Annotated in this window: 57 protein-coding genes (2 of these 57 only partly in view); 36 read left to right on the forward strand and 21 right to left on the reverse strand. The window is 67.3% G+C overall.

Features of this window, described 5'->3' with window-relative positions; genetic code table 11:
- From dxs to ACVENA_RS18105, 7 genes are all read left to right on the forward strand, one after another.
- Positions 1-670, forward strand: partial view of a 1-deoxy-D-xylulose-5-phosphate synthase gene (gene dxs / locus ACVENA_RS18075; protein WP_449326516.1) — the end only. It extends 1259 nt beyond the left edge of the window; only the last 670 of its 1929 coding nucleotides appear in the window; its start codon lies beyond the left edge, outside the window; it ends in the stop codon at positions 668-670.
- Positions 671-818: 148 nt separating this feature from the next.
- Positions 819-1997: an efflux RND transporter periplasmic adaptor subunit gene (locus ACVENA_RS18080; RefSeq protein ID WP_449326517.1), complete on the forward strand. Its 1179-nt coding sequence runs from the start codon at positions 819-821 to the stop codon at positions 1995-1997.
- Positions 1998-2003: 6 nt separating this feature from the next.
- Positions 2004-5201: an efflux RND transporter permease subunit gene (locus ACVENA_RS18085; RefSeq protein ID WP_449326518.1), complete on the forward strand. Its 3198-nt coding sequence runs from the start codon at positions 2004-2006 to the stop codon at positions 5199-5201.
- Complete coding sequence (locus tag ACVENA_RS18090; protein WP_449326519.1) at positions 5198-6598, forward strand: efflux transporter outer membrane subunit; 1401 nt, start codon at positions 5198-5200, stop codon at positions 6596-6598. The genes ACVENA_RS18085 and ACVENA_RS18090 overlap by 4 nt, the downstream gene beginning before the upstream one ends.
- A gap of 335 nt (positions 6599-6933) precedes the next feature.
- Entirely contained in the window at positions 6934-7722 is a 789-nt protein-coding gene (locus ACVENA_RS18095) for an ImuA family protein (RefSeq protein WP_449326520.1), read from the forward strand.
- Entirely contained in the window at positions 7625-9169 is a 1545-nt protein-coding gene (locus tag ACVENA_RS18100) for a Y-family DNA polymerase (RefSeq protein ID WP_449326521.1), read from the forward strand. The genes ACVENA_RS18095 and ACVENA_RS18100 overlap by 98 nt, the downstream gene beginning before the upstream one ends.
- Positions 9166-12390 carry an error-prone DNA polymerase gene (locus ACVENA_RS18105; RefSeq protein ID WP_449326522.1) on the forward strand — a complete coding sequence of 1075 codons (3225 nt, stop codon included), beginning with the start codon at positions 9166-9168 and terminating at the stop codon, positions 12388-12390. The genes ACVENA_RS18100 and ACVENA_RS18105 overlap by 4 nt, the downstream gene beginning before the upstream one ends.
- A 291-nt stretch (positions 12391-12681) precedes the next feature.
- On the opposite strand, the gene ACVENA_RS18110 is transcribed toward ACVENA_RS18105, so the two are convergent.
- Entirely contained in the window at positions 12682-13503 is an 822-nt protein-coding gene (locus ACVENA_RS18110; protein ID WP_257545761.1) for a flagellin N-terminal helical domain-containing protein, read from the reverse strand.
- Positions 13504-13749: 246 nt separating this feature from the next.
- Here ACVENA_RS18110 and fliE point away from each other — a divergent pair, with 246 nt between their 5' ends.
- The 17 genes from fliE (at position 13750) to ACVENA_RS18195 (ending at position 27744) form a co-directional block, all read left to right on the forward strand.
- Complete coding sequence (gene fliE / locus ACVENA_RS18115) at positions 13750-14103, forward strand: flagellar hook-basal body complex protein FliE (protein ID WP_257545763.1); 354 nt, start codon at positions 13750-13752, stop codon at positions 14101-14103.
- A gap of 3 nt (positions 14104-14106) precedes the next feature.
- Positions 14107-15762, forward strand: coding sequence for a flagellar basal-body MS-ring/collar protein FliF (gene fliF / locus ACVENA_RS18120; RefSeq protein WP_449326523.1), 1656 nt, complete (start codon positions 14107-14109; stop codon positions 15760-15762).
- A complete protein-coding gene (locus ACVENA_RS18125; protein WP_449326524.1) occupies positions 15755-16804 on the forward strand; it encodes a flagellar motor switch protein FliG in 1050 nt (349 codons plus the stop codon). Before fliF ends, ACVENA_RS18125 begins: the two co-directional genes overlap by 8 nt.
- The gene (locus tag ACVENA_RS18130; protein WP_449326525.1) at positions 16797-17399 is read left to right on the forward strand and encodes a FliH/SctL family protein; all 603 of its coding nucleotides are present in this window, start codon (positions 16797-16799) and stop codon (positions 17397-17399) included. The genes ACVENA_RS18125 and ACVENA_RS18130 overlap by 8 nt, the downstream gene beginning before the upstream one ends.
- Entirely contained in the window at positions 17396-18727 is a 1332-nt protein-coding gene (locus ACVENA_RS18135) for a FliI/YscN family ATPase (RefSeq protein ID WP_449326526.1), read from the forward strand. Before ACVENA_RS18130 ends, ACVENA_RS18135 begins: the two co-directional genes overlap by 4 nt.
- Entirely contained in the window at positions 18724-19167 is a 444-nt protein-coding gene (locus tag ACVENA_RS18140; protein WP_329627248.1) for a hypothetical protein, read from the forward strand. Before ACVENA_RS18135 ends, ACVENA_RS18140 begins: the two co-directional genes overlap by 4 nt.
- A complete protein-coding gene (locus tag ACVENA_RS18145; protein WP_449326527.1) occupies positions 19164-20657 on the forward strand; it encodes a flagellar hook-length control protein FliK in 1494 nt (497 codons plus the stop codon). Before ACVENA_RS18140 ends, ACVENA_RS18145 begins: the two co-directional genes overlap by 4 nt.
- A 17-nt stretch (positions 20658-20674) precedes the next feature.
- Positions 20675-21295, forward strand: coding sequence for a flagellar basal body-associated FliL family protein (locus tag ACVENA_RS18150; RefSeq protein WP_449326528.1), 621 nt, complete (start codon positions 20675-20677; stop codon positions 21293-21295).
- Complete coding sequence (locus tag ACVENA_RS18155) at positions 21292-22206, forward strand: flagellar motor switch protein FliM (protein ID WP_449326529.1); 915 nt, start codon at positions 21292-21294, stop codon at positions 22204-22206. Before ACVENA_RS18150 ends, ACVENA_RS18155 begins: the two co-directional genes overlap by 4 nt.
- Positions 22199-22528, forward strand: a complete 330-nt coding sequence (gene fliN, locus ACVENA_RS18160; RefSeq protein ID WP_257545781.1) for a flagellar motor switch protein FliN — start codon at positions 22199-22201, stop codon at positions 22526-22528. The genes ACVENA_RS18155 and fliN overlap by 8 nt, the downstream gene beginning before the upstream one ends.
- Positions 22528-22806 (forward strand): flagellar biosynthetic protein FliO, encoded by a 279-nt coding sequence (locus ACVENA_RS18165; protein WP_257545783.1) that lies wholly within the window; start codon positions 22528-22530, stop codon positions 22804-22806. The genes fliN and ACVENA_RS18165 overlap by 1 nt, the downstream gene beginning before the upstream one ends.
- A 163-nt stretch (positions 22807-22969) precedes the next feature.
- Positions 22970-23704 carry a flagellar type III secretion system pore protein FliP gene (gene fliP / locus ACVENA_RS18170; RefSeq protein WP_374046570.1) on the forward strand — a complete coding sequence of 245 codons (735 nt, stop codon included), beginning with the start codon at positions 22970-22972 and terminating at the stop codon, positions 23702-23704.
- A gap of 3 nt (positions 23705-23707) precedes the next feature.
- Complete coding sequence (locus tag ACVENA_RS18175) at positions 23708-23977, forward strand: flagellar biosynthetic protein FliQ (RefSeq protein ID WP_257545787.1); 270 nt, start codon at positions 23708-23710, stop codon at positions 23975-23977.
- A gap of 7 nt (positions 23978-23984) precedes the next feature.
- The gene (fliR, locus tag ACVENA_RS18180; RefSeq protein WP_449326530.1) at positions 23985-24767 is read left to right on the forward strand and encodes a flagellar biosynthetic protein FliR; all 783 of its coding nucleotides are present in this window, start codon (positions 23985-23987) and stop codon (positions 24765-24767) included.
- Positions 24768-24770: 3 nt separating this feature from the next.
- Complete coding sequence (gene flhB, locus ACVENA_RS18185) at positions 24771-25910, forward strand: flagellar type III secretion system protein FlhB (protein WP_257545792.1); 1140 nt, start codon at positions 24771-24773, stop codon at positions 25908-25910.
- A gap of 59 nt (positions 25911-25969) precedes the next feature.
- On the forward strand, positions 25970-27346 hold the full coding sequence (fliD, locus tag ACVENA_RS18190) for a flagellar filament capping protein FliD (RefSeq protein WP_257545794.1): 1377 nt from the start codon (positions 25970-25972) through the stop codon (positions 27344-27346).
- 8 nt (positions 27347-27354) lie between these two features.
- A complete protein-coding gene (locus tag ACVENA_RS18195) occupies positions 27355-27744 on the forward strand; it encodes a flagellar export chaperone FliS (RefSeq protein WP_449326531.1) in 390 nt (129 codons plus the stop codon).
- A gap of 286 nt (positions 27745-28030) precedes the next feature.
- Here the strand turns inward: ACVENA_RS18195 and ACVENA_RS18200 are convergent, their stop codons facing one another.
- The 14 genes from ACVENA_RS18200 to flgB all read right to left on the reverse strand — a co-directional run bounded on the left by ACVENA_RS18200 (position 28031) and on the right by flgB (position 38802).
- The gene (locus ACVENA_RS18200; protein ID WP_257545798.1) at positions 28031-29095 is read right to left on the reverse strand and encodes a sigma-54 interaction domain-containing protein; all 1065 of its coding nucleotides are present in this window, start codon (positions 29093-29095) and stop codon (positions 28031-28033) included.
- A 179-nt stretch (positions 29096-29274) separates the two neighbouring features.
- Positions 29275-30132, reverse strand: a complete 858-nt coding sequence (locus ACVENA_RS18205) for a flagellar motor protein MotB (protein WP_257545800.1) — start codon at positions 30130-30132, stop codon at positions 29275-29277.
- Complete coding sequence (gene motA, locus ACVENA_RS18210) at positions 30133-30996, reverse strand: flagellar motor stator protein MotA (RefSeq protein WP_257545802.1); 864 nt, start codon at positions 30994-30996, stop codon at positions 30133-30135. It lies immediately after the preceding gene.
- A 90-nt stretch (positions 30997-31086) separates the two neighbouring features.
- Entirely contained in the window at positions 31087-31917 is an 831-nt protein-coding gene (locus ACVENA_RS18215; RefSeq protein ID WP_257545804.1) for a flagellin, read from the reverse strand.
- A gap of 12 nt (positions 31918-31929) precedes the next feature.
- Complete coding sequence (gene flgK / locus ACVENA_RS18220; protein ID WP_449326532.1) at positions 31930-33255, reverse strand: flagellar hook-associated protein FlgK; 1326 nt, start codon at positions 33253-33255, stop codon at positions 31930-31932.
- Positions 33252-33563 carry a rod-binding protein gene (locus ACVENA_RS18225; RefSeq protein ID WP_257545808.1) on the reverse strand — a complete coding sequence of 104 codons (312 nt, stop codon included), beginning with the start codon at positions 33561-33563 and terminating at the stop codon, positions 33252-33254. The genes flgK and ACVENA_RS18225 overlap by 4 nt, the downstream gene beginning before the upstream one ends.
- Positions 33560-34669 (reverse strand): flagellar basal body P-ring protein FlgI, encoded by a 1110-nt coding sequence (locus tag ACVENA_RS18230; protein WP_449326533.1) that lies wholly within the window; start codon positions 34667-34669, stop codon positions 33560-33562. The genes ACVENA_RS18225 and ACVENA_RS18230 overlap by 4 nt, the downstream gene beginning before the upstream one ends.
- Positions 34670-34682: 13 nt before the next feature.
- The gene (locus ACVENA_RS18235) at positions 34683-35342 is read right to left on the reverse strand and encodes a flagellar basal body L-ring protein FlgH (protein WP_449326534.1); all 660 of its coding nucleotides are present in this window, start codon (positions 35340-35342) and stop codon (positions 34683-34685) included.
- Positions 35323-36108 (reverse strand): flagellar basal-body rod protein FlgG, encoded by a 786-nt coding sequence (flgG, locus tag ACVENA_RS18240; protein WP_257545813.1) that lies wholly within the window; start codon positions 36106-36108, stop codon positions 35323-35325. The genes ACVENA_RS18235 and flgG overlap by 20 nt, the downstream gene beginning before the upstream one ends.
- A gap of 12 nt (positions 36109-36120) precedes the next feature.
- Positions 36121-36864, reverse strand: a complete 744-nt coding sequence (locus ACVENA_RS18245; RefSeq protein ID WP_449326535.1) for a flagellar basal body rod protein FlgF — start codon at positions 36862-36864, stop codon at positions 36121-36123.
- A 34-nt stretch (positions 36865-36898) separates the two neighbouring features.
- Entirely contained in the window at positions 36899-37729 is an 831-nt protein-coding gene (locus ACVENA_RS18250; protein WP_257545817.1) for a flagellar hook-basal body complex protein, read from the reverse strand.
- A 4-nt stretch (positions 37730-37733) separates the two neighbouring features.
- Positions 37734-38042, reverse strand: a complete 309-nt coding sequence (locus ACVENA_RS18255) for a flagellar hook assembly protein FlgD (protein ID WP_257545819.1) — start codon at positions 38040-38042, stop codon at positions 37734-37736.
- 2 nt (positions 38043-38044) lie between these two features.
- Positions 38045-38449: a flagellar basal body rod protein FlgC gene (flgC, locus tag ACVENA_RS18260; protein ID WP_449328964.1), complete on the reverse strand. Its 405-nt coding sequence runs from the start codon at positions 38447-38449 to the stop codon at positions 38045-38047.
- A 2-nt stretch (positions 38450-38451) separates the two neighbouring features.
- Positions 38452-38802, reverse strand: a complete 351-nt coding sequence (gene flgB, locus ACVENA_RS18265; protein WP_297664238.1) for a flagellar basal body rod protein FlgB — start codon at positions 38800-38802, stop codon at positions 38452-38454.
- A gap of 304 nt (positions 38803-39106) precedes the next feature.
- Here flgB and ACVENA_RS18270 point away from each other — a divergent pair, with 304 nt between their 5' ends.
- The 6 genes from ACVENA_RS18270 to ACVENA_RS18295 all read left to right on the forward strand — a co-directional run bounded on the left by ACVENA_RS18270 (position 39107) and on the right by ACVENA_RS18295 (position 44256).
- Entirely contained in the window at positions 39107-39622 is a 516-nt protein-coding gene (locus ACVENA_RS18270) for a flagella basal body P-ring formation protein FlgA (protein WP_449326536.1), read from the forward strand.
- 261 nt (positions 39623-39883) lie between these two features.
- Positions 39884-40189 (forward strand): flagellar biosynthesis anti-sigma factor FlgM, encoded by a 306-nt coding sequence (locus ACVENA_RS18275; RefSeq protein ID WP_449326537.1) that lies wholly within the window; start codon positions 39884-39886, stop codon positions 40187-40189.
- Between the two features lie 11 nt (positions 40190-40200).
- Positions 40201-40494, forward strand: coding sequence for a hypothetical protein (locus ACVENA_RS18280; RefSeq protein WP_449326538.1), 294 nt, complete (start codon positions 40201-40203; stop codon positions 40492-40494).
- Positions 40495-40572: 78 nt separating this feature from the next.
- The gene (locus ACVENA_RS18285) at positions 40573-41403 is read left to right on the forward strand and encodes a transglycosylase SLT domain-containing protein (RefSeq protein WP_449326539.1); all 831 of its coding nucleotides are present in this window, start codon (positions 40573-40575) and stop codon (positions 41401-41403) included.
- Positions 41400-43520, forward strand: a complete 2121-nt coding sequence (gene flhA / locus ACVENA_RS18290; RefSeq protein ID WP_449326540.1) for a flagellar biosynthesis protein FlhA — start codon at positions 41400-41402, stop codon at positions 43518-43520. The genes ACVENA_RS18285 and flhA overlap by 4 nt, the downstream gene beginning before the upstream one ends.
- Positions 43510-44256, forward strand: coding sequence for a sigma-70 family RNA polymerase sigma factor (locus ACVENA_RS18295; RefSeq protein ID WP_449326541.1), 747 nt, complete (start codon positions 43510-43512; stop codon positions 44254-44256). Before flhA ends, ACVENA_RS18295 begins: the two co-directional genes overlap by 11 nt.
- Positions 44257-44272: 16 nt before the next feature.
- Here ACVENA_RS18295 and ACVENA_RS18300 read toward each other — a convergent pair whose 3' ends face one another.
- Genes ACVENA_RS18300 through ACVENA_RS18315 form a run of 4 tightly spaced genes read right to left on the reverse strand, consistent with a single transcriptional unit; the run spans position 44273 to position 46112 of the window.
- The gene (locus ACVENA_RS18300; RefSeq protein WP_449326542.1) at positions 44273-44764 is read right to left on the reverse strand and encodes a MarR family winged helix-turn-helix transcriptional regulator; all 492 of its coding nucleotides are present in this window, start codon (positions 44762-44764) and stop codon (positions 44273-44275) included.
- Between the two features lie 25 nt (positions 44765-44789).
- Entirely contained in the window at positions 44790-45203 is a 414-nt protein-coding gene (locus ACVENA_RS18305) for a hypothetical protein (RefSeq protein ID WP_257551514.1), read from the reverse strand.
- 20 nt (positions 45204-45223) lie between these two features.
- Positions 45224-45583, reverse strand: coding sequence for a hypothetical protein (locus tag ACVENA_RS18310; RefSeq protein WP_449326543.1), 360 nt, complete (start codon positions 45581-45583; stop codon positions 45224-45226).
- A 49-nt stretch (positions 45584-45632) separates the two neighbouring features.
- Entirely contained in the window at positions 45633-46112 is a 480-nt protein-coding gene (locus tag ACVENA_RS18315; protein ID WP_257545843.1) for a response regulator transcription factor, read from the reverse strand.
- Positions 46113-46268: 156 nt separating this feature from the next.
- On the opposite strand from ACVENA_RS18315, the gene fdhD reads away from it, so the two are divergent.
- The gene (fdhD, locus tag ACVENA_RS18320; RefSeq protein ID WP_449326544.1) at positions 46269-47093 is read left to right on the forward strand and encodes a formate dehydrogenase accessory sulfurtransferase FdhD; all 825 of its coding nucleotides are present in this window, start codon (positions 46269-46271) and stop codon (positions 47091-47093) included.
- Here fdhD and ACVENA_RS18325 read toward each other — a convergent pair.
- Both ACVENA_RS18325 and ACVENA_RS18330 read right to left on the reverse strand, forming a co-directional pair.
- Positions 47090-47737, reverse strand: a complete 648-nt coding sequence (locus ACVENA_RS18325; RefSeq protein ID WP_449326545.1) for a DUF1345 domain-containing protein — start codon at positions 47735-47737, stop codon at positions 47090-47092. The genes fdhD and ACVENA_RS18325 overlap by 4 nt on opposite strands.
- Before the next feature lie 5 nt (positions 47738-47742).
- The gene (locus tag ACVENA_RS18330) at positions 47743-50022 is read right to left on the reverse strand and encodes an FdhF/YdeP family oxidoreductase (RefSeq protein WP_449326546.1); all 2280 of its coding nucleotides are present in this window, start codon (positions 50020-50022) and stop codon (positions 47743-47745) included.
- Between the two features lie 306 nt (positions 50023-50328).
- Here ACVENA_RS18330 and ACVENA_RS18335 point away from each other — a divergent pair, with 306 nt between their 5' ends.
- The 5 genes in view from ACVENA_RS18335 to ACVENA_RS18355 are tightly spaced (at most 42 nt apart) and all read left to right on the forward strand, a layout consistent with a single transcriptional unit that may run on beyond the window.
- Positions 50329-51069, forward strand: coding sequence for an AcvB/VirJ family lysyl-phosphatidylglycerol hydrolase (locus ACVENA_RS18335; protein WP_449326547.1), 741 nt, complete (start codon positions 50329-50331; stop codon positions 51067-51069).
- A gap of 13 nt (positions 51070-51082) precedes the next feature.
- Positions 51083-51481, forward strand: coding sequence for a DUF2147 domain-containing protein (locus ACVENA_RS18340; RefSeq protein WP_449326548.1), 399 nt, complete (start codon positions 51083-51085; stop codon positions 51479-51481).
- Positions 51482-51519: 38 nt separating this feature from the next.
- Positions 51520-54096 carry a bifunctional lysylphosphatidylglycerol flippase/synthetase MprF gene (gene mprF / locus ACVENA_RS18345; RefSeq protein WP_449326549.1) on the forward strand — a complete coding sequence of 859 codons (2577 nt, stop codon included), beginning with the start codon at positions 51520-51522 and terminating at the stop codon, positions 54094-54096.
- A gap of 42 nt (positions 54097-54138) precedes the next feature.
- A complete protein-coding gene (locus ACVENA_RS18350) occupies positions 54139-54549 on the forward strand; it encodes a PDZ domain-containing protein (protein WP_449326550.1) in 411 nt (136 codons plus the stop codon).
- Positions 54518-54978 carry the 5' portion of a winged helix-turn-helix domain-containing protein gene (locus ACVENA_RS18355; protein ID WP_257545860.1) on the forward strand. The gene runs 226 nt beyond the window's last position, so 461 of the gene's 687 nt are visible here — the first part of the coding sequence; it begins with the start codon at positions 54518-54520; the stop codon falls past the right edge of the window. The genes ACVENA_RS18350 and ACVENA_RS18355 overlap by 32 nt, the downstream gene beginning before the upstream one ends.

The following is a 54978-nucleotide window of genomic DNA, read 5'->3' on the forward strand; positions in this document are numbered from 1 at the left end:
CCGCGCGGGGCTGGTTGGCGCCGACGGATCGACCCACGCGGGCAGCTTCGACATCACCTATCTCGCGACCTTGCCCAATATGGTGGTGATGGCCGCGGCCGACGAGGCCGAGCTCGTCCACATGACCTATACTGCCGCCGAATATGACGCGGGCCCGATCGCTTTCCGCTATCCGCGCGGAAGCGGCACCGGCGTGGCGCTGCCCGAGGTTCCGCAAAAGCTCGCGATCGGCAAGGGCCGCGTCGTCCGCCAGGGCAAGACGGTCGCGATCCTGTCGCTCGGCACCCGGCTCGCCGAGGCGCTGAAAGCGGCCGACACGCTGGAAGCGCGCGGCCTGTCGACGAGCGTAATCGACCTGCGCTTCGCCAAGCCGCTCGACGAGGAACTGATCCGCAGGACGCTGGCCGCCCACGAGGTCTGCGTGACGATCGAGGAAGGCAGCATCGGCGGGCTCGGCGCGCATGTGCTGACGCTCGCGAGCGACGAGGGGCTGATCGACGCCGGGCTGAAGCTGCGCACGATGCGGCTGCCCGACGTCTTCCAGGACCAGGACAAGCCCGAGGCACAATATGACGAAGCGGGGCTCAACGCGCCGCAGATCGTCGACACGGTACTGAAGGCGCTCCGCCACAACAGCACGGGCGTCGAGGAGGCGGGCGCGCGGGCATAGGTCCGCCATCGCCGCGGCGATGGTATCGCGCGCAACCAAATTGTCGCACTTTGTCGCAAAGCCCCGAAACCGCTTGCATGGCCCCTGCCATTCGGCTGAATAGCGCCGACTCCCCAGCCGCCCGGCACAAATCAAGACCGGAATTCTGATGACGAAGACAAGGCCGCTGCTCCTGATCGGAGCCCTGTGCATCGCGACGCTTTCGCTCGGCGCCTGTTCGGACAAGGATGCGAAGGGCGGCAATCGCACCGCCGAGGTCGGCTATGTCGTCGTCAAACAGGAGGCGGTGCCGGTGACCACCTCGCTCGGCGGGCGTACCGTCGCTTTCGAGACGAGCGAGGTACGGCCGCAGGTGAACGGCGTCATCCGCCGCCGCCTGTTCACCGAGGGCGGCTTCGTCCGCGCCGGTCAGCCGCTTTATCAGATCGATGCGAGCCTTTATCAGGCGGCGGTCGATCAGGCCGAAGCGAATCTTGCGAGCGCCCGCGCCAGCGCGCAGGCGGCCGAGGAAAAAGCGAAGCGCTTTGCCCCGCTCGCGAAAATTCAGGCGGTCGCCGAGCAGGATTATACCGACGCGCTGGCGCAGGCCCGCAGCGCGCGCGCCGCGGTGGCGCAAAATGCCGCCGCGCTCGAAACCGCGCGGATCAACCTGCGCTACACCAGCCTGTCGGCGCCGATCAGCGGGCGCATCGGCCGCAGCCTGGTCACGCCGGGCGGATTGGTCAGCGCGAGCCAGGCGACCCCGCTCGCGGTGATCCAGCAGACCGACCCCATCTATGTCGACATGCAGCAGTCGAGCGCCGACCTCACCCGGCTGCGCCAGGCGCTCGCCAGCGGCGGGGTGACGCCGGGCGGCACCTCGGTGCGGCTGAAGCTGGAGGACGGCAGCGACTACCCTCTTCCCGGCACGGTGCAGTTTTCGGAAGTGACGGTCAGCGAGGAAACCGGCACGGTGACGCTGCGCGCGCGCTTTCCGAACCCTGGGGGGCTGCTGCTTCCCGGCATGTTCGTGACGGCGCTGTTCGATCAGGCGATCAATCCGGCCGCGATGCTCGTGCCGCAAACCGCGGTGCAGCGCGATTTCGACGGGTCGGCCTTCGTCTATCTGGTCGGCAAGGACAACAAGGCAGCGCGGCGCAAGATCGTCGCCAAGCGCACGGTGGGGACGAACTGGGTCGTCACCGACGGGCTGAAGCCCGGCGACAAGGTCATCAGCCAGGGGGTCGGCAACCTGCGGCAGGGTGCGCCGATCAAGCCGGTTCCGGCCAGCAGTCCGCAGCGGATAGGGGCGCCCGCGGACAAGAGTGCGGCGACGAAAGGAAAATAGGCCCCCATGTCGCGCATCTTCATCGATCGGCCGATCTTCGCCTGGGTGCTGGCGATCGTCGTCATGCTCGGCGGGCTGGGCGCGCTCTTCTCGCTGCCGCTCGAACAATATCCCGATATCGCTCCCGCGCAGGTCAATATCCGCGCGAGCTATCCGGGCGCGTCGGCCGAGACGATCGAGAACAGCGTGACGCAGGTGCTCGAACAGCAGCTCACCGGAATCGATGGCCTCCTCTATTTCAGCTCGCAATCGAGTTCGCGCGGGCAGGCCAGCATTTCGGCGATCTTCGCCAAGGGCACCGATCCCGACATCGCGCAGGTGCAGGTGCAGAACAAGATCGCCTCGGCGATCTCGCGCCTGCCGCAGCAAGTGCAGCAGCAGGGGGTGCGCGTCACCAAATCGAACGCCGATTCGCTGCTGCTCGTCGGCGTCTATGACGAAACCGACACGCGGTCGAACCAGGACGTGTCCGACTATATGGCATCGAACATCCAGGATCCGCTGTCGCGCGTCGAGGGGGTCGGCGACGTCAACGTCTATGGCGCGCCGCACGCGATGCGCATCTGGCTCAATCCGCAGCGGCTCGCCGCCGTCTCGCTGATGCCCGGCGACGTCGTTTCGGCGATCAGCGCGCAGAACAGCGAGGTCGCGGCGGGCGACGTCGGCGGCCTGCCCGCGCCGCAGGGGCAGATGCTCAACGCGACCGTCACCGCCCAGTCGCGCCTTCAGACCCCTGAACAGTTCGAGAATATCGTCCTCAAGACGCTTCCCGACGGGTCCGCGGTGCGGATCAGGGACGTCGCGCGGGTCGAAATCGGCGCCGAGAGCTATACGACCATCAGCCGCGTCAACGGCCATCCCGGCGCGGGCATGTCGATCTCGCTGTCGCCGGGGGCCGACGCGCTCGAAACCGCCGATCGCGTCAAGGCGCGGATGGAGGAGCTTTCCGCCGACTTCCCCGACGGGCTCGCCTACAGCTATGCCAACGACGCGACCGCTTTCATCAAGCTGTCGGTCAGCGAAGTGCGCAAATCGCTGCTCGAGGCGATCCTGCTCGTCGTCCTCGTGATGTTCGTCTTCCTGCAAAGCTGGCGCGCGGTGCTGGTCCCCGCAATCGCGGTGCCGGTCGTCCTGCTCGGAACCTTCGGCATCTTCTATATCGCGGGCTTCACGATCAACACGCTGACCCTGTTCGGGCTGACGCTTGCGATCGGCCTGCTCGTCGACGATGCGATCGTCGTCGTCGAGAATGTCGAGCGATTGATGGAAGAAAATCCGGGCATGTCGGCGCGCGAGGCGACGATCGAGTCGATGAAGGAATTGCAGGTCGCGCTGATCGCGATCGCGCTCGTGCTGTCGGCGGTGTTCCTGCCGATGGCCTTTTTCGGCGGGTCGACCGGGGTCATCTATCGCCAATTCTCGGTCACCATCGTCTCGGCGATGGGGCTGTCGGTGCTCGTCGCGCTGATCCTAAGCCCCGCGCTGACCTCGACCTTGCTGAAACCGCGCGCGATCCATGGCGCGGACAGCGACCGGCCGCATCGCTTCCCGCGCTTCCACGCCGCGCTGAAGCGTGCGCAGGACGGTTTCAACACCCGCTTCGACCGCTCGGTGAAACGCTATGTCGGCAGCGTGACCAAAGTCGTCGACCGCAAATGGCGCTTCCTCGGCATCTACGTCCTCATCGTCGCGCTGCTCGCGGTGATGTTCGTGCGGCTCCCCAGCGGCTTCCTGCCGAACGAGGACCAGGGCCGCGTCTCGGTCCAGTTCCGTCTGCCCGCAGGCGCGACGCAGGAACGCACGCTCGCGGTGCGCGACCAGATCGAGAAATATCTGCTGACCCAGGAAAAGGCCAATGTGGGCGCGATCTTCCTGATCGCCGGCGGCGGCGGCGGGGCGGCAGCGGGCCAGAACACCGGGCAGGGCTTCGTCAATCTCGTCGACTGGGATTTGCGGCCGGGCAAGGAGAATACGGCCGATGCGATCGCCGACCGCACGCGCAAGGCCTTGTCGGGGCTTCGCGACGCGCAGGTCTTCGCGCTCGTCCCCGGCGCGGTGCGCGGCCTCGGCGACACCTCGGGCTTCACGATGGAGTTCCAGAATCGCAGCGGGATGAGCCGCGAGGAGTTTGCCGCGGCGCGCGACCGGCTGCTCGACATGGCGAACGCCAATCCGAAACTGACCTCGGTCCGCCTGTCCGACCTTCCCGACGTCGCGACGCTGAAGATCGACATCGATACGCAGCGGCTCACCGCCTACGGCCTCGACAACAGCGACGTGAACAGCACGCTCGCGACCGCCTGGGGCGGGCGATACGTCAACGACTTCATCGACAAGGGCCGCGTCAAGCGCGTCTATGTCCAGGGCGATGCCCCCTATCGCGCCAAGCCGGAAGATCTCGGCCAATGGTATGTCCGTTCTTCGGACGGGCAGATGTCGCCTTTTTCGGCCTTTTCCAACATCGGCTGGTCGACGACGCCGTCCAGCACCTCGCGCTTTCAGGGCGTTCCTGCGTTCGAAATCTCGGGACAGCCCGCCGCGGGCACCAGTTCGGGCGAAGCGATGGACGAGATGGAGCGAATGGCCGCGCAAATCCCCGGCACCAGCGTCGCCTGGGCGGGCGCCTCCTATCAGGAGCGGCAGGCGTCGGGGCAGGCGCCCTTGCTCTATGGCCTGTCGCTGCTCGTCGTCTTCCTCTGCCTCGCCGCGCTCTACGAAAGCTGGTCGATCCCGCTCGCGGTCATCCTGATCATCCCGCTCGGCCTCGTCGGGTCGGTGTTCGCGGTGACGCTGCGCGGGCTCGAAAACGACGTCTACCTCCAGATCGGCCTGCTGACGACGATGGGGCTCGCGGCAAAGAATGCGATCCTGATGATCGAATTCGCCGAGCAGGAGGAACGAAAGGGCAAGCGCGTGATCGAGGCGGCGATCGAGGCGGCACGCATCCGTCTGCGCCCGATCCTGATGACCAGCTTCGCTTTCATCTTCGGCGTGCTGCCGCTTGCGATCGCGACCGGCGCGGGCGCGAACAGCCGCGTCGCGATCGGCACCGCGGTGATCGGCGGGATGCTGACCGCGGCGCTGCTCGCGATCTTCTTCATCCCGCTCTTCTTCGTGCTCGTCCGCCGCGGCGTGCGCGACGGGCTCGCGGCGGCGCGCCAGCGCTTCGGCAAGAAAGACGGCAGCGCGGAGGTGAGGGCATGAAACGCGGGCTCCCGATCGCGCTTCCGATCCTGCTGGCGGGCTGCTCGCTCGCGCCGAAGACAGTGCTTCCCCCGCCGCCGGTGCCGCAAAGCTGGCCGGTGGGCGACGCCTATCTTCTTCAGAGCGAAGAAGCGCTGCCGATCCTGTCGTACAAGACGATCTTCACCGATCCGCGCCTGCAGACCCTCGTCGACCGGGCGCTGGAGAATAACCGCGACCTGCGCACCGCCTATGCCAATGTCGCCGCCGCCCGCGCGCAGGCGCGGGTCAGCCGCGCGGGCCAGTTTCCCGCGCTCGGCGTCAGCGCCGGCGCAGGCTATTCCGACAGCGGGGGAAGCGGAAACGGGAGCGGCGATTTCTCGCTCCGCGGCGGTGTCACCGCGTTCGAGCTCGACCTGTTCGGCCGCCTCGCCAATGCCGCCGAGTCCGACCGCAACAGCGCGCTCGCAACCGAAGCCGCGTCGCGGACCGTCCGCCTCGCGCTGATCGCCGACCTTGCCGACATCTGGGCCGGCTATGGTGCCGACCGCGACCTGCTCAAGATCGCCGAGGATACCGCCGCCAACGCGCGCGAAAGCGTGCGGTTGACCAAGGCGCGGCTCGACGGCGGGGTCGCGCCGCGCACCGACCTGCGCCAGGCCGAACAGATTCTCGCGACCGCCGAGGATTCGATCGCGCAGCAGCAGACCGCGCTCGCGCAGGACGAAAATCTGATCCGGCTGCTCGTCGGCGCCGATTTCGACTCCGCGCTGCTCCCCGCGGGCCTTTCCGACGTGACGCCCGGCGTCGTCCAGCTTCCCGCCGGGGTCAGTTCGCAGATATTGCTGCGCCGCCCCGACGTGATCGAGGCCGAATATCGCCTGCGCGCCGCCAACGCCGACATCGGCGTCGCGCGCGCGCGGCTGTTCCCGACGATTTCGCTGACCGGCCTGCTCGGCTTCGCGAGCGATGCGCTGTCGAGCCTGTTCGACAAGGGATCGTTCAACTGGTCGGCGGGGGGCGACGCGAGCACGACGATCTTCGACTTCGGCGGCCGCCGCGCCGGGGTCGACGTCACCAAGGCGCAGCGCGACGCTGCGCTTTCGAGTTATGAGGGCGCGATCCAGACTGCCTTCCGCGACGTCGCCGACGCGCTCGCGGTGCAGGGCACGATTTCAGAACGCGTCCGCGCCGCCGCCGCGAATACGGAGGCGGCCGCCGACACCGCGATGCTCACCGACGCGCGCTACAAGGGCGGCGTCGACAGCTTCCTTTCCAGCCTCGACGCGCAGCGCAGCCTCTATGCGGCGCGGCGCAGCGAGATCGGCACGGGCCTGCTGCTCGTGCAAACGCGAATCGCGCTGTTCCGCGCCCTGGGCGGGGACAGCGGCGCCGCGCCCGACGCGGCGGCGCGCTGATTGATCTCGCGTAAAGGCGTAAAGGCGCGAAGAAGAAAATCTCGCACAAAGACACAAAGAGGGCAGTTGCACCCGCATAATTTGCATCCGGACGTACCGTGGTTAATTCGGGATTGGCCGGACGAAGTCCGGCCCATTTTCCTCAAATGACGATTAAAGCGACGCTGCGGCGGCAACTGCCCTCTTTGTGTCTTTGTGTGAGACTCTCTGAAAACCGCCCTCGCGGCCAAAAGTCTTCGCACCTTTGCGCCTTTGCGTGAGATCAATCGACGCGGCACCCGCCGCCTTGACAAGCGCCAGCGACAAAGCGCTATAAGAACATATCAGGAACAAATATGCGCGAGTCGTCTCCTCAACTCGCCGCGCTGCGCCGTCGCGTCGCGCGGCTCGCCGCCGATGGCGGTGCGGCAAGCCGTCCGGCGGGCGGCGGGCTCGCGAGCGGCTGCGCCGCGTTCGACGAAGCGCTCGGCGGCGGGTTCGCGGCGGGGCGCGTGCATGAATTTTTCGCCGCCGACGCACTCGACGCGACGAGCGCCGCCGCCTTCGCCGCGCTGCTCGCGCTCCGCACGCCGGGCATGGCGCCGCTGATCTGGCTGCGCACCACCGACGCCACGCGGCGCGCCGGTTCGATCTATGCCCCCGGCATCGCCGAACTCGGCGGCGATCCGGGCCGCCTGCTGCTCATCGAGGCTCTCGACCCCAAGCTGCTGCTCGCCTGCGCGAACGATGCGATCCGCTGCGCGGGGTCGGCGGCGGTGATCGTCGAAAGCTGGGGGAAATTTCCGCTGCTCGACCTCACCGCGGGCCGCCGCCTCGCCCTCGGCGCGCGCGATGCCGGAGCGACGCTGCTGATGCTCCGCCTCAATGCCACACCCGCGCCGAGCGTCGCCGAAACGCGCTGGAGCGTCGTCGCCGCCCCGTCGCAGGCGCTTGAAGCCGACGCTCCCGGCGCCCCCGCCTTCGACCTCGAACTGCTTCGCTGGCGCGCCGGTCCCGCGGGCGGGCGCTGGCGACTGGACTGGAACCATGACCAAAATCGCTTCGGGGAAGCGGCGCTATCTGGCGCTCTTCTTCCCGTGGCTGCCCGCCGAGCGGTTCTGCCGCACGGCGCCGCGGCCGCCTGACGCCCCGCTCGCCTTTACCGAGAAACAGCGCGGCGCGCTCCGTCTTGCCGCCGTCGACCCGCGTGCCCACGCCCTCGGGCTCGCCCCCGGCATGCCGCTCGCCGACGCGCGGGCGCGCGTTCCCGATCTTGCCATCGTACCGCACGATCCGGTCGCCGATCATGCCTGGCTCGACCGGATCGCGCAGGGTTGCGCGCGCTACACGCCGCTCGTCGCGCTCGATGCGCCCGACGGGCTGATCCTCGACATCGCGGGCGCCGAGCATCTGTTCGGCGGCGAGGCCGGAATCGCCGCCGACTTGGAGAGGCGGCTCGACCGGCTGGGGATGACGCTGCGCCACGCTTTCGCGGATACGGCCGACGCCGCCCGCGCGCTCGCGCGCTACCCCTCGCCGCCCGCCCCCGACGAGGCGGCGGCGATCCGGCGGCTGCCCGTCGCGTCGCTCGGCCTCGACGGCGAGGCGACGGTCACGCTCGTCCGCGCGGGGCTGAAGACGATCGGCGACCTCGCAAGCCGCCCGATGGCGAATATCGCTGCGCGCTTCGGCGCCGGTGCCGCAACCGCGCTGCGCCGTATCCTCGGCGACGCGCCAAGCCCGCTCGATCCACGCATCGCGCCGCCGCCGGTGATGGTCGAACGTCGCTTCGCCGAACCCTTGGGCAGCACTGCCCATGCGACCAAGGTGCTGACCGAACTCGCCGGAGAAGCGATCGACGCGCTGGCCGTTCGCGGCAAGGGCGGACGCCATTTCCGCGCGACCTTCTTTCGCAGCGACGGCCTCGCGCGCGGCATCGAGGTCGAGACGGGGCACCCGACGCGCGACGCCGGGCTCGTCATGCGCCTGTTCGCCGAACGGATGGACGGACTCGCCGATCCGCTCGATCCGGGCTTCGGTTTCGACATGATCCGTCTGACGGTGCCGCGGTTCGACCCGCTCGGCGCGAATCAGCTCAAACTCGAAGGCGGGGCGGGGCGGGCTTCGGGGGCGGCGCTGGACGAGCTTGTCGACCGCATGACGACGCGGCTCGGCCGCGGCCGTGTCCAGCGGCTGCGCGGCGCCGACACGCATATTCCCGAGCAGGCGCAGCTCGCGCTTCCCGCAATCGACGCGCCGCCGCCCGCCCCCTGGCCCGCGCCCGAAGCCGGCGAACCGCCGACGCGCCCCTTCCACCTCTTCGACCCGCCGCAGCCGATCGAGGTGATCGCCGAGGTCCCCGACGGCCCGCCGCACCAGTTCCGCTGGCGACGCGCCACCCATGCGGTGCGCCGTTACGAAGGGCCCGAGCGCATCGCCGCCGAATGGTGGCGCCGCCGCGACAATGGCGGGCTGACGCGCGACTATTATCGCGTCGAGGATGTCCAGGGTCGCCGCTACTGGCTGTTCCGCCACGGGCTTTACGAAGAGAAGGGCGATCCGCGCTGGTATATCCACGGGCTGTTCGCATGAGCGAGGCGCCGCCCGAACCCGGCTTCGCCGAACTGGTCGCCGCGACCAACTACAGCTTCCTGCGCGGTGCCTCGCACCCCGCCGAGATGGTCGCGGAAGCGCTCAACCTCGGCCTGAGCGGCATCGGCATCGCCGACCGCAACAGCGTCGCGGGGGTGGTGCGGGCGTGGGCCTTTCTGAAGGATTTGCAGGTCAAGAAGCCCGCGATGGTAGAGGGTTTCCGACTGGTGGTCGGGGCACGGCTCGCCTTCGCCGACGGCACCCCCGACATCGTCGCCTACCCCGTCAGCCGCCACGGCTGGGGGCGACTGACCCGGCTGCTTTCGACCGGCAATCGGCGCGCGCAGAAGGGCGATTGCATCCTCAATCTGGAGGATCTGGTCGACCATAGCGACGACCTGCTGCTGATCGCGATGGACGGCGACGAAGCCCTGCTCCGCACGCTCAAGCGCATACGCCCGAAATCCGTCTGGCTCGCGGCGACGATGCCGCGATCGGGCACCGATGCGCGGCGGCTGGCGGAACGCCAGCGCCTGGCGGCGGCGACCGGCGTCTCGCTGCTCGCGACAGGCGACGTGCTCTATGCAAGCCGGGAGCAACGCCCGCTGCACGATATCGTCACCTGCATCCGCGAAGGCACGACGGTGCAGAAGGCGGGCCGGCTGCTCCACGCCAATGGCGAACGCCATCTGAAATCGCCCGCCGAAATGCAGCGGTTGTTCACGGGCTATCCGGGGGCGATCGCGCAGAGCGCGAAGCTGCTCGGCCGCATCGGCTTCCGGCTCGACGATCTGCGCTACGAATATCCGCACGAGCCGGTGCCACCGGGCTGGAAGCCGTTTCCCTATCTTCACCATCTGGTGAAGATGGCGGCGGAGGCACGTTATGGCACGCCCCTCCCTCCCAAGGTGCGCCAGTTGATCGGCAACGAACTGCGGCTGATCCGCAAGCGGAACTACGTCTATTATTTCCTGACCGTTTACGACCTCGTCCGCTTCGCGCGCGCGCAGGAGCCGCCGATCCTCTGCCAGGGGCGCGGGTCGGCAGCCAACTCGATCGTCTGTTTTCTGCTCGGCGTCACCTCGGTCGATCCGATGCAGCACGAACTGCTCTTCTCGCGCTTCATGTCGGCCGAGCGCGACGAGCCCCCCGACATCGACGTCGATTTCGAGCATGAGCGGCGCGAGGAGGTGATCCAGCATATCTATGACCGCTACGGCCGCGAGCGCGCCGGGATCGCCGCGACCGTCATCCATTACCGCGCGCGCAGCACGATCCGCGAGGTCGGCAAGGTGCTCGGCTTCAGCGAGGATGTCACCGCGCGGCTCGCCGACACGAGCTGGGGAAGCTGGGGCGACGAAGTGCCGACCCAGCGCCTCGTCGAGGCCGGGCTCGACCCGCACAATGGCGAGATCGGGCGGCTGCACCGCTTCGTCGGCGAACTGCTGCAGGCGCCGCGCCACCTGTCGCAGCATGTCGGCGGCTTCGTGCTCACCGAAGGACGGCTCGACGAGCTGGTGCCGATTCACAATGCCGCGATGGAAAACCGCACCTTCATCGAATGGGACAAGGACGACATCGACGCATTGGGGCTGATGAAGGTCGACGTGCTTGCGCTCGGTATGCTGACCTGCATCCGCAAATGCTACGACCTGATGCGCGAACATGGGCTCGGCGACCACACGTTGGAACTCGACATCGATTGCGACGACCAAGCGGTTTACGAGATGCTGCAAAAGGGCGACAGCATCGGCGTGTTCCAGGTCGAAAGCCGCGCGCAGATCAACATGCTGCCGCGCCTCAAACCCAAGGAATTCTACGATCTCGTCGTGCAGGTCGCGATTGTTCGTCCCGGCCCGATCGAGGGCGATATGGTGCATCCCTATCTGAAAAGACGAAACGGAGAAGAGAAGGCCACTTTTCCTTCGCCCGCTCCGCCTCATAATCCGAACGAACTCCACGACGTCCTCAAGAAAACATTCGGCGTTCCTCTCTTTCAGGAACAGGCGATGAAGCTGGCGATGGTCGCGGCCGACTTCACGCCCGAGGAAGCGAACGGCCTGCGCCGCGCGATGGCGACCTTTCGCAACGTCGGGACGATCGACAATTTCCGCGAGAAGATGATCGGCGGCATGATGCGGCGCGGTTACGAGAAGGACTTCGCCGAACGCTGCTTCAAGCAGATCGAGGGTTTCGGCAGTTACGGCTTTCCCGAAAGCCACGCCCAGTCCTTCGCGCGGCTCGTCTATGTCTCGTCATGGATCAAGCATTACCACCCCGCGGTCTTCGCCTGCGGCATCCTCAATTCGCAGCCGATGGGCTTCTATGCCCCCGCGCAGCTCGTCCGCGACGCGCAGGGGCATGGCGTCGAGGTGCGCGCGGTCGACGTCAATGCCAGCCATTGGGACAACAGCCTCGAACGCACTGACGACGGCAGTCTCGCGCTGCGGCTCGGCTTTCGGCAGGTCGACGGGTTCCGCGAGATATGGGCGGACGCGATCGACGAAGCTCGCGTCACCGCGCCCTTTACCTCGGTCGAGGAACTCGCGCGCCGCGCGGACCTGCCGAGCCGCGCCTTGCGGCTGCTCGCCGATGCCGATGCGTGCCGGTCGATGGGACTCGAACGGCGGCCCGCGCTGTGGGATGCGCGGCGGGTGCGGCAGGGGGTGCTGCCGCTGTTCGACGCGGCAGAAACCGACGAGCTCGGACAGGAAGAGGATGCACAGCTTCCGTCCACGCCGATGGCCGAGCATGTGCTCACCGACTATCAGACGACGCGGCTGTCGCTGAAAGGCCATCCGATGGCGTTCCTGCGCCCGCGCTTCGCCGCCGAAGGCGTGCTCAGCGCGCGCGAGGTCGCGGCGGCGAAGAACGGGTCGATCGTCCGCACCGCGGGCGTCGTCCTGATCCGCCAGCGGCCGGGCAAGGGCAATGCGGTGTTCATCACGCTCGAGGACGAGAGCGGGATCGTCAACATCCTGCTCTGGGCGCGCCTTTTCGAGCGCCAGCGCCGCGCCGTCATGGCGTCGCGGCTGATGCTCGCCGAGGGCGAGGTGCAGCGCAGCAAGGAAGGGGTGATCCACCTGATGGCGACGCGCATCACCGACTGCACCGACCGGCTCGACGGACTGGGCGACGAGGCCATGCCGGGCGGGCCGATGCCGCGTCACGGCCATCCGCGCGATGTTCGCATCCTTCCGAAGTCGCGCGATTTTCATTGAGGGGCGGGGCGGCAGGCCATTCGGTTCACGCGGAGACGCGGAGACGCGGAGGGGGAGTGTTTGCCGCGAAGCGGCCTTTCTCTTCCAGTTGTCGGCTTTTGGCTCACCCTTGGATAGCAAAAGGGCCTGTCGGCCTGAACGATCTCCTCCGCGTCTCCGCGTCTCCGCGTGAACCGAATGGCCTGCCGCCCAATAAAAGACGCCCCGGCTGTGGGGAGCCGGGGCGTCGGATCAGGCCAATAAAGGGACCAACCAAAGTTGGCCTGAATTTCTGTTTGCGAAGCTTCCGCTTTAGCCGCGGAGCAGGTTCATCACGCCCTGCGCGCTCTGGTTCGCCTGAGCGAGCATCGCGGTCGAGGCCTGCGCCAGGATGCCGGCGGCGGCAAGCTTGGTCGATTCGGCCGAGAAATCGGCGTCTTCGATGCGCGACTTCGATTCGTCGAGGTTGGTGACGCGCGCCGTCAAATTGTCGACAGCCGCGCTCAGACGGTTCTGCTGCGCACCGAGGTTGGCGCGTTCGCTGGCGACCTTGTCGATCGCGGTGTCGAGCGTCGCCAGGGCGCCGGTGGCGCCGGTAGCAGTCGCGACCGAGAGCGCGTTGACACCAAGCGTCGTCGCATCGAGCTTGGCAATGGTGATGTTCACCTTTTCACCGCTCTTGAGGCCGGTCTGGATGTCGAAGCCGGTCGTCGCGCTGCCGTCGAGCAGGACGTTGCCGTTGAAGGTCGTCTGCGTCACGATGTCGCCGATCTGCGAGATCAGCGCGGTGACTTCCTTCTGCACCAGCGTGCGGTCGGCATCGCTGAGCGTGCCCGTCGAGGCCTGCATCGCGAGATCGCGCATACGGATCAGGATGTCCGAGATGCCGCCGGCGCCGCTGTCGGCGGTCTGCGCCAGCGAAATGCCGTCGTTGGCGTTGCGGATCGCCTGGGTGAAACCGCGCGACGCAGCGTTCATGCGGGTCGCCACGGCGAGGCCGGCGGCGTCGTCCTTGGCGCTGTTGATGCGCTTGCCGCTCGACAGACGTTCCATCGCCGTCGCCTGCATATTGTTGGCAACACGCGAGCTGTTCTGGGCGCGGAGCGCGCTCACATTGGTGTTGATGACAGTCATGTTGTTCCTTTCCGGCCCGTTGGCCATTCCCGTTTCGTGAGGGCTCGGCGAGCGGTCACGGAGGCAGTAACGGCGACCCGCGCGGTGGATTAAGCGGCTGCGTCAAAAAAATGTCGAAGATGGCATTAAGCCTGTTCGGTAGCCAATCAAACCCCTGAAAAACAGCCAATAAAATTTATGGCACGGGCCTTGCATTCTTCTTTGGCGTGCGGCGCGAGGCCGCGCACCAGGACGGATGAAAGCTTTATGAGCACGATTGACTCGAGCCGGCTGCTGCAGATGCGCAGTTCGATCCTCAATCAGAACCAGGCGCTGCAACGTGCCGCCGGTCGCGGCACCGCGGGCGGGGTCGACGGCCTTGGGGGCGGCGCGGCTGGCGCGCCCGATTTCGGCGCCGCGATCAGCAACGCGCTGCAACAGGTCAACGCCCAGCAGAATCGCGCCAGCGACCTCAGCGAAGCCTATGAGCGCGGCGACACCCACGACATCGTCAGCGTGATGATCGAGCGGCAGAAGGCCTCGCTCGGCTTCGAGACCACGCTGCAGGTCCGCAACAAGCTGCTCTCTGCCTATCGCGACATCATGAACATGCCGGTGTAACCCATGGCCGAAACCCAGATCCTGACCCCCGTCGACGAAAGCCCGAACCGTCTGCCCGTCCCCGCGATGGGCGGCCGTTTCGCGCCCGTTCAGCAGTTCGTCCGCCAGCCCGCCGTTCAGCGCGCGCTACCGATGATCGCCACCACCACCGCGATCGGCATCGCCGCGCTCGCTTATTTCATGACCCAGTCGGCCCCGCAGGCCCAGCTCTTCGCCGGGCTCGACGACAACGACAAGGCCGCGGTCGCCGACGCGCTCCAGTCGCAGGGGATCGGCCACACGATCGATCCGGCGACCGGCGCGCTGACCGTCGACGCCGACAAAGTCTATCAGGCGCGCATCGCGCTCGCGGGGCAGGGCCTGCCCAAGGCGGCGCCGAGCGGCGACAGCCTGATCGCCTCGCTGCCGATGGGGTCGAGCCGCGCGATCGAAGGCGAGACGCTGCGCTCGGCGCGCGAAGCCGACCTGTCGCGCACGATCGAGACGATCGACGCGGTGAAGAGCGCGCGCGTTCACATCGCCGCCGCCGAGCCGAGCCTGTTCGTCCGCGAGGACAAGCCCGCCACCGCTTCGGTGATGCTGACGCTGCAGAACGGCCGCTCGCTTTCCGACGGCCAGGTGCAGGCGATCCGCTTCCTCGTCGCTTCGTCGGTTCCCGGCATGAACGCCGATCAGGTGCAGGTGATCGACCAGCGCGGGGCGCTGCTGTCGGACGGCGCGTCGAACGGCGACATGAAGGCCTTCCAGCTCCAGACGCAGGTCGAGGATCGCTTCCGCCGCGCGCTCGACACGCTGCTCGGCCCGATGCTCGGCGCCGGCAATTATACCGTCGAGGTTCATGCCGACGTCGACATGTCCGAAAGCCAGGCGACGCGCGAGAGCTTCCCCAAGGACGACCGCGCGCTGACCAGCGAACAGGTCACGCGCACCGTCAGCGGCGAGGGCGTTCCCCCCGCCGTCGGCATCCCCGGCGCGCTGTCGAACCAGCCGCCGCAGGCCTCGACCGTCACCAACGCCGCCCCCGTCCCGACGGCGCCCGGCGCTCCCGCGGCGCAGACCAACAGCAACGAGAACGCCACCCGCGCCTATGAGGTCGGCCGAGAGATTTCGGTGACGCATCAGCCGCAGGGCCAGCTTCGCCGCGTCTCGGTCGCGGTCGCGCTCAACCAGGGCAAGAAGGCGCTGACCCAGACCGACATCGCGAAGATCGACAGCCTGGTGAAGGGCGCGATCGGTTTCGACGCGGCGCGCGGCGACATGGTCGCGATCAATCAGCGCCCCTTCGTCCAGGTCGAGGATGCCGCCCCGGCCTTTTACGACCAGCCCTGGTTCCTGCCGCTGGCCAAGCAGGTCGGCGCCATATTTGCCGCGCTGCTCGCCTTTTTCTTCATCGGCCGCCCGCTGATCCGCGCCGCGAAGCAGCGCGCGACCCAGCGCGCCGAGCGCGAGGCGCAGATCGAGGAGACGTTGCTCGCGGTGACCGAAAATCCCGCCGCGCTCGCCAGCCCGCACGCCAGCAGCGAAATCACGCTCGAGATGATCGAGGCCGCCCCCAGCTATGAGGCGCGCGCCAATCTGGTCCGCGAATTCGTCCGCCAGGATTCGGCCCGCGCCGCGCTGGTCGTCCGCCAGCTGATGCAGGAGGGCGCCCGTGCCTGACGTAATCGATACCGATATCGACGCCGAAATCGAAACCCCGCGCGGCAAGCCCGCGATCGAGGGCGCGTCGGCGGCCGCGATCCTGCTGATGCTGCTCGACGAAAGCGAGGCCGCGACGATCCTCAAGCATCTGGGCCCCGAGGAAGTGCGTCAGCTCGCCAAATCGATGTTCGACACCGCCAATGCGAGCGAAGGCCAGATCGAGCAGGCGCTCGACCAGTTCGTTTCCGAAAGCCGCAACGTCAGCGCGCTCGCGGTCGGCGCCGACGCGCGCATCCGCACCGTGATCCACGATGCGGTCGGCAATGTCCGCGCCGATAATATCCTGGCCGCGGTCGCGCCGCAGTCGAGCGCCGCATCGCTCGAGATGCTGCGCTGGATGGACGTAGACGCGATCAGCGCGCTGCTCGCGAACGAGCATCCGCAGGTCGGCGCGCTGATCCTGTCGGTGCTCGTCCCCGATGTCGCCGCGCGTGCGGTCGAGACGCTCGACGAGGGGTTGCAGGCCGAACTGGTGCTGCGCGCCGCGCAGCTCACCGCCGTGCCGGCCGCCGCGATCGAGGACCTCGAATCGGTGCTCGCCGCCGCGAACGTCGGCGGCCAGCGCGTCGCCAAGCGGCCGATCGGCGGCCCCGGCGACGTCGCCAAGATCATGAAGAAGATGCCGAAGCAGCTTTCGGAACGCACGATCCGCGCGCTCAAGAAGCAGGACAAGCTGCTCGCGCAGATCATCGAGGAAGAGATGTTCATCTTCGAGAATCTGCGCGATCTCGACGCCAAGAGCCTCGGCACCGTGCTGCGCTCGGTCGACGCCGCGCAGCTCGCCGTCGCGCTCAAGGGCACCGACGCCGACATGGTCGACCGCTGCCTTGCCACCATGTCGAAGCGCGCGTCGGAAACGATCCGCGACGAAATGGCCGAAATGACGATGGTCAAGCGCACCGACGTCGACGAAGCGCAGAAGGCGATCATGCAGATCGTCCGCCAGATGGCATCGAGCGGCGAGATCATGATCGCGGGCGCGGGCGACGATTATGTCTGATCGCGCCGCCGAAGCGACCGTCGTCTCGCTCGCCGCGCTGATGGCGGAAGGACGCGGCTTTCGCCCGCTGCATTTCGGCGCGCCGCTGGTCGCCGAGACGGTTCCGGTCGAACCGGCGCCCGCCGCCGCGGAGCCCGCCGACGATCCGTTTGCGCAGGGTCTTGCCGAAGGGCAGCGCCTCGCCGAAGCCGCCTTCGCGGTCGAACGCGAGCAGCTTCTGGCGCTCGTCGCGGGCGCCGAGGCGCTGCAGGACGAACCGAGCGAGGAACTGGCGCAGCTGATCGCCGAAACGGTCGAACGGCTGGTCCGCCAGATCGTCGGCCGCGCGCCGATCGACGCCGAATGGCTGCAGACGCAGGCCGACATCGCCGCGGCGATGGTCGCCGAGGCCGACAAGGCGCGCACTCTGTGGGTCAACCCCGCCGACGCCGCGCTGCTGATGGACGCACCGATCGCGCTGCCGGTCGAGGCCGACCCGACGATGATGCGCGGCACCGTCCGCATCGAAACCTCGGCCGGCTGGATCGAGCACGGCCGCGCCGTCTATCTGGGTGAACTGCGCGCCGCGCTCGGCGGCGAGGAGATCGCCGCATGACGCGCCGCCTCGCCCTGACCGCGCAACAGTTGCTCGCGCCCGTCGAACTCCGCGACGCGAGCCCGCGCCGCATCGGCACGCTCGTCGCGCACGAGGGGATCATGCTCGAAGTGTCGGGCTTTCCGCAGCCGCTCGGCAGCAACGTCCGCATCAAGTCGGCGAACAATGATTATGTCTATGGCGAGGTCGTCGGCTTTCGCGGTCACCGCAGCCTCGTCCTCCCCTTCGACACCAACATGCCGCTCGTCACCGGCGCGCCGGTCGAGCCGCATGGCGCGAGCAGCATGGTCGCCTGCGGCAAGGCGCTGCTCGGCCGCATCATCGACGCGCAGGGCCATCCGCTCGACGGCCGCCCGCCGGTCAAGTCGCAGTTTCAGTGGCCGCTCGCCGGCCGCAAGGTCAATCCGCTGCGCCGCGGCCGGGTGACGAAGCCGCTCAACATGGGGGTGCGCGCGATCAACGGCCTGCTCACCATCGGCGAGGGTCAGCGCGTCGCGATCATCGCGGGCTCGGGCGTCGGCAAGTCGGTGCTGATGGGCCAGATGATCGCGGGCACCGAATGCGACGTGATCGTCGTCGGGCTGATCGGCGAGCGCAGCCGCGAGGTCAGCGACTTCGTCGAAACCAAACTGCCCCCCGCCGTCCGCAAGAAATCGGTCGTCGTCGCGGTTCCCGCCGACCATCCGCCGCTGCTGCGCCTGCGCGCCGCGATGCGCGCGACCGCGATCGCCGAAGCCTTCCGCGCCGAGGGCAAGAAGGTGCTGCTGCTGATCGACAGCCTGACCCGCGTCGCCCATGCGCAGCGCGAGATCGGGCTGACGCTGGGCGAGCCGCCGACGATGAAGGGCTATCCGCCCTCGACCTTCGCTCTCATCCCCTCGCTCGTCGAGCGCGCGGGCAACGACAGCCTGACCGGCGGCTCGATCACCGCGCTCTACACCGTCCTCGCCGACGGCGGCGACATCGACGATCCGGTCGTCGATTCGGCGCGCGCGATCGTCGACGGACATATCATCCTGTCGCGCACGCTCGCCGAACAGGGCGTCTATCCCGCGATCGACGTCGCGCGCTCGCTCTCGCGCACCATGGCCGATTCGGTCGACCCCGATCATGCCGCCGCCGCCGCGCGCTTTCGTCAGCTCTGGTCCGCCTATGAAGAGAATCGCGATCTGATGCTGATGGGCGCCTATGTCGCCGGCGGCGATCCGGTGCTCGACACCGCGATCGCGCGCCACGCCGATCAGCTCGCCTTCGTGTCGCAGGCCGCCGGCACGCAAGTCGATTTCACCACCTCCCGCAACGCCCTGATCGAAGGATTTACTGCATGAACGCCCGCACCGCACGCCGCAAACGCATCATCCGCGTGCGCTCCGTCGAACATCAGATGGCCGAGGCCCATCTCGCGCGCGCCACCGGCGAGCTCGCGAGCCTCGTCGAACTGTCGAAGCGCCTCGAGGGGCTGCGCACCGACCTGGCGATGGCGAAGGGCGCGGTCGCGGGCCGCGCGCTCAACACGATCGGCGAGCTCGGCATGCGGCTCGACATGGCGAAGGAAAATCTCGCCGCGCCGCTCGTCAATGCCGGCATCCGCCGCGACGAAGCCGGGATGCTCGCCCAGAGCGCGATGATGAAGGAAGAATCGGCGGTCCGCCTCTACGAGCGCAGCCGCAAGTCGGCCGAGGCCGAGATGGAGCGCCGCAGCGACGCCAACCGTCCGCATCGCCGCCGGACGATGAGCCTGCGCCTGATCGAGGGCGGCGCGGCATGATGGCTGCCCCCGCCCTTCCCCAGGCGCAGACCGGCCTCGCGACGATCCTCGCCGCGCTGGGTCCGGCGACGCCCGCCGACAGCGATGCCGGCGGCTTCGAGCAACTGCTCGCCAGGCTGCCGGGCAGCGCGCTGCCGGCCGGTCCGATCGCGCTCACGCCTCCCTCCAACACCTCTGTCCCGGCCGCCCCGAGCGCGGTCGTTGACGGAGAAGCGGACATGGTGCTTCCCATGGCAACGACCCTTCCGACGGCGACGGCGCCGCTGTCTTCGGCCATCGGCCCGCTCCGCGCGCATCCCGGCGCCGCATCGGTTCAGATATCGGACACGGCGATCCTGCCCGAGGCGTCCGCCGAGCAGCCCTCCACGCCCGCCGCGAAACCGGCCGAGGCGACGCCGACGCCCGACGCCGCCGTTGCCGCGAGCCTGCTGATCGCCGTGGCGACCCCGCGCACTACCGCGAAGCCCGCGGTCGATGCGCCCGGAAAGCCCCTCGAAAAGGTCGATGCCAAGGCCGACGACGCGGACGGTGACGCTCCCGTCGGGACCGACGCTCCCGATGCACGCGCCGCAGAGCCGCCCGTCGCGACGACCGTGACCGCCGATCCGGCACAGTCGGCCCCTGTCTCTGCCGCTACCGCTGCCGCCGTGGCAATGGCAGCGAATGCGGCTCCGACACCCACCGGCCGACCCGCGAAGACGTCCGAAACGAAAGAGGCGGCGCCGCGATCGACGGCGGCGGCCCTGCCCACCACGGCGGGCAAGACCGCACCGACGCCCGACGCTCCCGCCGTTGCTCCAGCGCGTCCGGCCGACAAGGCCGTCGCGACCGCCGCTTCCAAGCCCGCTCGCGAAGAGGCTCTTGCCCTCGCCCCGGCGCGTCCGGTCACGGCGGAAAGCGCCGCCTTGCCGACGTCGGCCGCGAAACCGGCCGCCGATCCCGCGCCGCTCCGGCCCGTGGCCGACAGCGGCGCGTCGATGGCGGTGCTCTTCGGCCAGCCCGCCGCACCGGGCATCGCAGCCCCCGCTTTGGCCCAGGCCGCCGCACCGGTCACCGAACGCCTGCTCGACATGGGCAGCGACGACCAGTGGATCGCCCAGCTCGCGACCGACATCGCCGCGACCAAATCGGAAAGCGGCGACCTCAGCTTCCGCCTGATGCCGCGCCACCTCGGCCGGCTCGACGTCGCGATGAAGATGGACGACAGCGGCGGCGTGTCGCTGAAGCTCGACACCCAGCATGAAGCGACCGCGACGATCGTCACCGCCGCGCAGCCGCGTCTCGTCGAGGATCTGCGCCAGCAGGGCGTGCGCGTCGCCGAGGCGCAGGTCACGCATACGCCCGCCGAGACCGGGCGCCAGCAACAGCAGCAGGGCCAGAGCGGCCGGAATGCTGCTCCGAACGCCAGCCATCTGATCGAAACCGCCCCCGAGCGCCCCGGCGCCGACCGCAATGAACGCGCCGCGGATCGCCGCGGCCGCTTTGCCTGACCCCGAAAGGCCTGACCATGAGCAAGGACAAAACCCCCGACGCCGAGCCCAAGAAGGGTGGCAAGATGAAGAAGATGCTGATGCTGGGTATCGGCGCGACCGCGCTGATCAGCGCCGGCGCCGGTGCGGGCATCTATCTGGGCGGCGGCCTCGCCGGCCATGAAGCGAAACCCGAGGATCATTATCCCAAGCTTGTCGTCCGCAGCGTCGGCGAGGAAGCGGCGGCCGAGGGCGAAGGCGGCGGGGAAGGCAAGGAGCCGGCGCTGAAGGTCGGCACCGTCTCGGTTCCGAACGACCGCTTCAAGGTCGATCCGCGCAAATATGAAATCACCTATTATCCGATGACCGACGCCTTCACGACCAACCTCGCCGACGGATCGGGCTTCCTTCAGGTCGGAATCAGCCTGTCGACCTTTTACGACGGCAAGGTGATCACCAACATCAAGCGCCAGCAGGTGCCGATCCGCTCGGCGGTGCTGATGGTGCTCGCCGAACAGGATCCGGCGCTGCTGTCGACCTCGCAGGGCAAGCAGCAGCTTCAGCGTCAGCTCACCGCCGCGATCAACGACGTGCTGCGCGACAAGGAAGGCTTCGGCGGCATCGACAACGTCTATTTCACCAGCCTGGTGATCCAGTGAGCCTCGAGCCGAAACCCGTCGATGCCTCGGCCAAGCAGGCCGCCGACGCGAAGGCGTCGCTGCTGCTGCGCAAGACCGAGGGCAGCTATGCCTTTCCGGTGCTCGACAGCGTCGGCAACCAGTTCGCGCGCAGCTTGCGCGACCTGATCCGCGCGCTCGGCGCGCCGACGGTGCAGGTCGAGCGCGAGGCCGCGGTGCAGATGCGCTTTACCGACTGGTGCCAGGCGGTCAGCCCCGGCCTCTTCTGGCGTTATCATGCACCGCCGCTCAAGGGGCCGGTGCTGCTCGCGACCGCGCGGCCGCTGCTGCTCCAACTCGTCGACATCTTCTATGGCGGCAAGGGCCAGCTCGCCGGCGAGCGCGAGGAGCTGACCGACGCCGAGGAACGCTTCGCCGCGCGTCTCGGCCGCGACATGGGCCAGCAGCTCGCCGCGGCGTGGAAGATGGGGATCGAACCCGAACTCGACTGCGTGACCAGCGATCCGGTGAAGCTCGCCGCGGTGCGCGGCGACGACGAACTGCTCGTCCAGCGCTTCACGCTGCGCGGCGGCGTGTTCGAGGGGCGGACGATTCTCTGCGCCTATCCGCAGGCGGCGCTGCGCGGAATCGCGGGCGCCGAACCGGTTCCCGAGATGCGCGACGGACCCGCGATCGACCCCGCCTGGACCGCGACGCTGAACCGCGCGCTCAAGACCGTGCGCGTGCCGGTGCGCTCGGTTCTCGCACGCCCCGAAATTTCTTTGGTGAAACTCCTCTCTTTGGAGGTCGGCGATATCATTCCGTTAACCATTCCGCGCAATGTTCCGGTAACCGTCGCCGGCCGCAGTTTCGCGTCCGGCAGCATCGGGGAATCGAATGGCAACGCCGCCATCCTGATTGAGACTGTCGAAAAGGGATCCGACGATGAATGACATGAGCGAAGCCCCCGCGCGGCCCGACCGGCGCGACCGGAGCATTGCGGGCGCGCCCAATTTCGACCTGCTCGCCGGCGTCTCGCTGCGCGTCTCGGTCGAGGTCGGATCGACGTCGATGACGCTCGCCGAACTGCTGTCGCTGTCCGAAGGCAGCGTCGTCGAACTCGACCGCGCCGCGAACGAGCTGCTCGACATCTATGCCAACGGCACGCTGATCGCGAAGGGCGAGATCGTCAGCGTCGAAGGCCGCTACGGCATCCAGATCGCCGAAGTCGTCGCGCCCGCGCAAGGGTTCGCGGGCTTCGAGCGGAGGGGCTGATGCTCGAATATATTCTCCGTCTGCTGATCCTGCTGCCGCTGGTCGGCGGCATGGCGTGGGGCAGCATATGGCTATGGAAGCGCGTCCAGATGGGCGTGCCCCTGACCGGCGGCGCCAAGCAAGCCCGCGCGGTCGAAATGGTCGGCGTGCTGCCGCTTGGCCCCGGCACCAAGCTCGCGGTCGTCGAATTCGCGGGCCAGCAGATATTGCTCTCGGTCTCGCGCGGCCAGGTCACCCGCCTCGCCGACAACAGCCAAGGCGACTTTCATGTCGGCTGAGACAGATTGCGCTGAACTGGCGCCGCTTTCCAAGCCCGTTCGTGCTGAGCTTGTCGAAGCACCGTTCTTTTTTCCTTCGGCGGTTGAAGGAAGGACGGCCCTTCGACAAGCTCAGGGCGAACGGAATATATTGAACTCGCGCTGGCTGCGCCGCGCCGCCCTGATGGGCGGTTTTGCGCTGCTCGCCGCGGCAACGCCGGCCTTCGCGCAGGACGTCGGCGCGAGCGGCATCACGCGCGCGGTGAGCGAGATCGGCGGCGACGGGCGGCCGCTGACGCTGTCGCTGCAGATCCTCCTGTTGATGAGCCTGCTGACGGTGCTGCCGTCGCTGCTCCTGATGATGACCAGCTTCACGCGCATCATCATCGTGCTGTCGATCCTGCGCCACGCGCTCGGGCTCCAGCAGACGCCGCCGAACCAGGTGCTCGTCGGGCTCAGCCTCTTCCTGTCGCTGTTCGTGATGCAGCCGGTGCTGAGCGAGGTGAACCGCGTCGCGATCGAACCTTACGGCCAGGAACAGATCGACATCGGCACCGCGATCAGCCGTTCAGGCGACGCGCTGCACGGCTTCATGATGGCGCAGACGCGCAAGACCGACCTGATGATGTTCGCGAAGATCGCCAAGGCGCCCACCTATGCGAGCCCGAAGGACGTGCCCTTCTCGATCGTGCTCCCCGCCTTCGTCACCAGCGAGCTCAAGACCGCTTTCCAGATCGGCTTCCTGATCTTCCTGCCCTTTCTCGTCATCGACCTGATCGTCGCGTCGGCGCTGATGTCGCTCGGCATGATGATGCTGTCGCCGACGGTGATCTCGATGCCCTTCAAGCTGCTGCTCTTCGTCCTCGTCGACGGCTGGGCGCTGACGATGGGCTCACTTGCCTCTTCATTTGGAACCTAGAAGATGGAAGCCGATTATTTCGTCGGGGTCGCGCAGCAGTCCTTGTGGGTGCTCGCGCTCGCCTCGGCGCCGATCCTGATCCCGATCCTCGTCGTCGGCGTGCTGCTCGGCATGGTGCAGGCGGCGACCTCGATCAACGAACAGACGCTGAGCTTCGTGCCCAAGCTGATCGTCACCGCCGTCTGCCTTGCGATCTTCGGCAGCAGCATCCTGGTGCTGCTCACCGATTTCACGCAGGACATTTTCGCGCAGATTCCGAATCTGGTCCGCTAGCGGCGCGATGAACCCCGCCGACGTCCCGAATATCGAGGCGATGCTCCAGCTCTGGATGCTGGGGATGATCCGGCCCGGCGCCGCCTTTCTGGCCGCGCCGGTGTTCGGCGCCGCGAACGTGCCGGTGCAGCTTCGCCTCGTCATCGCGCTCGCGGTCGGCGTGCCCGCGGTCGCGGCGTCGGGAATGGCGCTGCCCGCGGACGGCATCGTCTCGGTCCCCGGCCTCTTCTTCGTCATCGGCGAGGCGGTGATCGGCCTCGCGATCGGCTTCGTGCTCCAGATGGGGCTCGCCGCCGCGCTGCTCGCGGGCGAGGCGATCAGCAATGCGATGGGCCTCGGCTTCGCGTCGATGGTCGATCCCTTGAGCGGCGCGTCGAGCACCGTCGTCGGTCAGTTCCTGTCGATGCTCGCGACCGCGCTCTTCCTCGCCGCCGACGGCCATCTGATGCTGATCCGGATCATCGTCGACAGCTATCAGGCGCTGCCGCCCGGCAACGCCTTTCCCTCCTTCGCCGCGATCGGCGGCCTGCTTCATTTCGCGAGCCTGATGTTTGCCGCCGGGCTGACGATCGCGCTGCCGGTCGGCTTCGTGCTGATCCTCGTCCAGATGATCATGGGCGTGATCGGCCGTTCGGCCCCGGCGATGAACCTGTTCGCGGTCGGCCTGCCCGCGACTTTGCTCGCGGGCGTCATCCTGCTCGGCATGGCGACCCCGGCGATGGCCGAAACGATCGCCCGCTTCCTCTCCGACGCGCTCGACATGGCCCGCACGATCGCCGCGGGGCGCTGAGCGATGGCGGGGACGAGCGAAAAGGACCAGAAGACCGAGCTTCCAACCCAGAAGAAGCTCAAGGACTCGGCGCGCGAGGGCGACGTGCTGATGTCGAAGGAACTCGCGACCGCGCTGATGATGCTCGCCGGCGCGGGCTGGCTGTTCGCCGCGGGCGGCTGGCTCGTCGATTCGGCGGGCGAGCTCATCAAGCGCGGCCTGACCCTCGACGCCGGCGATATCGCCCATTTCGCCCCCGGCGAGGCGGTGATGCGCAACGGCGTCGAGATATTGCTGCCGCTCGCCAGCCTGTTCGCGCTCGCGATCGGCGCGAGCATCGCCGCGCCCGCGATGCTGGGCTCGCTCGGCTGGCGCGGCAAGGCACTGGGATTCAAGGGCAATCGGATGAACCCCCTGTCGGGGATCAAACGCATCTTCGGGCCGCAGGGCGTCATCGAGCTGGTCAAGTCGCTCGCCAAGGTGCTGCTGCTCGGCACGATCGGCTATCAGCTCGTCGCGCACAGCCTGCCCGCGATCATGTCGATGGCGCAGGCCGACCTCAACGCCGCGATCGGCCTCGCCGGCCGCGCCGTCGGCCATTCGATGCTCGCGATGGCGGGCGGCCTCGTCGTCATCGCGCTGATCGACGTGCCCGCGCAATGGTATCAACGCACCCGCCGCCTGATGATGAGCAAGCAGGAAATCAAAGAGGAAATGCGCGAAGCGGACGGCGCGCCCGAACTCAAACAGGCGCAGCGCCAGCGCGCTCACGAGATATTGAGCGGTTCCGCGCGCAAGGCGGTGTCGGACGCGACCGTCATCCTCACCAACCCGACCCATTTCTCGGTCGCGCTTCGCTATCGCCCCGGTCAGGACGCGGCGCCCGTCGTCGTCGCGCGCGGGCGCGGCGACGTCGCGCTGTCGATCCGCGAACTCGCGCGCACCGCGAACGTGCCGATCCTCGAATATCCGCAGCTCGCCCGCGCCATCTATTTCACCGCGCGCGCCGGACGGACGATTCCCGAGGAATTGTTCGTCGCGGTCGCGACGGTGCTCGCCTTCGTCTTCCAGCTCGAACGCGCGATGGCCGAAGGCCTGGGGCAGCCCGTGGTCGACGTACCGGTCACGCACCGCTTCGACCCCGAGGGGCGGCGACAAAACTGACCCCGGACCGCTTAATCCCTCGCCCGCGCCGCCGTTAAGAGGTGCGAAGGATATTCGCCATGGTCACCTCTATCGCCAATTCGCTCGGCTTCGGATCGGGGCTCGACATCAAGCAGCTGGTTACGGACCTGTCGTCCGCCTCCCGCGACCCGAAGGTCGCGCGGATTTCGACGCTGACGACACAGAACCAGGCGCAGATAAGCGCCGTCGCACAGGCGCGGTCGGACCTCGAGGGCTTCGCCGATTCGCTCCAGCAAATGATCGATGACGGGTCGCTCCGCAGCACGCCGACCGTTTCCGACGACAGCGTGCTGTCGGCGACCGCGCGCGCAGGCCTCAGCGCCGACAGCTTTTCGGCGACCATCGTCGTGAACAGCCTCGCCCGCGCACAGACCGCCTATTCGGGCATCGTCGCCGACAAGAGCGCCGCGATCGGCATCGGCACGATGACGCTGAGCGTCGGGGGCGTGAACAAGACGATCACGATCGATGCGACCAACAACAGCCTCGAAGGCCTTGCGACCGCGATCAATGCCAGCGGCGCCGGGGTCACCGCCTCGATCGTCGCCGACACCGGCGGCAGCCGTATCGTGCTGAAGGGTGCGACGGGCGAAGCGAACGCCTTCACCCTGACCGCCGACGCGGGGGCCGACCCCGCGCTCGCCGCTCTCGGCTATGGCGCGGGCGGCGGCATGACGCTCGGCCAGTCGGCCGCGAACGCGACCTTCACGATCGACGGCATCGCCTACAGCCGCGCCACGAACAGTATCGACGACGTCATTCCCGGCATGGCGCTGACGCTCAAGAAGGCCGCCCCCGGCCAGCCGGTCGACATCGGTGCGAGCCGCCCGCTCGATATGATCCGCCAGACCGTCGGCGATTTTGTGTCGGTCTATAATCAGCTCAAGAAGAGCCTGACCGCCGCCACCGGCATGTCGGGCACCACCAGCTCGCTCCGCTCGCTCGAGCGCGAGCTCAGCGACATGGTCAACAAGGTGCTGACCAGCGGCAGCGGTATCTCGAGACTGTCCGACATCGGCATCTCGTCTGCCAAGGACGGGACGCTTACGCTCGATTCGGCGAAACTGGAAAAGGCGCTGACTGCCGACGCCGGCGCGGTCGAGGCGCTGTTCAGCCCACGCCGCGATGCGACACACACCGCGACCACGGATCCCGGCATCGCCGGCATCCTCGATGCGATCCGCGACAAGGCGGTCGCAAGCGACGGCGCGATCGGCCGCGTGTCGAAATCGCTCGCCGACAAGAGCAGTTCGCTCGCCGAGCAGCTCGAAAAGGTCGAGGAGCGCGAAGCCGCTTACAAGGCGCGGCTCGAAAAGCAGTATAGCGCCCTCGACGTCAAACTGAACGCCTTCAAGGCAACCCAGGCCTATCTTGAGCAACAGATCAAGATGTGGACGAACCAGAACAACGACTGATGACGTCCATGGCCGCTACACCCTCGACCGTCCGCGCGACGGGACTCTATCGCCGTCTGCAACACGAAAGCCGCGCGCTGGCCGCCGATCCGGTCGAACTCGTCACCATGCTCTATGACGAGCTGGAGACGGCGGTCGGGGTGCTCGCCTCGATGGTGCGGCAGGGGCAGCGCATCTCGGCGACCGAACCCGCGCGGCGCGCGCGCACCATCCTGATCGGCCTCGACGCGAACCTCGACCGCGATGCCGGCGGCGACGTCGCCACCGCACTGTCGCGCGTCTATCGCAGCATGCGCCGCAAGCTCGACGACGCGGTCTCGGCCAACAGCGCCGAATCGCTCGACGAGCTGCTGAACGGCATCGTGACGATCAGCTCGGCCTGGCGGCAGCTTCGGTAGAGCGTGGTCAGATCGGGCTGAAACACCTTCTTACTTATCTCGTCATCCCGGCGAAGGCCGGGATCTCGTCGGTGCGTCAGGTCGGGACGGTGAGATCCCGGCCTTCGCCGGGATGACGATTCCTTCTATAATGATCATGTCCCAGAGCTTTCAGACTCGCTGCATTTCCTCCACAAAAGGGTTCGGCACCGGCCCCCTGTTCCGGGCCGCCGATGTGGGGACGGACGGCCGGGAAACAGCGAGCCGGTGCCGAATTCAGCGGCGCCGAAAACTGGTGGGGTAGTCGTCAGGCGGCCTGCTGCTGAACTCCATATTTGCGCATCTTCTCGATCAGCGTCGTCCGCTTCAGCGTCAGCAGGCGCGCGGCTTCGGAGATGATCCCGTCGGCGAGATCGAGGGCGTTGTGAATCTGTTCGAGCTCGATCGTCTCGATCTCGCGCTTGAGGTCGATCGGGCGGCCCGGCGCCGGCATCTTGGCGGGATGCGCGGCGAGATGATCCTCGTCGTCGGCAGGCACCGCAGCGGGGCCGTGCGAGACGACCGGGCGCAGCAGCGGCACCGCAGTGGGATTGAGGAGGATCGCGACATCTTCGGCCCCGAGCGTCTCGCCGCCGTGGAGCACGCTCGCGCGCTCGACGAAATTGCGAAGCTCGCGGACGTTGCCCGGCCATTTGTGCTGCATCAGCACGGCGAGCGCGCCCTCGTCGTAACGGCACTTGGCGTCGGCGGGCATCTTGCGCTGGAAATGGCGGATCAGCGCCGGAATATCCTCGACGCGGGCGGCAAGCGCCGGCACCTGGATGACGACGACGCCGAGGCGAAAGAACAGATCTTCGCGGAATTTGCCGTCGGCGATCGCGTCGCCCAGATCCTGGTGCGTCGCGGAGATCAGGCGGATGTCGACCGGGCGGACCTCGCTGCTGCCGACGCGGACGATCGTCCGGTCCTCGAGCACGCGGAGCAGCTTGACCTGCATGTCGAAGCGCATGTCGCCGATTTCGTCGAGAAACAGGGTGCCGCCGTCGCTCGCCTCGAAGTGGCCGATGCGACGGGCGTGAGCGCCGGTGAAGCTGCCCTTTTCATGGCCGAAGAGTTCGGATTCGATGAGGTCGCTGGGGATGGCGCCGCAGTTGATCGCGGTGAAGGCCTTGTCCGACCGCACGCCTTCGTCGTGGATGGCGCGGGCGACGAGTTCCTTGCCCGATCCCGACGGGCCGCAGAGCAGCACCGAGGCGTTCGAGCGGGCCACCCGCCGGATCATTTCGCGCAGCCGCTCCACCGCCGGGCTGTGCCCGATGATCAGCGTCTCAAGCGCCGACGGCGCCGCCCCCTTGTTCTGCCCCACGGTCATTTTCGTCTCCACCGCGCCCCCCAATCGGCGCTTTCGATGGAGATGGAGATTGAGGAAAATGGTAAACGAAAGATTATCCAAAGGGACTCAACCCTTTGAAAATAAAGAGTTATTGCCAATATGGCAACAACAGGCGCGCAATCACGTTCTTAACGATTGGGGATGCAGCCAAATTGGCACTAATTCCCACCCTCGATCCGCCAGCCGAGCGTGATCGAGATGCGGCGGTTGCGCGGATCGAATCGATCGACGGGGTTATAGGGCTCGCGATCGGCGACCCCTTCGATGCGCGCATAGCGTTCTCCGGCAACGCCGCGATACTCGAGAAAGTTCCGCACGACCTCGGCGCGGTCGACCGACAGGCGCCAATTGTTCATCCCCGCCTTCGCCGACCAGGGCGCGGCATCGGTGTGGCCGCGGATCATCAGCCGGTTCGGCGTCCCGGCGATCGGCCCCGCGATCTCGCTGAACAGTTTCGCGCCCGCCGGAGTGAGCTGGCTGGTGCCCATCACGAACATCGAGAAGTCGGCATCGTCGACGACATCGATCCGCATCCCCTCGGTCGTGACGGTAAAGCGCAGGTTGCGCGCGAGCCGTTTGAGCTCGCCCTTCTTTTGCACGCGCTCCATCATCGACTTGGCGACCTGCGCGAATTTTTCCTTCTCGCGCTCGCGGCCCGCCGCTTCCTTGGGCCCGCCGACGGCATCCTTCGGGATGGTAAGCGAGCGGGTGCCGGTCTGCCCCGCGCGATGCGGATAATTGTCGGCGGAAACGATCGAATCGCCGCCGAACAGGCTGGCGCCGCCGGCGCTCTCCTGCTTCGTCCGCACGATCGTCGGCGCGAAATAGTCGGCGAGCGCCTTGCGCTGCTTCTCGGTCGTCGCGCCGAGCAGCCACATCAGCAGGAAGAAGGCCATCATCGCGGTCACGAAGTCGGCATAGGCAACCTTCCAGGCGCCGCCGTGATGGCCGCCGTGCGCTTCCTCGATCACCTTCTTGACGATGATCGGCCGCACCATGTTCGGACGCGCAGCCATTTAGCGGCCTCGCATTCCGTCGAAGACCTCGGCGAAGCTCGGCTGGTTCAGATGGTCGACCCCCGAGCGCGCGGCCTCGATGACGAGCGGCTGCGGATGGCCGTGGAGCGAGGCGATGATGAGCTGCTTCACGGTGTGATAGATGGCGGCGTCGCTTTCGATCACCGTCTTCGCACGCGCCGCGAACGGCCCGACGAGACCATAGGCGAGGAGCACGCCGAGGAAGGTGCCGACGAGCGCCGAGCCGATCATGGCACCCAGGATCTCGGGCGGCTTGTCGATCGAGCCCATCGTCTTCACGACGCCGAGCACCGCGGCGACGATGCCCAGAGCCGGGAGCGCATCGGCGAGGCTCTGCAGCCCTTCGGCGGGCTTCAGCGCGTGGTGGCGATGGTTCTTCAGCGCATTGTCCATGACGTCCTCGACCGCGTGCGGATCGAGCGTCCCCGACGAGACCACGACGAGGCGCAACGTGTCGCAGATCAGGTGGACAAGCGTGTCGTCCTTCAAAAGCTTGGGATATTGCTGAAAGATCGGTGAGCTTTTCGGCTCCTCGATATGCGGTTCGACCGCGACCGGCCCCTCGGTGCGCATCATCTTCATCAGCGTCGAGACGAGCAGGATGCAGTCGAGATAATCCTGCTTCTTGTAGGCCGGGCCCTTGAACACCTTGCCGAGGCCGCCCGCGAGCGCCTTCAGGTCGGCGCCCGAATTGCCGATGATCAGCGAGCCGACCGCGGCGCCGCCGATGATCAGCATTTCGTGCGGAAGCGCGTGGAGCACCGGCGTGAGATTGCCGCCGGTGAACGCAAACCCCCCGAACACCAGCAGGATCAGAACGACGATGCCGATTACGGGAAACATGCGCGGGCAACTCCATTGGGGGCGAACCCCCGGAAAAATTCAAAGGACGTCTTCATGCTTAACGGCAGCGCGCCGCCGAAGTTGAGCGCGTCAGGTCAAAAGATCGAACAAAGTCTGCCGGTTGATCTTGGCAAAGGCCGCCTGCGCGGCGCCGAGCGTCAGATCCTGGGCGTTCAGCTCAGCGATCGCGGTCTCGAGGTCGGTCTCCTCGATCGACTGGCGCTCGTCGGCGATCTCGATCCCGCGCGCCGACAGCGATTCACCGATGCGTTCGAGCCGGCCGGCCGACAGGCCGAGCGCGGCATTCTGGTCGGCGACATGCCCGATCGCGGCGGTGATGGTGGTCAGCGCGGCGTTCATACCGGGCTTGTCGCCCGCCGTGATCGCGGTCGCCGCGTCGCGCAGGCTGGTCGACAGCGAATTGCCCCCGACGACGAAAGCGGTCGCCGCGGACGGCACCGGCGCGAAGGCGACGTCCGAATCGAAGCGGACGACGCGGGCGTCGCCGGCGGCGAAGAGCGGCTCGCCATTCGCGTCGCGCGTCGCCGCGAAAGCGTCGATCTCGTCGGCCAGCGCACCCAGTTCGGCGGCGATCGTCGCGCGGTCGCTCGGACTCGCCGTGTCGCTCGCCGCCGACAGCGTCAGCTCGTTCGCGCGCGCGAGCAGGTCGCTCACCGACTTGAGCACGCCATCGGCCTGCGCGGTCTGCGCCGTCGCTGACTTGATGTTCGCCTGCCAGCTCGTCATGCTCGCCTGCGTCGTGCCGATCGTCAGGACGCGGCGCGCGGCGACGGGATCGTCCGACATACGCTGCATCCTCAGGCCGGTCGAAATCTGGATCTGCGTGCGCTCGAGCGCATCGGCGAGCTTCGACTGGCGCGCGATCTCGCGCGTCATGCGATTGCCTACGGCGTTAATCATCCTTCGCCTCCCTTAGAGCGAGTTCAGCAGCGTCTGCATTGTTTCACGCGCGACCTGGATCGTGCGCGCCGCCGCCGAATAGGCCTGCTGGAAACGCAGCAGCTCGGCGGCTTCATTGTCGAGATTGACCTCGCTCACCGAATCGCGCGCGGCGGCGGCGGCATCGGCGCGCGTCGTCGCGGCGGCATCCTGCGCGCGCGCCGAAGCCGTCGCCTGCGCCTGCGTCGCGATATGGCCCGACCAGGCCGCCTCGGGATCGTTCGCGCCGCGCATCGCGCCGAGCGCCAGCATATTGCCGTTGCCGCTCGTCGCGTCGGCGGCAGCGACCTGGCTCGCGGTCAGCGGCGTCGCGGTCAGAGTCGCGGCGCTGGTGCCGGTGAAGAGCGGCTGGCCGGCATTACCGTCGGCGTCGATACCCCCCTGATGCACGACATTGAGCTCGCCCGCGAACTGCGTCGCCATCGTGTCGAGCCCGGCGCGCTGATCGGCGATGTGGTTCGCCGCCTCCGCGAAGCCGGCGAGCGAACCCGTGGCGTTGGGAAAGGCCGATCCGCCGATCGTATAGGCGATGCGTCCGTCGGCCGCGGTGGTCATCGCGATCGGCGTCACCACGCCGCCGCCGACGAGCAGGTCGCCGCTGCCGGTCGCGCGCAGCGTCACCGCGCCATGCGCGTCGAAGGTCGCGCTGACTCCCGCCTGCGACGACAATTGATCGAGCAGCCGGTCGCGCTCGTCCATCAGCGCCGCCTGGTTGGTCGATCCGTCGCGCGCCTTGCGCAGGCCGACGTTGATCTGTTCGAGCGCGTCGAGATTGGTATTGAACTGCGACACCTCGGCCGTGCCCGCGGCCGATACGCCGTCGGACAGGCTCGACAGGCGGTTCGCGGCGGTCTGGAAGCCCGCGGCGACATCGCTCGCAGCCTGCAGGAACTGCGCACGCAGCGTCGGGTTCGACGGGTCGGCGGTGAGCTGGTCGGCGGTCGTGTAGAGCGTGGTCAGCGCGGTCTTGATGCCGTTGCTGTCGTCGCTGAGCGCGCTTTCGACGCGATTCATCCAGTCGAGCTTCGCCGCCGCGCGTTCGGAATCGCCCGACGAGATGCGCGCATCGTTGATCAGCCACTGGTCGACCGAGCGCACGACGCCCTTGATGTCGACGCCGCCCGGCGTCGTGCTGCCGCGATAGAGCACCATGTTGGTGCCCGCCGGCACTTCGGCAAGGTCGAGCCGCCGCCGCGCATAGCCCGGAGTCTGCGCGTTGGCGATATTGTCGCCGACGGTCGACAGCGCCTTCGAATAGGCGCGCAGGCCGGTATAGCCGATGCTGAGAAGATCGCTCACTGGAGCCCCCCTCCGCCCGCAGCCATGGCGCGGCCCTTGAGCTGCGCCTCGACCATGTCGGCGATGCCGAACTGGCGGAGCGCGGCCATCGAGTCCGCGGTCTTGGCGTCGGCCATCTCGCGGAAATTGTCGGTCGCGCTCGACCCGAAGATATCGTCGCCGAGCTTCGCCTGGCGCATCGAGCTCATCAGCTGGCGGAGGATCACCGCCTCGAAGGCCTCGGCCGCCTTGCGAAGGCCGCCGTCGCCCCCGCCGCCCGCGGCGGGCGCGGGGGTCGAAGCGTAGGAAGAGGAGATGGGCGTCGTCATATGATCACCAGTTCTGCCGTCAGCGCGCCGGCCTGGCTCAGCGCTTCGAGGATGGCGACGAGGTCGCCGGGGGGAACGCCCATGCGGTTGATCGCATCGACGAGCTCGGAAAGCGATGCGGTGGATTTCACCATCATCATCGGACGATAATCCTGGTCGACGCTGATATCGCTCGACTGCTCGACCGCGGTTTCGCCGCGGCTGAACGGCGCGGGCTGCACGACCGTCGGCGATTCCTTGATCGAGACGGTGAGCTTGCCCTGCGACACCGCCGCGGTGCCGACGCGGACCGCGCCGTTGATGACGACCGTGCCGGTGCGCGCGTTGACGATCACCCGCGCCGGCGGCTCGGACCGGACGACGTCGAGATTCTCGATTCGCGACATCAGCCGCATCCGTTCGTCGTTGCCGCCGTCCGCGCGGATCGCAATGCTGGCGCCGTCGAGCATCACCGCCGAGCCCGGCAGCGCCTGATTGATCGCGTCGGTAACGCGCTTGGCGTTGGTCGCGTCGAACTGGTGGAGGTTGAAGGTCAGCCGGTCGCTGGCGGCAAAACCCGTATCGACCGCGCGCTCGACGGTCGCGCCGCCGGCGATCCGGCCGCTTGACGGCACATTGACCGTCAGCTTCGACCCGTCGGCGGCATCGACGCCGAGGCCGCCGATAACGAGATTGCCCTGCACCATCGCGTAAATCTGCCCATCGGCGCCATAGAGCGGCGCGAGCACCAGCGTGCCGCCGCGCAGGCTCTTCGCCTTGCCGATCGCCGAAACGGTGACGTCGAGGCGCTGACCGGGCTTGGCAAAGGGCGGCAGTTCGGCGGTGATCATCACCGCCGCGGCATTTTTGAGCGCCGGATTGACCCCCGGCGGCAGCGTCAGGCCGAACCGCGACACCGCGCCCTTCATCCCCAGCGTCGAATAGTCGAGGCTGTCGTCGCCTGTCCCCGCGAGGCCGACGACGATACCATAGCCGGTGAGCTGGTTCGCGCGCAGCCCCTGGAACTGGCCCATGTCCTTGATCCGCTCGGCCTGCACCGGCGCGGCGAAAGCGAGGCTCGTCAGGAATAGAGCGATTAGGGCGATGAGGGTCGGACGCTGGGTCACTTTTCTGTCCTCTTTAGAACGGGCTGATGATCGAGAAGAAGCGTTGCAGCCAGCCCTGCTTGCTGGCGCGCGCGATCTCGCCCTTGCCGACGTAGCGGATGTGGGCGTTGGCGACGCGGGTCGACAGGATGCGGTTGTCGGGACCGATGTCGATCGCGCGAACGATACCGGAGATCTGAACGCGTTCATCGCCGCGATTGAGCGTCAGCAATTTCTCGCCCTTCACCAGCATCGTGCCGTTCGGATAGACTTCGGCGATCGTCACGCTGACTTCGCCCGACAGCGCGTTCGACTGCGACGCGTCGCCCTTGCCCTTGAACTGCTGGCTGCCGCCCATCGCGACGTCGCTGGGATTGAACAGCGACAGCGGGCCGGTCGTCGGCGGGGTCAGGCCGATATCGCCGTCGCGCTGCGTCGCCGCGGCATTGCTCTTGGTCGCGGCGGTGCGTTCGACGAGCTGGATCGTGATGATGTCGCCGACCGCCCCCGCACGCCCGCCCGAGGTCAGCGGCACATAGCCGCCCTGGAAGATCGCGCCGTTGGTCGGCGACGCCGGCGGGGGAGCCGGCATCGTCACCGCGAAAGCGTCGGGCGCGACCTTGTCCTTAGCCAAGGCCGGAGCCGGCGCGAGGGCAAGCGCGATCAGCGCCAGCTTAGAGAGTCTGCGAGGCATTTTTCATCATCTCGTCGGTGGCCGAGATCATCTTCGAATTGACCTCATAGGCGCGCTGCGTCTCGATCATGTCGACGAGCTCCTCGACGACATTGACGTTCGACCCCTCAAGCATCCCGCCACGCAGCGAGCCGCGCCCTTCCTCCCCGGCGCCGCCGACCTGCGGCGCGCCCGAGGCGGGGGTTTCGACGAGCAGATTGTTGCCGATCGCCTGGAGGCCCGCCGGGTTGGCGAAGCGCGCGAGCTCGATGCGGCCGAGTTCGGTGAGCGTGCCGTCGGGGCTGCTGGCCGACACGGTGCCGTCGGCGCCGATCGAGATGTTGGTCGCATCCTCGGCGATCTGGATCTGCGGCTGGACCGGCTTGCCGTCCGACGTCACGAGGACGCCTTCGGGCGAGCGGCCGAAATTGCCGGCGCGGGTGTAGCCGATGCGCCCGTCGGGCATCTGGACCTGGAAATAGCCGGCACCGTCGATCGCGACGTCGAGGCCGTTGCCGGTCGTCGCGAAGGTGCCCTGCGTATCGATCCGCGCGGTGCCGCTGAGCGCGACGCCGGTGCCGAGATTGAGCCCGGTCGCATAGCGGTTTTCCGCGGTGGATTGCGCCCCCGGCGGAGTCATCATCTGATAGCTCAGCGTCTCGAAGCTCGCGCGGTCGCGCTTGAAGCCGGTGGTGTTGACGTTGGCGAGGTTGTTCGCGATCACCTGCATCCGGAAGCTCTGGGCATCCAGACCGGTCCGCGCGACGTGAAGGGCTCCGAAGCTCATTTCAAATTCTCCTTATCGGGGCAGCTGCATCAGATTGGCCGTCGCGCTGTCCATGTCGCGCGCGTCGGTGATCATCTTCAACTGCGTGTCCCAGCTGCGGCTCGCCTCGATCATCTCGACGAGCGCCGTGGTGGCAGCGACGTTCGATCCCTCGATCGAGCGGGTGACGAGGCGCGCCTCGGGGTCGTCGGGAAGAATCCCGCCGCCCTTGACGCGGAACAAGCCGTCGATCCCCTTAGCGATCTCCGACCCCACGGGGGTCGCGAGCCGCAGCCGGTCGACCTCCTGCGGGCTCTGCGGATCGCCGCCGGCCGGAACGACCCAGACGCGCCCTTCGGCGTCGATGCTGATCGAATCGGCGGGCGGGATCGTCACCGGGCCCTGGCTGCCCTGGACCGGGCTGCCGTCGCCGGTGGTCAGGAGGCCGCTCGACGACAATTGCAGGTCGCCGCGCCGCGTATAGGCTTCGCTGCCGTCCTTCGCCTGAACGACGAGCAGCGCGTCGCCCTGCACCGCGACGTCGAGGTCGCGGCCGGTTTCGACGACGGTACCCGCCTTCATGTCGGCACCGAGCACCTCTTCCGAGGCGACCGCGCGCGTGTCGAAGCCGCTGCCCTGCAGCCAGAGCGTCTGGGCTTCGGCCATGTCGGCGCGAAAGCCGGGCGTCTGCGCATTGGCGAGGTTGTTCGCGATCGCCGTCTGCCGGGCCATGCTGCCCCGCATCGCGGTGAGACTGGTGTAGATGAGGCGGTCCATCTGGAAACTCCCGGCAGGCGGCTAATCGCGCGTCTTAGGTGCGCATGTTGATGATCGTCTGGGTCAGCGTCGACGCGCCCTCGATCGCCTTGGCATTGGCCTGGAAATTGCGCTGGGCGCCAATCAGCATCACCAATTCCTCGGTGATATCGACGTTCGAGCGTTCGAGCGTGCCCGAGCGGATCGTGCCCATCGGGCCGTTGGTCGCGGCGTCGATCGTCGGGTCGCCGCTTTCGCCGGTCGACTGCCAATGCGCGTCGCCGATCGGGCGCAGCCCCTCCATCGCGGGGAAGGTCGCCATCGCGACCTTGCCGAGCACCTGATCCTCGCCATTCGCGTAGGTCGCGGTGACGAGGCCGTCGAGATCGACCGACACGTTGATCAGCGACGCCGTCGGATCGCCCGGCGCGCCGTCGGGAAGCACGAAGTCCGACATGCCGCCGAGCGTGCGGTCGGTGACGTTGCCGTTGGCATCGACGGGCAGGAGCTGGAGCTTCTGCCCCGTCGAGTCGACGACGGTGCCGTCGGGCAGCGGCGAAAAGGCGCCGTTGCGGGTATAGGTAACCTGGTTGCGCGGCGGCTCGCCCTTGACGACGAACAGCCCCTCGCCGACGATCGCGAGGTCAAGCGTCTTTTCGCTCGTCTCATACGACCCTTGCGTGAACTGCTGACTGATGCCGATCAGGCGCTGGCCCTGGCCCGCGACAGTCTTCGTCGACTGCGTCGGCGACGAAGCGAAGATGTCGCCGAAGCTCGCCTTGCTGCGCTTGAAACCGATCGAATTGGCGTTGGCGATATTGTTCGAGATGACCGACATGTCGGTCTGGGCGCCCTTGAGGCCCGAAAGAGACGTATAAAACGACATGAGATTATCCTTCCTGGGTGGTGATGGGGGTAGCCGCCGGAGTGGCGGCCTTGATGTCCTGGAGCAGCGCGGTCTGCGCAGTGAGCTGCTCCGAAATCTTCTGAAGCGTGCTGTTGGTCTCGCTGACCCCGGCAAGGCTCGAAAATTGCGCCATCTGGGCAACCATCTGCTGGTTATCGACCGGGTTGAACGGATCCTGCTGCGACAGCTGCGCGGTCATCAGACGCAGAAAATCGGTCTGATCGAGTTGCTGACCCTTGAGCGTTGTCGGCGAATAGGAGGAATATTGCGAAGCGATGGAATCGACGGCCATGATTATTGTCCCAACCGCAGCGTTTCGTTGATCAGGCCCTTTGCGGTCTCGAGAACCTGAACATTATTCTGATACTGGCGAGCGGTCTCGACCATCTCGACCAGTTCGGCGGCGCTATCGACCGCGGCCTCCCACACATTGCCGTCCTTGTCGGCGAGCGGGTTCGACGGGTCGTGACGTTTGGTCGGCGCCATCTTGCTCGACGTGACCTGGTCGACCTGGACCGTCGCGCGGCCATGGTCGTCCATCACGGTGCGGAAGACGGGCTTCAGCGAGCGGAACGCTTCCTTCTCGCTGCCCGCGACGGTTCCCGCGTTGGCGAGGTTCGACGCGGTGGTGTTGAGCCGCACGAGCTGCGCCGACATGGCGCGGCCGCTGATGTCGAAGACCGAGAAATTGCTCGCCATCATCATTCTCCCTTGAGCGCGCGCGTCAGCGTGCCGATGCGCCCCTGAAGGAAGGAAAGGCTCGAGCGGTAGGCGAGCGCATTTTCGGCGAAGGCGGTCTGCTCGGTCGCCATTTCGACGGTGTTGCCGTCGAGCGAAGGCTGCACCGGAACGCGGTACGCCATCGCGCCCTCGATCGCGGTGCCGGTCGAGGCCCCCTGCTGCGCAAGGTCGAGCGCCTTGGAAAAATCGAGGTCGCGCGCCTTGTAACCCGGCGTCGCGGCGTTGGCGATGTTCGAGGCGAGCATCATCATGCGCTGGCTGCGCAGCTGAAGCGCCGCCGCATGCACGCCAAAGAGCTTCTCGGATGCCATCTACACGTTCCTTCATCTGTCGCCCGGCCGGCGACGGGGCTTTCGCCGGGGTCCGAACCGGCTTGCGGCCCGGACGCGCGGAAAAACACCAAGGCATGATGCAATGGGCGTGCCAAAATTATTTTATCGATATTTTTCAATTCGATGGAATCATCCGTTCGCCCGAACGGCGGATGGGCGCCGCGGTCTCGTCAAAAGATTGACGGCGGCTGCCACCGCCCCGCGATAATCCGCGTCAAAGCGCGACTGGCACGCATCGTGCAATTCAATCGGGCAAATCGCTGGACCAACCATGGAGTCCGTCATGACCCGCAAGATTGCTTCTTTTCTGACCGCAGCCTTCGCCGCCACTCTGGCCGTCGCCCCATCCGCGGGCGCTGAGCAGGCGACCGAGGATTGGCAGACGATCGACATGCTGACGCAGGCGGTCGCGAATGCGATGGGGCGCACCGCAACCCCGATCGACCGCCGCATCAAGCTCGCGCGCTGCCCCGAACAGGCGTCGGTGGCGGCGGTCGATGCCCAAACGCTCGCGGTCCGTTGCGCTTCACTCGGTTGGCGCCTGCGCGTCGCGATGAGCGGCCCCGCGGGCGCCGCCCCGGTCGCCGCGAGCTATGCCGCGCCCGCATCGGCGCCGGTGATCCGCCGCGGCGACGCGGTTCGCGTTTCGATCGATACCGAGAATTTTTCGGTCAGCTATTCGGCGACCGCCGCCGAGGATGGGCGCGTCGGCGAAACGATCGCGCTGCGCGGCAACGGTCCCAAGGCGATGATCAGCGCTGTCGTCACCGGCCCCGGCCGCGCGCGGATGATGGATTGAGGATAATAGCTCGTGCCCCCGTCATCCCGGCGAAGGCCGGGATCTCGCCGGTGCGTTGTGGCGAGAGAGCGGGATCCCGGCCTTCGCCGGGATGACAGGAAACATACGACAAGCCCCACTGGCCCGGCGAGCGTCGATTTTCCGACGCCGCCGGGTTTCTTTTTTCATTTTTCCGGTAACCAGCCCTTAATGTCTCGACGCGCCGTCCGTTAAACCCCTTGAACCGCTTCCGCCAATGCGCGGACAGCCAAGGAGGCCATCATGTCGGGTGACAGCAAGATCGGGATCGTCGGCGGCGTCGGCCGCATCGTGCCCGTGCGCAAGCTCGCGGCGAGTCTGGCCTCCGCCGCCGCGTCAGGCGCCGCTGCGCCGCGCGCCGCGCCATCCGGCGCGATGCCCGCCGCCGGCCTGATCCGCCTCGCCGGCGAACTCGCGGCCCAGCCGGCCCCCGTCGACACCGCGCGGGTCGCCGCGCTGCGCGGCGCGATCGCCGAAGGCCTTTATGTCGCCGATCCGGCGAAGATCGCCGGGGCGATGACCGATCGTCTCGGCGGAAGCGCCGACTGATGCAGGCGCGGATGGACGATATCCAGGCCAAGCTGAACCTGCTCATCGGCGCGCTCGACGGGCAGGATGCCGGCGCGATCATCGCCGCGACCGAGGAGCTTGCCACTGCGGTGATCCTGTTTCGCGGCGCCGCCATTCCGGCCGGCAGCGAAGGCCGGGCGCAGACGCTGATCACCGCGACGCTCGCGCAGCTCGAAGCCGCCGCGATCCGCGTCAACATCCTCAAGGACTGGACGCGTCAGAGGATTGACATGAACCATGCTATCCGCGGGACGCAGCACCGAGGACTCGCCTTAAACTATTGATAAACCATATGTTCTGGTGATCTTCCGGAAAATGGCACGATGATTGCTTTTGGTTTGCCGAACAAGCGGAACCAAAGCATGAATTCGATCAATTCCTTTGCGACACCGGCGCCCGGCGCCGTCCCCGTTTTGGATGCGGTCCAGAATGCATCGGCACGCACCGGCGTCGACTTCGACTATCTGGTCGATGTCGCACGGGTCGAAAGCCGCTTCGATCCGACCGCGAAAGCGCCGACCTCGTCGGCACGCGGGCTTTACCAATTCACCAAGCAGACCTGGCTCGCAACCTTGCGGCGCCATGGCGCGAGCCACAGGCTCGGCTGGGCGGCCAATGCGATCGGTCAGGATGCGTCGGGGCGTTTCAGCGTCGCCGATCCCGCGCTTCGCAACCAGATCCTCGGCCTGCGCGACGATCCGGTCGCGTCGTCGAACATGGCCGCGGCGCTGACCTCCGACAATCAGGATTATATCGAAAGCCGCATCGGCCGCGCCGCCGAGCCGGTCGACCTCTATCTCGCCCATTTTCTCGGTTCGGCGGGCGCCGCGCGCTTTCTGACCGCCTGGGCCGCCAATCCCGATCAGGCGGGCGCGACGATGATGCCCGACGCGGCCGCGGCCAACCGGTCGGTCTTCTATGCCGCCGACGGCAGCATGCGCAGCCTCGGCGACATCCGCGAACGCTTCCGCGCCAAGCTCGACGAAGGCGGCGGCGCGCCGGGCGCGATACCCGGCGCCGCGCCGCCCGTCCCCGGCTGGCGCATCCAGATGGCGAGCGCAAGCGACGCGAACGGCGGCGGACGGCCGCCACTGCCGATGATGGACATTCAGCCCATGCCCAAGACCCTGTCGATGGATTTCGCCGCGAGCGCCTATCGCCGCCTCGCCTCCCTGTCGGGAGGCAGCGCATGATCGCGGGCCTGAACGCGCGCAGCGTGGCGCGGATCGTCGGGGGCGCGGCGCTGCCCGCGGCGATGCTGATCCTCGTCGCGCTGATGGTGATTCCGGTTTCGCCGATCATCCTCGACATCAGCTTCGTCGCCAACATCATGATCAGCCTGCTGGTGCTGATGGTCGCGTTGCAGGCATCGAAGCCGCTCGATTTTTCGGCCTTTCCGACAGTGTTGCTGCTCGCGACCCTGTTCCGCCTCTCGCTCAATGTCGCCTCGACGCGCGTCGTGCTCGTTCACGGCCACGAGGGCACAGCATCGGCGGGCCATGTCATCGAGGCGTTCGGCCAGGTACTGATCGGCGGCGACTATGTCGTCGGCCTGTTCGTCTTCTTCGTGCTGATGATCATCAACCTGGTCGTCATCACCAAGGGCGCCGGGCGCGTGTCCGAAGTGTCGGCGCGCTTCACCCTCGACGCCTTGCCGGGCAAGCAGATGGCGATCGACGCCGATCTCAACGCCGGGCTGCTCACCCCCGACGAAGCCAAGGCGCGCCGTCAGGAAGTCGCGACCGAGGCCGATTTCTACGGCTCGATGGACGGCGCCTCGAAATTCGTGAAGGGCGACGCGGTCGCGGGCCTGCTGATCCTGTTCGTCAACATCGTCGGCGGGCTGATCCTCGGCATGTTCAGCCACGGCCTGTCCTTCTCCGACGCCGGCAGCACCTATGTCACGCTCGCGATCGGCGACGCGCTCGTCGCACAGATTCCGGCGCTGCTGCTGTCGATCGCCGCCGCCGCGATCGTCACCCGCGTCGCTTCGCCGCACGACCTTTCGGGCCAGATCGGCAGCCAGTTCGCCTCGCCGCACGTCTGGATGGCGGTCGGCGGGGTGCTATTCGTGCTCGGTCTCGTCCCGGCTATGCCGCAAATGCTGATCCTGCCCGCCGCCGCGATCGCCGGCGGCATCGGCTGGCAGCTTCGCAAGCACGCCGCCATCGCCGAGGCCGCGCCGCCGCCCGCGGCGCCCGCGCCCGACCCGCACCATATCGAATGGGCCGACGTCAGCGAGACGAGCCCGTGCCAGCTCGAAATCGGCTATGCGCTCGTCGCGCTGGTCGACGAGCGCAAGGGCGCACCGCTGATGACGCGGATCACCGGCATCCGGCGCCAATTGTCGAAGGAGCTGGGCTTCGTCGTGCCGGCGGTGAAAGTCACCGACGATCTGTCGCTGCCCGGCAACGTCTATCGCATCGCGATCGCCGGGGTGATCGTCGGCGAGGACGAGGTCTTCCCCAATGAAATGCTCGCACTCGATTCGGGCGATCTGGTCACCAAGGTCACTGGGCGGCCGTGCAAGGATCCGACCTTCGGGCTCGACGCGCTCTGGATTCCCAAGAGCGCGCAGAACGACGCGATCGCGGCGGGCTATACCGTCGTCGATCCGGCGACCGTCGTCGCAACCCATCTCAACAACAGCATCGTCGCTTCCGCTACCGACCTGTTCGGTATCGACGACGCGCAGGCGCTGATCGACACGCTGAAGACCCTGTATCCGCAGCTTGCTCAGTCGCTGACGCAGGGCTATCCGCTGCCGCGCGTTGCCGCGCTGTGCAAGGCGATGCTGATCGAGCGCGTGCCGCTGCGCGATTTCCGCAAGATCGCCGAGGCGATGGTATCGCTCGGCAGCCTGCAGCTCGGCGACGCCGACCTGGTCGAGGCGGTGCGCCAGCGCATCGGCGCGCTGATCGTCCAGACGATCGTGCCGAGCCGGATGCCGCTGCCCGTCGTCACTTTCAGTCCCGAAATCGAGGTGCTGCTCAATCAGGCGGTACGCGCCAATCCCGGCGCCGAATGGCCGTTCGAGCATGGCATGGCGATGAAGATCGTCGAACAGATCGGCGAAGCGGTCGAACCCTTGCTGCTGTCGACGCGCAGCTTTGCGCTCGTCGCCTCACCGCTCTGCCGGTCGGCGCTGTCGCGGCTCGTGCGCGCAACCTTCCCCGACGTCGCGGTCATTTCCTACCTCGAGATACCGGCGAACAAGGCGACCGAGATCGTTGCGACGATCGGCGCCGAAATCCCCCGCCTCACCAGCGGCGAAGACGCCCAGATGAAGGACGAGCCCCATGAGAATTGAGCCCGCCGAGCATTTCGCGGCGGCATCCGCCCGCGCGCCGATCCCGCGCGGCTATGGCGAGAGCGCCGAGGCGCTGGTCGAGGAATATGCACCGCTGGTCCGCAAGATCGCCTGGCAGGTCCATTCGCGCGTGTCGCGGACGAGCGACCTCGAGGATCTGATCCAGGCCGGGCTGATCGCGCTGATCGAAGCGAGCCGCAGCTATGAGGAGCGCGGTTTCGCCTTTGCCACTTACGCGACGACGCGCATCCGCGGCGCGATGATCGACCAGCAGCGGCGCGAGGCCGACGTCGGGCGATCGGCAATGGTCGCGGCGCGGCAGTTGCAGGCGACGCGCCGCGCGCTCGAACAACAGCTCATGCGTGCGCCGAGCGCGGCGGAAATGGCCGAAGCGCTCGACATGTCGGCCGAGGAGTATTTCGCGCTGGAGAAGAATGCGACCCATGGCCGCTCGATTTCGATCGAGGATCTGATGGAGGACGGCAGCTTCCTGTTCGCCGACGACCGGATCGGCGCGGGCGAGGCGTGCGAGCAGGAGGATATGCTGGATGCGCTGCGCCAGTGCGTCAGCCGGCTGGCCGAGCGCGAGCAGATGGTGCTGCAACTCTATTTCTTTGAGGAGCTCAACCTGCAGGAGATCGGCCTGACGCTCGACGTCAGCGCCGCGCGCGTCTGTCAGATCAAGCGCGACGCGATGGTGAAGATCGACCGGATGATGCGCGAGATGACCGAATGAGCGCGCCGGACCGGGCTCACGCCGCGCGGCTGTATCCGCCGCGCACCGCCGCGTTCATCTTGTCGAAATAGCTTGCCATCTTCTCGGCCCCCGCTTCGGTGAGCCGGACGATCGTGCGGCGCCGGTCGCGCTCGTCGATCGTTCGCCTGGCGAGCCCCGCACCTTCGATCGCCGCGATCATGCGCAGGCCCGACGACAAGGGCACCCCGGCGCCGGTCGCCAGATCGCTGGCGCTCAGCGTGCGGCCATTGGCGTTCGCCAGCATCAGGTCGAGCATCATGTCCCAGATGGCGCCCGACATCTGTGCGGTGCCGAAATGGCTTTTGCGCATCCGCCGGATCTGGATGCTGAGCGATAGCTGGTCGATGAGCCGCGGCTGCGCTTCTTCAAGGCCGAAGGCCGCATCGGGCCTCGACTGGTCGTCGCCGGCGCTTTTCGCCAGCATGTCGTGAATCTGGTCGATCCGCGACCGGATTTCGGCGATGTCATGATCTGCGAATTGTTGCATGGAGCCCCCCGGCTGCCTTTCATCTTCAGGCCGCGGCTTCCCTTCGCCGATTGGTCGAACCCGATGCGTAGAGGATCAAGAAAAGGATCGGGTAGGAAATATACATTGAAAGCAGCGCATAGGGACGCGCCAATATCTCCGAAAACATCAGCTTCTGAACATGCCCGAAAATCGCGATCAATTGCCATCCGGTAATCCAGTATGGCCAGAAACGATTTGTTTTCAGGGCGATAAACCAAAAACTCGCCAAGGCGACGATGTCGATCGCGAAGATATTATATTCAATATGCGACCAATTCGGTTGGGGTGCCAAGACCGTGGTGCAGACCGAGGCGAGCAGCGCGGTGCAGGCTGCCCAGCGTTCCAGGGGGCCGCCGCGCCACATCGCGACAGCCACCGTGAGCAACAAAACCGCATAATAGCTCGCCACGGTCCACATCCGAATCATTTACCCCTGCGTTACGACGCGCGGGCGAGCGGAAGCGACACGACGTCGGCGCCTTCGGCCAACGCACCCGACGGCGGCTTGACGCCGGCGCCGAACATCCGGGTGCCGAGACCGACCTGCTTCTGCGTTTCGGTGAGTGCGATATGGGCGTCGGTGAGCAACTGACGGACCTCGCCAGCGGCGGCCAGCGCGTGCGCGACTTTCGCTACCGCCTCCTGGCCGACGATCGCCGACATATTGGTGTCGCGGCGCGCAGCGGGAAGCGCGGCAGCGAGCTGGGCAATGCGGATCATGGTTTCGTCGATGGCGTCTTCGGCCTGATGCAGTTCGCTGGCGATCTTTTTCGCCGCGGAAAGTCGTTCGTTCAGCATGTTTCCTGGTCCTTGAAAGCGAATGCCGACGGTTTCCCCCCCGCAGCATTCAGGTCAAAACACGACCCAGACCGACAAGGATCGAATAGAGAGCGGAAAAAGCCAATATGGTCGCAAAGGCGATCAGGATCGGCCAGATGATCCTTTCCATCAATCCGTGCCGGTTGGCCGGCTGGGACGCGGTAGGAAATGGCGAACCGATGTCGAAAAACCGCCGGATCGAACCTTGCCCCGGCTCGGCTTCATCGGCGGAAGCGGCCTCGCCTAGGTCGATCAATTGATATGTCAAAGGCTGATAGGGAGTAACTTGGTCGAATACACCGTGACGCGCGAGGACCGTTGCGGCTTCTATTCTGTTAGAAACATTAAGTTTTTTTAACACGCGCCGGACGCGTTCGTCGACCGTATGCGGCGACACATCCATAATGCGAGCAATTTCCTTGGAATTTTTGTGCTCGAAAACATGCCGCAACGTTTCGATTTGCGCGGCCGAAAGGAGACTGATGTAATTGTCTGGGTCACCCTGCACGCGTGAGGGCATAGAGCATCACGAGTCGAAATCAAGTTACGTACCTAAGCGATTCGCGCTCATGTTACCCGATTCTTTTCGCGACATGGCTCTCCGTCACCTCCACGAAGGCGCCCTGGTGGACAACCTTGTCCGGCACGCGATAGGCTGACGGCGATGACGATCGACAGCGACCACCCGGAGCCGAAGGACGCCGCAACCACAGACCGGCCGGTCCGGCGCCTTGGCATCGCCACCCCCGGCGACGCCGAACTGATCCGCGTTCTACCGATCGAAGCGCCGGTGTCGGTCGAGGTGTGCGGCATCGGCTATGCCGTGATGATGGCGACTCCCACCGATCTTGAGGATTATGCGCTCGGATTTGCGCTGGCCGAGGGGCTGGTCGACACGCCCGCACAGTTGAATCGCGTCGACGCGCACTCGATCGAAGGAGGGTGGGCGCTGCGGCTGTGGCTGGCGCCCGAGCGCGCCGCGCTGGCGTTCGAGCGTGCGCGGCGACGGGTCGGCGAAAGCAGCTGCGGACTTTGCGGGATCGAGAATATCGAGGAGGTGCTGCGCCCGCTGCCCCCCGTCACCGTGCGGCTGGAGGTCGGCCGCGCGGCTATTGCCGCCGCTCTCGCCGCGCTGACCGCGCACCAACCGCTCGGCCGTGCGACCGGCGCCGTTCACGCCGCCGCCTTTTGCGCCCCGACCGGCGACATATTATGCGTGCGTGAAGATGTCGGGCGCCACAATGCGCTCGACAAGCTGATCGGGGCGCTGGCGTGGGCCGGAACCGATCCCGCCACCGGTTTCATCCTGCTGTCGGCGCGCTGCAGTTACGAACTGGTCGAAAAGACGGTGCGCGCGGGCTGCCCGCTGCTCGTCACCATATCGGCGCCGACCAGCCTCGCCGCCGACCGCGCCGCCGCCGCCGGGCTGACGCTGGTCTCGCTGGCGCGAACGGATTCGGCGCTGCTCGTCAGCGGCGCCCTCGATTAGGATCCACCGATCGCGTTCACCGTGAACGCCAAAATCCCCATGTTGAAGACGAACGCCGCCATGCAATGACCAAGCACGACGCGCCGCATATGCGCGCCCGATATGGTGATATCGGACGTCTGGAAGGTCATGCCGAGCGTGAAGCTGAAATAGAGGAAATCCCAATATCCGGGTTCCTTCACCCCCGGCACCTCGATCCCGCCGCGATCGCGGCCGCCCGTCTGCCGGTAATAGAGATGGGCGTAGTGGAGGGTGAAGACGGTGTTCGCAAAGAGCCAGGCGAGGACCAGCGTTGCGACGATCAGCGCGATCTGCGCGTGGTCGAGCGGGCCGGGGCTCGCGATCAACGTGCCCACCGCGAACAGAATCACCAGCGAGAGCAGCACCGAAATGGCGAGCAGCCCGGCGCGGTTCGCGTCATTCTCCTCCGACCGCTGCCGCATCTCGGCCGCGGTCGATCGCAATAACGACGCCTCCGCGGCAAGGAAGACGAGCGCGGCGAGATCGAAACCGATCAGCAGCGCGGCACGCGGACTCTGCCCGAACGCCGCCGCGGCACCGCCCGCGAGGAGCAGCACCGTCGCAAACAGCAGGAAGCGCGTCGGCGCGAGATGCCGGCCGGGAGCGAAGCGCCATGTTCCCATCGATGTCAGGCGGCCGGCGGCGCGGCGACGATCCGCACCGGGATCGACTTGGCGGCGGGGCAGCCGCTGACCCGGTCGAACAGTTCGAGCGGCAGCAACGGGTTGAGTTCGGGATAATAGCCCGCGACCGCGCCGCGCGGCATCGGATAGTCGATCAGCGTCAGCCCCTCGACGCGGCGGTCGATCCCGTCGGCGGCGATCGTTTCGAGCGCGACCTTCGCACCCGCCTCCAGCCCGCGCGCCGCGCGGTCCTCGGCATTGACGAACAGGATCATCCGGTCGTTGTAGACGCCGCGATAGCGGTCGTTGTAGCTATAGATAGTGGTGTTGAACTGGTCGTGCGAGCGCACCGTCGCGAGCCGCAGCATGTCGGGATCGGCGACCGGGGCATTGGCCGCGAGCCCCGGCAGGATCAGGAAATTCGCCTTGCCGTTCGGGGTCAGCCACACCCGCCGCCGCGGCGCGATATCGAGGTGGAACCCCATCGGCGCCTTGATGCGCTCGGCAAAGCCTTCGTAGAGCGCAGGATAGACCTCGGCGATCTTGTCGCGGATCGCGCCATAATCGTCGATGTAGCACGCCCAGTCGACCTTGCTTTCGGGCAGCGCCGCCATCGCCATGCGGCAGACGATCTCGACCTCGGACCTGCAGTCGGCGCTTGCGGGATCGAGGACTCCGCGCGAGGCGGTAACGTTCGACATCGAATCCTCGATCGTCACGAACTGTTCGCCCGCCGCGGTCTCGATCCGCTCCGACCGGGCGATCACCGGCAGGATCAGCGCCTCGCGCCCGTGCACGAGATGCCCGCGGTTGAGCTTGGTCGCGATGCCGACGGTCAGGTCGAGCTTTCGCATCGCGTCATAGGCGCGGTCCGTATCGGGAATCGCGCGCACGAAATTGCCGCCGAGCCCGATGAAGACGCGCGCGGTTCCCTGCTCCATCGCCTCGACCGATTCGACGGTGTGGTGGCCGTGGTCGCGCGGCGGATCGAAGCCGAAGACATCACGAACGCGGTCGAGATAGGCCGCGGTCGGCTTTTCATCGATGCCGACGGTGCGGTCGCCCTGGACGTTCGAATGGCCGCGGATCGGCGAGATGCCGGCGCCCCGCCGGCCGAAATTGCCCTTGAGCAGCAGGATGTTCGCGATCTGCTGGACGAGGCTCGATCCGAGCTGGTGCTGGGTGATCCCCATGCCGTAGCAGATGATCGTCGCCTTCGAGCGCACATAAATGTCGGCGCAGCGGCAGATCTGCTCCTCCGAAATGCCCGACGCCTCGACCATCGCGGCCCAATCCTGGGCCCATATATACGCCTCGAGCGCCGCGAAGCCCTCGGTATGCTCGGCGATGAAGCCGCGGTCGAAGATCGTCTCGCCCGCCGCCTCGCGTTCGAACATCGCGCGCATCATGCCTTTGAGGAAAGCGAGGTCGCCGCCGATGCGGATATGCACGAACTCGCTGGCGATCGGGGTCGAACCGAAGGTCGCCATCTGCACGACGTCCTGCGGCTCAGTGAAGCGGATCAGCGCGCGTTCGGGCATCGGGTTGACCGCGACGATCGGCACACCGCGCTTTCGCGCCTCGACGAGGCTGGTCATCATCCGCGGCGCGTTAGTGCCCGGGTTCTGGCCGATGACGAAGATGGCCTCGGCATGGTCGAAATCGTCGAGCACCACCGTGCCCTTGCCGACCCCGATCGCCGGCGGCAGGCCGCGGCTCGTCGGTTCGTGGCACATGTTCGAGCAGTCGGGAAAATTGTTGGTGCCATATTCGCGCACGAAGATCGAATAGAGGAATGCCGCTTCGTTCGGCGTGCGGCCCGAGGTGTAGAATTCGGCGTGGTGCGGGCTATCAAGGCCGCGAAGATGGCGGCCGATCGTCGCGAACGCCTCATCCCAGCTCACCGGCACATAATGGTCGCTCGCCGCGTCGTAGCGCATTGGCTCGGTCAGCCGTCCCTGCATCTCGAGCCAGTAATCCGACTGCTCCATCAGCTCGGTCACGCTGTGCGCCGCAAAGAAATCGCGCGTGACGCGGAATTTCGTTGCCTCGTGCGCAAGCGCTTTCGCGCCATTCTCGCAAAATTCGAGCTTCTTGGTGCAGACCGCGTCGGGAAAGGCGCAGCTCGGACATTTGAAACCGCCCGGCTGGTTCATCGACAAAAGCGCACGCGATCCCTTGGTGACGACGCTCTGTTCGAGCAGCACCTTCGCCGTCGCCGCCGCCGCGCCCCAGCCGCCGGCGGGGCTGGCATAGGTCTTGTAGCGGGGTTTATCCTCGGCCATCGCGCATTCCGGCAATCGTTTCGACGCGCAAGTAAAGCATAGCCACGCCGATTTATCCATCGGCCATCGGCCGACGAAAAGCGGCCAGCCCCCAGGGGCGAGGGCTGGCCGGATGCAGGCGGGCGCGGGCTAGCGGGTGCCGGGTGAAACCCGCGCCCTCCTGCGGTCAGGGTCGTCCGGGAACGCAATCAAACCCGGACGTCCCCTTGCTAGGCGCCGCCGCCCGTCCGCGGCATGACCGCCAGATGACAATATCGTAATCCGCGGGTCAGCTTGCGGAGCGGGCCGGGCGCTTAAAAGCAACGCATGGCGAACGACACGACCAACGCGCAGCGACCGCGGATCAGGGCATGGGCGGCCGCCCTCGCGCTGCTGCTCGTCCTGCTCGGCGCGGGCGCCTATTATGCCCACGCCGGCTGGTATCGGCGCGGCGTCTTTCACGACCTGCCGTCCGCCACAGCCGATGCCGGTCGTCCCGCGATCGTCATGCTGTCGGGCGACATGGGCGACCGCGTCGGCATGACGCCGAAGGTCGCGGCGCGGCTGCACGCGCACGGCTATGCGGTCGTCACCGTCAACAGCCTCGCCTATTTCTCGCCGCGCCGCACCGCGGCCGAAGCGGCGGCGCTGGTCGCGGAGGCGATGCGCCGCGCGATGGCGCTCGGCAAGACCGACCGGGTCGTGCTGATCGGCCAGTCGTTCGGTGCCGACATGCTCCACGCCGGGCTCGCCGAATTTTCGCCCGCCGCGCGGCGCCCGATCCGCGCGGCCATCCTCGTCGTCCCCGGTCACGACATCGTCTTCCGCGCCTCGCCGGTCGAGCTGGCGGGATGGGAAATCCCCGACGCACTCGCCTGGCCCACGGCATCGCGGCTGACCTGGGCGCCGGTCACCTGCATCCGCGGCGCCGAGGAGCGCGGCAGCCTGTGTCCCGAACTGGCGATGCCGAACGTCCACCGGGTCGTACTGCCCGGCGGCCATCGGCTTCACGGCGACGACGCCGCGCTCGCCGGAGCGATCCTGCGCGCGATCGGAGACGCCCGATGATGAGGAGTTCGCGATGAAGACGATGGCAATGGCGCTTCTGCTGGCGGTATCGGCGGGGCTGGCGCAACCGCAGCCGGTCCTTTCGCCGATCGGCGTCTGGCAGAATCCGAAGGGTACGGTCCGCGTCCGCACCCGGCCGTGCGGCGAACTGCTCTGCGGCAATATCGTCTGGGCGAGCCCGCAGGCGATGGCCGACGCGCGCGATGCCGGAGTGAATTCGCTGATCGGCACCGAATTGCTCGTCGGCTATCGCCGCACCGGCAGCGCGCGCTGGACCGGGCAGGTCTATGTTCCCGACCAGGGGCGTCGCTTCTATTCGACGATCGAGCAGAAGGGGCCGAACGGCCTCCGCATCTCGGGCTGCATCCTCGGCGGGCTGCTCTGCAAGCGGCAGGACTGGACCCGGCAATGACGCCGAAGGAGGATTGGGCGCGAATCGGCGCGCGCGCCATGGCATGGAGCCGCGCGAACAAGCGGCTGCTGTCGATCCTCGCCGCGCTCGCCGTCGCGATGCTTGGCCTTTCGGCACTGTTCGGCCTGCTCCATTCGGTGCGCCCGCGCGCGATCCGTCACGCCTTCGACGCACTATCGACGGCGCAGATTCTCGGCGCGCTCATGCTCACCGCCGCAAGCTATCTGCTCCTCACCCTCTATGACTGTTTCGCGCTCCGCGTGCTCGGCAAGCGGCTGCCGTGGCGCACCGCCGCGCTCGCTTCCTTCACCAGCTATGCGCTCAGCCACAATCTGGGGCTCGCGCTGCTCACCGGCGGCTCGGCGCGCTACCGCGTCTATCGCGCCGCAGGACTCGGCGGCGGCGAGATCGGCAGCGTCATCGCGCTCGCGAGCCTCGCCTTCTGGAGCGGGGTGATCCTGCTCGCGGGGCTCGCCGCCGCGACGAGCACGCACATATCGCCGATCCTGCATTGGGGCCTGTCGCTGTCTTCGCTTCACGTCGCGGGGATGGTCATTGTCGCGCTCTGCTGCATCCCGCCGCTGCTGCGCGCGTTCGGCATCGAAGCGATCGAGGTCGGCGGCTGGCGCACGCCGATTCCCGGCCCGGCAACGAGCGCGGCGATGACCCTCGTCGCCGCGCTCGACCTCGCCGCCGCGAGCGCCGCGCTTTACATCCTCCTCCCCGCCCCCGACCCGTCGGCGTGGCCGCTCTTCTTCCTCGGCTATGCGCTCGCGATCGTCGCGGCGCTCGTCAGCCACGTCCCCGGCGGGCTCGGGGTGTTCGAGGCGGTGGTGATCGCCACCGTCCCCGGCGACAAGGCAGAGCTGCTCGCGGCGCTGCTCGCCTATCGCGTTCTCTATTATCTTCTCCCGCTGCTGCTCGCCGCGCTGCTCCTCGCGTGGCACGAAAGCCGCGCGTGGCACGCGCCGGCAAGGGAACTCGCCGCCGCCGGTCAGTCGCTGCTGCGCGAACTGGCGCCGCCGCTGCTCGCCGCGCTCGTCTTCGCCGGCGGGCTGATCCTGCTCCTGTCGGGGTCGACCCCCGGCGATGCGGCGCGGATGCACGCCCTCAAGCATCTCGTGCCCCTGCCCTTCGTCGAGGCTTCGCATTTCGCCGCCAGCCTGTCGGGCACCCTGCTCCTCTTTCTCGCGCCGGGGCTGCTCCGCCGGCTCGACGGCGCTTTTGTGGCGACACGCGTGCTGCTGGTCGCAGCGATTCTTTTTTCGCTCGCCAAAGGGTTCGATTACGAGGAGGCGCTGATCCTCTCCGGCATCGCGACGGCGCTGCAATGGAGCCGTCCGGCCTTCTATCGCCAGACGTCGCTGATCGACGCGCCGCTCTCCACCGGCTGGATCGCAGCGGCGCTGACCGCGATTCTCGCGTCTGTTTTCGCGGGTTTTTTCGCCTACAAGCATGTCGCCTACGACAGCAGCCTGTGGTGGCAGTTCAGCCTGCGGGGCGACGCGCCGCGCTTCCTGCGCGCGCTATTCGGCATCGCGGTGCTGCTTGCGGGACTCGCGCTGTGGCGGCTGTTCGCGCCGTCGCCGCGCGCGGCGCGAACAGCCGCGGTCGGCTTCGACCAGCTCGCGCCCGCGCTCGCGCTCGCCGATCACACCGACGCCTTCCTTGCTTTCACCGGCGACAAGCGCTTCCTGCTCGCCGACGAAAGCGACGCCTTCCTGATGTACCGGGTGGAAGGCGCGAACTGGATCGTGATGGGCGATCCGGTCGGCAACGAGGCGCGCTGGTCCGACCTGCTGTGGAAATTGCGCGAAAGCGCCGACGCCGCGCAGGGGCGTTTGCTCCTCTACCAGATCGGCGCGCGCACGCTGCCGCACGCGATCGACCTTGGCCTCGCCATCGTCAAATATGGCGAGGAAGCACAGGTCGATCTCGCCGATTTCACCCTCGCCGGTCCGCACGCCAAGACGCTGCGCCACGCCGAGCGCCGCGCGGTCCAGGACGGTGCCAGCTTCGCAGTCCTTTCCCCTGCCGAGGTGCCGGGCCATATCGCCGAACTCAAAGCCGTGTCCGACGACTGGCTGCGTGCGAAAGGACAGCGCGAAAAGGCGTTCAGCCTTGGCAGCTTCGACCCCGCCTATATGGCGCATTTCCCCTGCGCGGTGGTGCGGATCGGGGGGCGGGTTGTCGCCTTTGCCAACATTCTCGCCACAGCCAATCGCGAGGAGATGTCGGTCGACCTGATGCGCCACGTCGCGAACCTGCCTTATGGCGTGATGGATTATCTATTCATCCGGCTGATGGAATATGCGCGCGCAGAGGGCTATCGCTGCTTCACGCTCGGTATCGCGCCGCTGGCGGGGATCGATGGACGCAAACTCGCCCCGGCGTGGGCGCGCGGCGCGGCCTTTCTGTTCCGGCACGGCGAGATGCTCTACGGCTTCGGGGGCCTCAGAAGCTACAAGGCGAAATTCGCGACCCGCTGGGAACCGCGCTATGTCGCCGGCCCGCGCGGCATGGCCTTCGCGCGGAGCATGGCAGCGGTCCACCGCATCGTCAGCCGCCCGCCAGCGGGAAAGAAAGCCGCCCCGTCGTCGCTGGTGCTGGCCTAGGCGGTGCAGGCTGTGTCCCCGCACCCCCCGACGCCACGACCGATGCCCCCCGCCGGCGCCCTGCTGCTGACGCTCGCGGCGGTAATCGCCCTCGCCATTCATCTGGTCGCCCCGCCGCACCGGCAGCGAAGCGACCAGCTTCCCGGCCTGACCTATGAGGCCAAGCGCCAGGCGCCCCGCGCGCCGCTCGCGCTGGTCGTCACCAGCGTCCAGGACAATGGGCCGGCGGCGAAAGCCGATATCGCCGCGGGCGATGTGATCGACGGCATCGACGGCCGGCCGATCGCCTCGCTTTCGTCGGTCGGACGCGCAGTACGAAGCGATGCGCGCAACGGCCCGTTGCTTCATATTCGCCATAAGGGCGAGAGCCGCTATAAGCATCTGCCCGGCCGCGCCCCATCCGTTCGCCCCAAGGAACCGCATGTCGCAAAAGATTCTCGTCGTCGAAGATGACCCGACCACCGCGGATTTCATCGTCAAGAGCCTGACCGGCGAAGGCTTTGTCGTCGATCACGCCGCCGACGGGCGCGACGGACTGTTCCACGCAACCGATGGCAGTTACGACGCGATCGTTCTCGACCGGATGCTGCCGGGGATGGACGGGATGGCGGTGCTCGCGGCGCTGCGCGCGGCGAAGGTCGCGACCCCGGTGCTCATCCTCTCGAACCTCGGCGCGGTCGACGCGCGGGTCGAGGGGCTGACCTCGGGCGCCAACGATTATCTGGTCAAGCCCTTCGCTTTCTCCGAACTGCTCGCGCGGCTGAAGCTGCTGATCGCGCGGCCCTCGGGCGGCACGCAGGTCGAGACGATCCTGTCCTGCGAGGATCTGGAGATGAACCTGCTGAGCCGCCGCGTCACACGCGCGGGGCGCCGCATCGAGTT

The organism is Sphingopyxis sp. 550A, from assembly GCF_053569535.1.

What these genes read in the sequence shown, in the direction of transcription:
- fdhD (WP_449326544.1), top strand. Translation starts at nt 46,269, where the DNA reads ATGACGATCGACAGCGACCACCCGGAGCCGAAGGACGCCGCAACCACA.
- ACVENA_RS18085 (WP_449326518.1), top strand. Translation starts at nt 2,004, where the DNA reads ATGTCGCGCATCTTCATCGATCGGCCGATCTTCGCCTGGGTGCTGGCG.
- ACVENA_RS18175 (WP_257545787.1), top strand. Translation starts at nt 23,708, where the DNA reads ATGGAAGCCGATTATTTCGTCGGGGTCGCGCAGCAGTCCTTGTGGGTG.
- ACVENA_RS18215 (WP_257545804.1), bottom strand. Translation starts at nt 31,917, where the DNA reads ATGATTAACGCCGTAGGCAATCGCATGACGCGCGAGATCGCGCGCCAG.
- motA (WP_257545802.1), bottom strand. Translation starts at nt 30,996, where the DNA reads ATGTTTCCCGTAATCGGCATCGTCGTTCTGATCCTGCTGGTGTTCGGG.
- ACVENA_RS18200 (WP_257545798.1), bottom strand. Translation starts at nt 29,095, where the DNA reads ATGACCGTGGGGCAGAACAAGGGGGCGGCGCCGTCGGCGCTTGAGACG.
- ACVENA_RS18330 (WP_449326546.1), bottom strand. Translation starts at nt 50,022, where the DNA reads ATGGCCGAGGATAAACCCCGCTACAAGACCTATGCCAGCCCCGCCGGC.
- fliP (WP_374046570.1), top strand. Translation starts at nt 22,970, where the DNA reads ATGGGCGGTTTTGCGCTGCTCGCCGCGGCAACGCCGGCCTTCGCGCAG.
- ACVENA_RS18325 (WP_449326545.1), bottom strand. Translation starts at nt 47,737, where the DNA reads ATGGGAACATGGCGCTTCGCTCCCGGCCGGCATCTCGCGCCGACGCGC.
- ACVENA_RS18310 (WP_449326543.1), bottom strand. Translation starts at nt 45,583, where the DNA reads ATGCTGAACGAACGACTTTCCGCGGCGAAAAAGATCGCCAGCGAACTG.
- fliN (WP_257545781.1), top strand. Translation starts at nt 22,199, where the DNA reads ATGAATGACATGAGCGAAGCCCCCGCGCGGCCCGACCGGCGCGACCGG.
- ACVENA_RS18340 (WP_449326548.1), top strand. Translation starts at nt 51,083, where the DNA reads ATGAAGACGATGGCAATGGCGCTTCTGCTGGCGGTATCGGCGGGGCTG.
- ACVENA_RS18140 (WP_329627248.1), top strand. Translation starts at nt 18,724, where the DNA reads ATGAACGCCCGCACCGCACGCCGCAAACGCATCATCCGCGTGCGCTCC.
- ACVENA_RS18350 (WP_449326550.1), top strand. Translation starts at nt 54,139, where the DNA reads ATGCCCCCCGCCGGCGCCCTGCTGCTGACGCTCGCGGCGGTAATCGCC.
- ACVENA_RS18195 (WP_449326531.1), top strand. Translation starts at nt 27,355, where the DNA reads ATGGCCGCTACACCCTCGACCGTCCGCGCGACGGGACTCTATCGCCGT.
- ACVENA_RS18280 (WP_449326538.1), top strand. Translation starts at nt 40,201, where the DNA reads ATGGACGATATCCAGGCCAAGCTGAACCTGCTCATCGGCGCGCTCGAC.
- ACVENA_RS18225 (WP_257545808.1), bottom strand. Translation starts at nt 33,563, where the DNA reads ATGACGACGCCCATCTCCTCTTCCTACGCTTCGACCCCCGCGCCCGCC.
- fliE (WP_257545763.1), top strand. Translation starts at nt 13,750, where the DNA reads ATGAGCACGATTGACTCGAGCCGGCTGCTGCAGATGCGCAGTTCGATC.
- ACVENA_RS18295 (WP_449326541.1), top strand. Translation starts at nt 43,510, where the DNA reads ATGAGAATTGAGCCCGCCGAGCATTTCGCGGCGGCATCCGCCCGCGCG.
- flgG (WP_257545813.1), bottom strand. Translation starts at nt 36,108, where the DNA reads ATGAGCTTCGGAGCCCTTCACGTCGCGCGGACCGGTCTGGATGCCCAG.
- ACVENA_RS18235 (WP_449326534.1), bottom strand. Translation starts at nt 35,342, where the DNA reads ATGCCTCGCAGACTCTCTAAGCTGGCGCTGATCGCGCTTGCCCTCGCG.
- ACVENA_RS18250 (WP_257545817.1), bottom strand. Translation starts at nt 37,729, where the DNA reads ATGTCGTTTTATACGTCTCTTTCGGGCCTCAAGGGCGCCCAGACCGAC.
- flhA (WP_449326540.1), top strand. Translation starts at nt 41,400, where the DNA reads ATGATCGCGGGCCTGAACGCGCGCAGCGTGGCGCGGATCGTCGGGGGC.
- fliF (WP_449326523.1), top strand. Translation starts at nt 14,107, where the DNA reads ATGGCCGAAACCCAGATCCTGACCCCCGTCGACGAAAGCCCGAACCGT.
- ACVENA_RS18205 (WP_257545800.1), bottom strand. Translation starts at nt 30,132, where the DNA reads ATGGCTGCGCGTCCGAACATGGTGCGGCCGATCATCGTCAAGAAGGTG.
- ACVENA_RS18130 (WP_449326525.1), top strand. Translation starts at nt 16,797, where the DNA reads ATGTCTGATCGCGCCGCCGAAGCGACCGTCGTCTCGCTCGCCGCGCTG.
- ACVENA_RS18145 (WP_449326527.1), top strand. Translation starts at nt 19,164, where the DNA reads ATGATGGCTGCCCCCGCCCTTCCCCAGGCGCAGACCGGCCTCGCGACG.
- flgC (WP_449328964.1), bottom strand. Translation starts at nt 38,449, where the DNA reads ATGGCGAGCAATTTCTCGGTCTTCGACATCAGCGGCCGCGCCATGTCG.
- flhB (WP_257545792.1), top strand. Translation starts at nt 24,771, where the DNA reads ATGGCGGGGACGAGCGAAAAGGACCAGAAGACCGAGCTTCCAACCCAG.
- mprF (WP_449326549.1), top strand. Translation starts at nt 51,520, where the DNA reads ATGGCATGGAGCCGCGCGAACAAGCGGCTGCTGTCGATCCTCGCCGCG.
- ACVENA_RS18165 (WP_257545783.1), top strand. Translation starts at nt 22,528, where the DNA reads ATGCTCGAATATATTCTCCGTCTGCTGATCCTGCTGCCGCTGGTCGGC.
- ACVENA_RS18135 (WP_449326526.1), top strand. Translation starts at nt 17,396, where the DNA reads ATGACGCGCCGCCTCGCCCTGACCGCGCAACAGTTGCTCGCGCCCGTC.
- ACVENA_RS18300 (WP_449326542.1), bottom strand. Translation starts at nt 44,764, where the DNA reads ATGCAACAATTCGCAGATCATGACATCGCCGAAATCCGGTCGCGGATC.
- ACVENA_RS18275 (WP_449326537.1), top strand. Translation starts at nt 39,884, where the DNA reads ATGTCGGGTGACAGCAAGATCGGGATCGTCGGCGGCGTCGGCCGCATC.
- fliR (WP_449326530.1), top strand. Translation starts at nt 23,985, where the DNA reads ATGAACCCCGCCGACGTCCCGAATATCGAGGCGATGCTCCAGCTCTGG.
- ACVENA_RS18150 (WP_449326528.1), top strand. Translation starts at nt 20,675, where the DNA reads ATGAGCAAGGACAAAACCCCCGACGCCGAGCCCAAGAAGGGTGGCAAG.
- fliD (WP_257545794.1), top strand. Translation starts at nt 25,970, where the DNA reads ATGGTCACCTCTATCGCCAATTCGCTCGGCTTCGGATCGGGGCTCGAC.
- ACVENA_RS18285 (WP_449326539.1), top strand. Translation starts at nt 40,573, where the DNA reads ATGAATTCGATCAATTCCTTTGCGACACCGGCGCCCGGCGCCGTCCCC.
- ACVENA_RS18090 (WP_449326519.1), top strand. Translation starts at nt 5,198, where the DNA reads ATGAAACGCGGGCTCCCGATCGCGCTTCCGATCCTGCTGGCGGGCTGC.
- ACVENA_RS18305 (WP_257551514.1), bottom strand. Translation starts at nt 45,203, where the DNA reads ATGTGGACCGTGGCGAGCTATTATGCGGTTTTGTTGCTCACGGTGGCT.
- ACVENA_RS18105 (WP_449326522.1), top strand. Translation starts at nt 9,166, where the DNA reads ATGAGCGAGGCGCCGCCCGAACCCGGCTTCGCCGAACTGGTCGCCGCG.
- flgB (WP_297664238.1), bottom strand. Translation starts at nt 38,802, where the DNA reads ATGGCATCCGAGAAGCTCTTTGGCGTGCATGCGGCGGCGCTTCAGCTG.
- ACVENA_RS18100 (WP_449326521.1), top strand. Translation starts at nt 7,625, where the DNA reads ATGACCAAAATCGCTTCGGGGAAGCGGCGCTATCTGGCGCTCTTCTTC.
- ACVENA_RS18095 (WP_449326520.1), top strand. Translation starts at nt 6,934, where the DNA reads ATGCGCGAGTCGTCTCCTCAACTCGCCGCGCTGCGCCGTCGCGTCGCG.
- ACVENA_RS18335 (WP_449326547.1), top strand. Translation starts at nt 50,329, where the DNA reads ATGGCGAACGACACGACCAACGCGCAGCGACCGCGGATCAGGGCATGG.
- ACVENA_RS18270 (WP_449326536.1), top strand. Translation starts at nt 39,107, where the DNA reads ATGACCCGCAAGATTGCTTCTTTTCTGACCGCAGCCTTCGCCGCCACT.
- ACVENA_RS18245 (WP_449326535.1), bottom strand. Translation starts at nt 36,864, where the DNA reads ATGGACCGCCTCATCTACACCAGTCTCACCGCGATGCGGGGCAGCATG.
- ACVENA_RS18110 (WP_257545761.1), bottom strand. Translation starts at nt 13,503, where the DNA reads ATGACTGTCATCAACACCAATGTGAGCGCGCTCCGCGCCCAGAACAGC.
- ACVENA_RS18255 (WP_257545819.1), bottom strand. Translation starts at nt 38,042, where the DNA reads ATGGCCGTCGATTCCATCGCTTCGCAATATTCCTCCTATTCGCCGACA.
- ACVENA_RS18080 (WP_449326517.1), top strand. Translation starts at nt 819, where the DNA reads ATGACGAAGACAAGGCCGCTGCTCCTGATCGGAGCCCTGTGCATCGCG.